The organism is Spirabiliibacterium mucosae, from assembly GCF_014884965.1.
Classification (GTDB): Bacteria; Pseudomonadota; Gammaproteobacteria; order Enterobacterales; family Pasteurellaceae; genus Spirabiliibacterium; species Spirabiliibacterium mucosae.
In genome coordinates, this window is record NZ_JABTBO010000015.1 from 1 (window position 1) to 51,656 (window position 51,656).

The following is a 51,656-nucleotide window of genomic DNA, read 5'->3' on the forward strand; positions in this document are numbered from 1 at the left end:
ACCCGATTTCTTTGCTCGCCCAAAGAAATCGGGGAAAGAAAGGGCGTTGCCATTTTTAAGGAAATCTCGCTTGTTGGGAATTTCTACGTCGCATTTGATGCAGGCGCTCAAATGCTTCCTTGAAATTCATCCAACCGCTCCATTTCCGCGCGAAAAATGGCGGGATCGAACTCCATCACTCCGTGTTTTAAACATCAAAGTGCGGTCGCTTAGATCGCAAAACCGCATTTTTAAATCATGCTTAACCGCACTTTTGGTTTTTCAAAAATAAAACTTAATGATGCGATCGCCCCCGGAATAAGATGCTGAGCGTGTGCCTAAAGTGCTAGGCGAGTGAGGGTTTGATCCCGAGCGAGCCGTAGCAATTTGGCGCTAAGCGAATATCTTATGGACAGGGGCAAAATGTCGTTTCTTTGCTTCCTTTCTTTGGACAAGCAAAGAAAGGAAGTCGCCAACGGCGAAACCGTAGCGTGATGACGGAGTCATAAAAGAGAACAAGGAAAAGAAAAACGAAATGGCGGAGTTATGACCAAGAACAAAACACCCACCGAGCGCTGGAACTCAATCAAAAGTGCGGTTTTTTGTGATCGTCCTAAAAGAAAATCACAAAATTTTGTATTAAAAATGTTAATTTCTTGCGAGAGCCATTAACAAACCCTATAATAGACCACCAAATAAGCCCACACATCATCAAATGCCGCACACGCGCAGGGCTTATTGAAAAAGACTGCACTTAACGATTTATACTCCTTATTCTTAACACTTTTTGCAGCATAACTAAAACTCACAGAGGTTGAATGTGATGAGAAAATCAAAATCCGTCGCTTGGATATTGGGTTCTTGCTTGCTGCTCTTACTCGCGGGCTGCTCGGGGGGCATCTTAGACCCCAAAGGGCAAGTGGGTGAAGCAGAGCGCAACCTAATTTTAACAGCAACAGGCTTAATGCTCATTGTTGTTATCCCCGTTATTGTGATGACCTTCTACTTCGCGTGGAAATACCGTCACAACCGCCCTGACGCTGATAAAGATTATGAACCAAACTGGGCTCACAGCAACAAAATTGAATTTGTCATGTGGGCTATCCCAATCTTTATCATCGCCATTCTTGCCACCATCACGTGGAAAACCACCCACGAGCTCGATCCATACCGCCCATTGGCGCCAGAGGAAGACACCATGACCATTGAAGTGGTCTCCATGGATTGGAAATGGCTCTTTATCTACCCTGAGCAAAATATCGCGGTGGTCAACGAAATGGCGCTGCCGGTGGGCAAAGCGGTGAAATTCAAAATCACATCCAACTCGGTGATGAATTCCTTCTTTATCCCGCAATTGGGCAGCCAAATCTACACCATGGCCGCGATGCAAACCCAATTGCACTTGATTGCCGACCACCCGGGCGTATACCAAGGCTTGTCGTCTAACTACAGCGGCTCGGGCTTCTCGGGCATGACCTTTAAAGTTCACGCCGATGACAAAGCGGCCTTTGATGCTTGGGTTGACAAAGTGCGGTCAAGCAACACCGCGCTGACCTTGGCGGAATACAAAGCGTTGTCAAAACCAAGTGAAAATAACCCTGTGACGTATTACTCAAGTGTGGAAAACGGCTTGTTTAGCTACATTCTCAACGAGTTTGGCGGGCACTTTAGCCACGGCGGCCACGCAATGGGCCACAGCGGCGGTGAGCACCAACACAGCCATGAGCATGAGCACCATGAGCATTCACACGGGGCTGAACATTCGCATTCAGCGACACAACAGTAAAGGAATTTGCGATGGAAATGTTATTAGGTAAACTTTCGTGGGATTCCCTGGCCTTTTTGCACGAGCCGATTATTTTAGGCGCTTTTATCTTTATGATTTTAGGCGGTGTTGCGGTTTTAGGCGGGATCACCTACTTCAAAGCATGGGGCCCTTTGTGGCGCAATTGGTTGACCACGGTTGACCACAAAAAAATCGGGATTATGTATATCATCGTGTCTATTGTCATGCTGGTGCGTGGCTTTGCCGATGCGATCATGATGCGTACTCACCAAATGCTGGCCAACGCGCCAGATTTGGGCTACTTGCCACCGCACCACTACGACCAAGTGTTCACCGCCCACGGCGTGATCATGATCTTCTTTGTGGCGATGCCATTGGTGGTGGGCTTGATGAACGTGGTGCTGCCGCTGCAAATCGGCGCGCGCGATGTGGCCTTCCCGTTCTTGAACTCATTGAGCTTTTGGCTTTATGTGGTCGGCGTGGTGTTGGTCAACTTGTCACTCATCATCGGGGATTTTGCTGCCACCGGGTGGTTGGCGTATCCGCCGCTCTCGGGGCTGGAGTATAGCCCGACGGTGGGGATGGATTACTACATCTGGGCACTGCAAATATCGGGCTTGGGCACCTTGCTTAGTGGTGTGAACTTTATCGTCACCATCATTAAAATGCGCGCCCCGGGCATGACTTACATGCGCATGCCCGTGTTCACTTGGACATCACTGTGCGCAAGCTTGTTGATTGTGGCCTCGTTCCCGATTTTAACCGGCACCTTGTTCATGCTCTCCCTTGACCGTTATCTTGATATGCACTTTTTCACCAACGACGCGGGTGGAAACATGATGATGTATATCAACCTCATTTGGATGTGGGGTCACCCTGAGGTGTATATTTTGGTGCTGCCGGCCTTTGGTATTTTCTCAGAGGTAATCTCTACTTTTGCGAAAAAACGCCTGTTTGGTTACACCAGTATGGTTTATGCCACCATGGTTATTGCGATTTTGAGCTTTATCGTGTGGTTGCACCACTTCTTCACCATGGGCTCAGGCGCGAACGTGAACGCCTTCTTTGGGATCACCACCATGATCATCGCCATCCCAACTGGGGTGAAAGTGTTCAACTGGTTGTTCACCATGTATAAAGGTAAAGTGCAATTCACTGTGCCTGTGCTGTGGACACTCGGCTTTTTGGTCACCTTCGCCATCGGCGGGATGACAGGGGTAATGCTCTCCGTACCAGGGGCAAACTTTGTATTGCACAACAGCTTGTTCTTGATTGCGCACTTCCACAACACCATTTTAGGTGGTGCGGTATTTGGTTACTTCGCGGGCATGAGTTTCTGGTGGCCGAAAATGTTTGGCTTCAAGCTCGATGAAAAATGGGGCAAACGCGCGTTTTGGTTCTGGATCACTGGCTTCTATGTCGCCTTTATGCCGCTGTATGTGCTCGGCTTCTTGGGCATGACGCGCCGCACCAACCACTACGATAACCCAGTGTGGCAAATGTGGCTGATTGTGGCTGCCATCGGGGCATTCTTGATTTTGCTCGGCATTGCCTGCCAATTCATTATGTTCTATGTCAGCTTCAAAAACCGTCATCAATTGCAAGATGTCACCGGCGACCCGTGGGATGGCCGCACCTTGGAATGGGCAACAGCCTCACCACCGCCAAGCTACAACTTTGCGCAAATTCCGGTTATCCGTGATGTTGATGCGCTGGCAGATTTGAAAGACAACGGCTGGACACCAAGCAGCAAGCCTGCCCATTACAGCCCAATTCACATGCCAAACAACACCTCTGTGGGTGTGTTGCTGGCGCTGCTGAGCCTCGGCTTTGGCTTTGGCTTTGTCTGGCACATTTGGTGGATGGTGATTGCCACTACCATCGCGATGTTTGCCTTAACCATTGGCTATGCCTTCTGGCGTGACAACGACCACATCATCCCAGTGGAAGAAGTTGAACGCACCGAAGAGGCGCATTATGATCGAATTGCAGGAGTGAAATAATGGCACATGTTCAATTGCCACCGTTAGAAGGTGGCTTTCACCAGCTTGGTGACAAAACCCACGCCGATCATCACGACATGAGCGAAACCAAAGTCTTTGGCTTTTGGCTCTATTTGATGACCGACTGTATTTTGTTTGCATCCCTGTTTGCCACCTACACCATTTTGCACGTGGGCGTGGCAGAGGGTCCAACACCGAAAGAGATTTTCGAGCTGCCGTTTGTGCTGGTCGAAACCTTCTTGTTGTTAATCAGCTCTATCACGTTTGGCTTTGCCATGATCAGCGCGTTTAGTAACGACTTAAAACGCGTTTATCAATGGCTGATCGTGACCGCACTTTTCGGTTTAGGCTTTTTGGCGATGGAGCTTTATGAGTTCCATCATCTGATCAGCCAAGGCATTGACCCAACCGTGAGCGCGTTTTTATCCTCCTTCTTCACCCTAGTGGGCACCCACGGCTTGCACGTGACCTTCGGTGTGATTTGGCTTGTGAGCATGCTCTTTTTGCTGCGTCGCGACGGCCTCAGCGGTGAAAACGTGATGCGCTTGAAATGCTTGAGCCTGTTCTGGCACTTCTTAGATATTATCTGGATTTGCGTGTTCTCTTTAGTTTATCTTGCGGGGGTATTGCAATGAGTCATCATGATTCTCAGCCGTTCAACGCGTGTGCTGCACGCAAGCAATACATCATCGGCTTTGTGATTTCGGTCTTTTTGACCGTGGTGCCGTTTGTCGCCGTGATGGGCGGCACATTGAGCCAGCAAAGCGCACTGTTGTTGGTGGCCGCCATGGCGGTGGTGCAAGTGATTGTGCAGGTTTATTACTTCCTGCACATCGACACCAGCCAAAAACAACGCTGGAACGCCTTTTCTCTCGGCTTTACCTTGGTGATTGTGGCGATTGTGATTGTCGGCTCATTGTGGGTGATGTATAACCTCAACGCCAACATGATGCACGGCTAACGGGAGTGGCTATGAGTGAGTTGATGAGTTTAAAATCGCGTTTAATGACAACCTCGTGGGTGCAAGTCACCAAGCCTGGGATTGTCAGCGGCAATGCCATTGCCGTGCTCGGCGGCTATTTTTTAGCTGCGCGCGATGAATTTCACCTGCTCACCTTGCTCTCGGCGCTGCTGGGCACGATGTTGGTGATTGCCTCAGGCTGTGTCGCCAATAATATCATTGACCGCGACATTGACGGCACCATGAGCCGCACGCGCAACCGTGTGCTGGTCACCGGCCACATGGCGGTTAAAACCGCACTTATCTATTCCATCGCGCTGCTTTCCGCGGGCGTGCTGGTGTTGTCGTATTGCGGAGATTTGGCGGTGAAATCGGCCTTGTTTGGCTACGGCGTGTACGTTGGCTTGTATAGCTTGTATTTCAAACGCCACTCCATTTGGGGCACGTTGATTGGCAGCTTCTCTGGCGCCATTCCGCCGGTGATTGGCTATGCCGCGGTGACCAACCAAGCCGATGCGGCCTATTGGATTTTGTTCGCGATGTTCTCGATTTGGCAGCTGCCACACGCGTATGCCATTGCGATCTTCCGCGACAAAGATTACCTCAAAGCCAACATCCCTGTGCTGCCGCTGCGGGTGAGCTTTGCCACCACGCGCGTGCACATGATTGTCACCATCGCCGCCTTTGCCGTGATTGCATCCCTTTTGACCGTGCTGGGCTATACCGGCTGGGTCTATTTGACCGCACTTTGGGTGTTAAGCGGCATGTGGCTGCAAGTGGCGTTGCAAAGGGTGAAACCCAGTGCCGCCGAGCGTGGCAAGTGGGCGCGCAAAATCTTCGGCTACTCGGTGGCGATTATCACTGTGCTGAGTTTTTGCATGGCGATTCACATCTAAAACAATTTCGCATAAAAAAGCCGCTGCTATGAGCGGCTTTTTGTTTGGGCGAGAAACTTATTTTTTCACCGCCAATAAAACGTGAGAGGCTTTCACCAACACTTGCACATTGCTGCCTTGGGCAAGGTTCATGTTTTTCGCGCTGGTTTCGGTGATGATCGCGACAATTTGTGCGCCACCTTGGGTTTTTACCAGCACTTCACAGTTCACGGCACCGTGGTTGACGCTTTCAACCACACCGCGCAGTTGGTTGCGGGCAGAGAATACAAGGCTGTCGTCTGTTGAGAGGATCACAGAAGGCGCTTTAAACACCGCCACTACATCGCGGCCTTCGCTAAGGCTTAAGTTTTGGGTGCTTTCGCTGGTGATCACCGCCACCAAAGTTTCGCTGTCGTTGAGACTCAGTTCGATTTGGTCGTTCACCGCGCCTGATTTGATGGTTTTTACTTTGGCAGAAAGTTGATTGCGTGCGCTAATGGTCATTTTAATATCCTTTAATTCAATTGAGGGTTAAATATCGTGTTATTTTTAAACAGCTAAATTCTATCAAGGCCGGCAAGCGAAACAAGAAAATCCCTCGCTTTCCCTGTGTAAAGGTTAAATTTTAGACAAAAAACGCACAAAAAAAGCCCAATAAAGGCAACGCACTTTATTGGGCTATATAGCGTGGCGCTCGTTTACGCAGTTTTATACTGCGGCTCGTCAAACACTGTCACTGGCGGCAAGGTGCCAGTGAATTTTTCCACCTGCACAATGGCTGTGTTCGGCGCAGTGGCTTGCGCAAGCTTGGATGAGCCTTTGTCGATGGTCAGCACATTCGGGTTGCCAAACTTACAAATTGGCTCGCCGTTGAGCTCGGCTGGGTCAAACCACGCGCCCTCATGCAAGCAGACAGTACCTTTAATCACGCCATCGCTGACTACAGCGCCGGCGAGCACTTGCCCGCGTTTGTTGAACACGCGCACCACATCGCCGTCATTGATGCCGCGCGCTTTGGCATCATCAGGGTGAATCACAATCGGCTCACGCCCTTGCACCGTGTAGTGCCCACGCAAATGCTCTGAAAAGCACAACTGGCTGTGCAGGCGATAATACGGGTGCGGCGTGATGAGCGCCAGTGGCGCCTCGTCGGTGACGTTGCCAGCGTATTCCTCTGGCACAAACCACATCGCGTGGCCTTTGCAATCGTCGTAGTTCATCTTCGCCACCACATCGGAGTATATCTCGATTTTGCCCGACGGCGTGCCGAGTGGGTTGAGCAGCGGGTCTTTGCGGAAATCCCCATAGCGCACCCACTGTTTGGCTTTGTCTTTGGCTTTAAAGGTCAGCGGTTTGTTCTCTTCCCAAAAATCGTCAAAACGTGGGATCACCACCCGATTTTGGCGCGCGCTGTCAAACGCGGTTTGATAAAACTCCCGCAGCCAATCCATCTCTGATTTGCCCTCGGTGAATTGCTCTTCAACGCCCGCCATTTTGGCCAGCTGGGCAAACACATCGTAGTCGTTGCGCGCCTCAAATTGCGGCTCCACCACCTTTTTCATCGGGAAGATATTCAAGTTGGAATAATCGCCACTCATGGTCAAATCATTGCGCTCATACGAGGTGGTCACCGGCAGCACAATATCCGCCATGCGCGCCGTTGGCGTCCAATAAATTTCATTCACCACAATGGTTTCAGGCCGCTGCCAAGCTTTGACAAGCTTATTGGTGTCTTGGTGATGAACAAACGGGTTGCCGCCGGTCCAGTAGATGAATTTGATATCAGGGTAGGTCACAGTTGCGCCGTTGAAATCTATTTTTTCACCTGGGTTGAGCAGCACATCGGCGATGCGCGCCAGCGGGAAGCTTAGGCCTGAAACTTTGGCCTTCCACGACATATCACTGGTGTTGCGCGCGCTGCCCGTGTTGGCAGAAATGGCGCTGATTTTACCACCCGTGGTGGTTGGCACGCCGCCGTTGGAGTAGTGATAACTCAAGCCAAAGCCGCCTCCTGGCAGGCCGATTTGCCCGAGCATGGAGGCGAGAGTGACCAGCATCCAGTGGGCTTGCTCGCCGTGTTGTTGGCGCTGCATGCCCCAGCCGGCCATCAGCATGGTGCGGTGGCTGGCAAAATCCAGCGCCAATTGGCGGATAGTCTCCGCTGGCACGCCACAAATTTGGCTGGCCCACGCCGCGTCTTTCACCACGCCATCTTCTTGGCCGAGGACATAAGGCTCAAATTTGTCATAGCCTTTGGTGTAGTGTTTCAAAAAGTCTTTATCGAGCTTGTTTTCAACAATCAACGTGTGCGCCATGCCCAGCATCAGCGGCACATCGGTTGCCGTGTGCAGCGGGATCCACTCCGCGCCCAAATATTCGCAGGTTTCACTGCGCACCGGGTCAATGCAGATCACACGCTTGCCGCTTTCTTTGAGCTTTTTATAATAGGCAATGCCTTGCTGATCGGTGGAGGTCCACGCAATGCGCAAGGTGGTCATCGGGTTGGCAGACCACAGCACCACAATTTCGCTGTCGGATAAAATCGTCTCCCAGCTGGTTTGTTGCTCATACACCTCAATGGTGCCAAGCACATGGGGCATAATGATTTGCGCCGCACCAGTGGAGTAGTCCCCTTTGTGGCCGACAAAGCCGCCGGTGACATTCATAAAGCGGTGCAACAAAGTGCGGCAGCTGTGCAAGGCGCCAGAGCTTTTCCAGCCATAGGAGCCGGCAAAAATGCCGCTGGCGCCCTCGCGTTTGCGCACATCTTGTAATTGGGTGTGAACCAGCTCAAGGGCTTTGTCCCACGACACGCGCACCCACTCATCGCGCCCGCGCAGGCTGGTGTCGCTCTTGCCTGGGTTTTCCAAATAGCTTTTGCGCACCATAGGGTATTTCACCCGCGTTTTGGTGTGAACTTGCTCTGGCACCACTTCTTGCAGCTCGTTGGTCACGGGCGCTTCAATGGCGGGGCCTGATTTGACCACCTTTTCATCTTCCACCACAATGCCCAGCGGCCCCCAGTGCGCGGCGGAGACCACCGTGCGGGTGTTGACCGCACTTTTGCCTGCCTCAGCCCACGCGCTGGCCGGCAGTGAGCCGAAGGATGCCAGCCCGACGCCGGCAATTGAGCCTTTTTTCAAAAATGTTCTGCGTGATTGATTCATCTTTTTCATACAGCCCCCTTATTTTTCGTTATCAGCGCTTTGGCTGTCTTTGGCGTGATGTTGCAGATAAATGGTCAGCGCCCGCACTTGCTCATCGTTCATCGAGGTGCGATCTTTCATCGAGTTGATCACCCCAATCCATTGGTTGGCGGTGTAGTGATCCGCGCCAATCACCGCATGGCAGGTGCCGCAATGGGTTTGGTTGAGGTTGTCACCATAGCTATTCAAGCCTTTGATATTGGCCGTGAGCATTGATTTTGGCGCTTGCATCGCCACACTCACCTCGCTCCAATCGGCGTTGGTAACGTCATCGTGCACTGTTTTCGCCACTTTGACCGCACTTTTGGCATCATCGTCTAACACGGCGACCAAAATGCGCTTGCCAAGGTCTTGATAAATCAAGTTTTCCGCGCCAGCTTGTTGCCAGCCACGCACCGCACCTTGCACGTTTTCGCCCTCGAGTTTCCAGTCGTTGACCTCGGCATACGGCATCAACCGCACTTGGCCATCGCCGACGTTGGCGCTGGCAATTTGGGTGGTGTAGAGCGTTTTATTTTGCTCGCTAAAATCGCCACCGCTGATGCCCGCTTGGCCGCTGGCGGTGCTGTCCATTTCTGGCATAAAATGAACAATGCCTTTGTGGCAGTCGATACAGGTTTGCCCGCTTTCTTGCATGCCTTTATGCATTTTTTGTGCGGTTTTGGATTGCTCATGTAATAGCCATGCCTCGGTGTTGTGGCATGAGCGGCAAGTGGCCGAGTCTTGCTCTTTCATCGTTTTCCACACCGATTGCGCCATCGCTAAGCGGTGTTTTTCGTAGGCCTCCTCATCTGGGATTTTGCCCGTCAGCTCGCCCCACACGTCTTTCACCGCCATGATTTTGGTTTTCAGGTAATCCAGCCCACTGTGCGGCACGTGGCAGTCGTGACACTCGGCGCGAATGCCGCGCTTGTTCATAAAGTGATTGCTGCCTTCCCACTCTTTTTGCGGCGTGTGCATGGAGTGACAGCTGACACAAAACTCAGTGGTGTTGGTGTAATGAAACACCTGTTGCGCGCCCCACAGCGCTAACGCACCCAGGGCAAAAACGCCAAGCCCTGCCAAGGCCCATTTTTTTCGTCCAGCCATAATTGTCTCCTTTTTAATTATGTTAATTATCACTAACATAACGCGAAGATGCCTTCACATCGTTAAAATCATCTTGCTTGAATCAACTTGCGTGAGAATTGATTAATATCAAAAGTTAATCGAGTTCGGGCGGTGTGATGTCCTTTTTCGATAAAATTTGCGGGCTTTTAGGCATTTTTGAAAGAAAATTAGCCCTTTTTTTTGTGCGTGATTTATTTTTTTATATAACGCTAAATCCACTTTTGCGAATTCGTGCAATGCGGGCCGAAAGGCTCGATTTTCAGCCCTCGATCAGGTAAAGTGCGGTTTTATTTCAAAAGAATGAGGGCTTATGCAAGCGCAATCGAGCACATCGGCACCCTTTGCCCGCGCGGTGCTGGCGTGGTATGACCGCTTTGGGCGCAAGCAATTGCCGTGGCAGCAAAATAAAACGCCGTACAAAGTGTGGCTCTCTGAGGTGATGCTGCAACAAACGCAAGTGGCGACGGTGATCCCGTATTTTGAGCGTTTTATCGCCACCTTCCCGACCATCACCGAGTTGGCTAATGCACCACTTGATGAGGTGCTGCATTTGTGGACAGGCCTTGGCTATTACGCCCGCGCGCGCAATTTGCACAAAGCGGCGCAAACGGTGCGTGATGAGCACGGCGGCGAATTTCCAACTCGCTTTGAGCAGGTGCTCGCGCTGCCCGGGGTGGGGCAGAGCACGGCGGGGGCGATTTTATCCTCATGCCACCAAGCGCCTTATGCGATTTTAGACGGCAACGTCAAGCGCGTGCTATCACGCGTTTTTGCCATCGCCGGCTGGCCGGGTGAAAAGGCAGTGAGTGATGCGCTGTGGGCGCTGAGCGCGCAGGTCACCCCCACTGAGCAGGTGGCGGAGTTTAACCAAGCGATGATGGACATCGGCGCGATGGTGTGTACTCGCAGCAAACCAAAGTGCGGTTTGTGCCCGCTGAGCACGCAATGCCTCGCCAATGCTAACGACAACTGGCAGGCTTACCCTGGCAAAAAGCCGAAAAAAGCGCTGCCTGAAAAGCAGTGTTATTTTGTGCTGTTGCTCAATGACAATGCCGTGTTGTTGCAACAGCGCCCCGCCACAGGGCTGTGGGGCGGGCTTTATGCCTTTCCGCAATGTGAGGATAAGCCGACCGCACTTTTATTGTTGCAAAAGTGCGGTGCGCGCAAGGTGCAAGCGCTGCCGATGTTTCGCCACACGTTTAGCCATTTTCATTTGGATATTCACCCACTGGTGGCGCGCGTGGGCGACAAAGTCGAAGAAATCGCCGCAGATTATGCCGCAGGCGTATCGAGCGGGGCAAATTATTGGTATAATTTACAGTCAAATGCCAAAATTGGCTTGGCAGCGCCGGTGAAAACATTGCTTGAGATGTTATCGCGCATGCAACAAAATGGCGAAATCACTGTCTGATAATAAAATAAGATGTAAAAGGATGACGACATGGCACGAACAGTTTTTTGTGAATACCTGCAAAAAGAAGCCGAAGGGCTGGATTTTCAACTCTACCCAGGCGAGCTTGGCAAACGCATTTTCGACTCCATCAGCAAGCAAGCGTGGGGCGAGTGGATGAAAAAACAGACCATGCTGGTCAATGAGAAAAAGCTCAACATGATGAACCCTGAACATCGCGCCTTGTTAGAAACCGAAATGAAAGGCTTTTTGTTTGAAGGGAAGAACGTCCACATCGAAGGCTATGTTGCGCCAGAAAAATAGGCAGGGTGCCATGAAAAAATATTTGCCGTTACTGATTATTCCTTTTCTGGTGGCCTGTGGCTCATCAACGTCCAAAAAAAACCGCCCTTTTGATTACGACGACGCCTTCGCCAAAGATATGCGGGGTTTAGATATTTTAACTGGGCAGTTTTCACACAATATCGACAGCAAATGGGGTGTCAACGAATTGCTGGTGGCCAGCCGCAAAGACTACGTGAAGTACACCGACCAATACAACACCCGTAGCCACATCAGCTTTGACGAGGGGCGAATCACCATCGAAACGCTGGGGATGGACGCCTACCGTTTGAAAAAAACCATCGTGCACACCTTGTTGATGGGATCGGATGCCAACGGCATTGACTTGTTTGCCGACGGCGACGTGCCAATCAGCTCGCGCCCGTTCCTCTCCGGCCAGGTGGTTGACCAAGCCGGCCGCAGCATCAACACCGTGGCAGGTGCCAATGAATTTGCCAATTATTTGCTCGCCAACAAGCTGCAAACACGCCGCTTGAGCAACGGCCAATTGGTGGAATTTGTCACCATCCCGATGATTGCCAACCACATCAACATCCGTGCGCAAAAATATGTGCCGTTTGTGCGCAAAGCCGCGCGCCATTACAACATCGACGAAAGCCTGATTTTGGGCATTATGCAAACCGAATCGAGCTTCAACCCGTATGCGATCAGCTACGCCAACGCCATGGGCTTGATGCAAGTGGTGCCTCACACCGCGGGTGCCGATGTGTTTAGAATGAAAGGCATGCGCGGGCAGCCGTCGCGGCAATATTTGTTTGACCCACATCGCAATATTGATGCGGGCACGTCCTATTTGTGGCTGTTGCAAAACAAATACCTTGCCGGCATCACCGACCCAACCTCACGGCGCTTTGCGGTCATCTCCGCCTACAACAGCGGCGCGGGTGCGGTGCTGCGCGTGTTCTCGCAAGACAAAGACGAAGCCGTGCGCATCATCAACTCCTTGCTGCCAGAGCAGGTTTATCGCATATTAACCACCCGCCACCCATCGGCGCAGGCACGCAACTACTTGTATAAAGTGGACAAAGCGCAAAAAAGCTACCGCGTGCGGGCAGCCAACTAGGCAACTAGGCATCAAAGTGCGGTCGCCCGACCGCACTTTTGCGTTATACTAGCGCTTTTGAAAGGAGGCTGTGGTGGCGAGTGTGCTGCTGGTGGATAACCACGATTCGTTTAGCTACAATTTGGTGGATTTGCTCAAACGCTTGCCGTTAGACGCGCTGCACGTGTGCAAAACCGAAGATTTGCCGGCGCAAGCGATGGATCAATTTAGCCATGTTTTGATTTCGCCTGGGCCTGATGTGCCGCGGGCGTACCCGCAACTGTATGACTTTTTGGCGCAATTTCACACCCAAAAGGTGATTTTAGGCGTGTGTTTGGGCCATCAGATGCTGTGTGACTTTTTCGGCGCGCGGCTTTACAACCTCAGCGCGGTGCGCCACGGGCAAGTGGGGCAATTGCGCACATTGGTGCCCTCGCCTTTGTTTAAAAATCTGCCACAATCCTTTAAAATAGGCCTTTATCATTCGTGGGCGATTGCGCGTGAGAGCCTGCCACCGGCGTTGGTGCCGATCGCCTGCGATCAGCACGATGTGTTGATGGCGGTAGCCCACCGCACTTTGCCTTTGTTCGGGGTGCAGTTTCACCCCGAATCGTTTATCAGCGAACACGGCCAGCAACTGTTACACAATTGGCTCAATGTCACAACGGAATAACACAATGACCCATTACACTTCAAATACGTTAATTTTTTTAAAACTCTTTTGGCATCGCTACAACGAAAATAAGCTCAACATGGCGGCGGGCTATTTGACCTACAGCACCATGTTGGCGCTGGTGCCGTTGGTGATGGTCAGCCTTGCGATCTTCTCCGCCTTCCCGGTGTTTAAGGAGATTAGCGGCGAGGTGCAAAATATGATCTTCAGCAACTTCGCGCCACAAACCGGCGGTGTGGTGCAAGATTACATCAACGAATTTGTCGAAAACTCGAAGAAAATGAGTGGCGTGGGGATCATCGGTTTGATTGTGGTGGCCCTAATGTTGATCTCCTCCATTGACCGCACTTTGAATGACATTTGGCCCAACACCAACTCGCGCACACTGTTTGTCTCTTTTGCGATGTATTGGATGATCCTCACCCTCGGGCCGCTCTTTTTGGGCGTGAGCGTGATTGTCAGCTCCTATATTTTTTCCAGTGATGCCTTTAGCAACGCCACCTTCAGCACCTATTTGCTCAGCATTATCCCGTTTTTGCTCACCTGGCTGGCGTTCACGCTGATTTACACCGTGGTGCCAAACACCAAGGTGAATTTGCGCTATGCCATGATCGGCGCGCTGATTGCGGCGATCTTCTTCACCCTCGGCAAGCGTGCGTTCACCTGGTATATCACCGCCTTCCCGTCGTATCAGCTGATTTATGGCGCGATGGCAACGCTGCCGATTTTGCTGCTGTGGATTCAATTGAGCTGGACATTTGTGCTGCTCGGGGCGCAATTAACGGCGGTGTTGGAGGATATGCGGCTGATTAAAAACGGCGAAATGCCGAATAATCGCGAGTACGAAGTGCGCCAAGAAAAGCTGCAACAAGCCTTAATTGAGCTGCAACACCATGACGACGAGCCGCTTGAGAGCCAAGCGCAAGCACAACAAGGAGAGGGGCATGATCGCACTGATTCAACGCGTTAAGCACGCCAGTGTTGAGGTTGACGGGCGCTGCGTGGGGCAAATTGGCCACGGCTTGCTGGTCCTTTTAGGCGTGGAAAAAACCGACGACGCTCAGCGCGGTGAGCAGCTGCTGAAAAAGGTGCTTAATTACCGCGTATTCAGCGATGAGGCGGGTAAAATGAACCTCAACGTGCAGCAAGCCGGCGGCGAGCTGCTGGTGGTTTCTCAGTTCACGCTGGTGGCGGATACACAAAAAGGCCTGCGCCCGAGCTTTTCCAACGGCGCTAGTCCTGAGTTGGCTGAAAAACTTTATGACGATTTTTGTGTCAAAGCAAAAGAGCATATCAAAACTGAGCGTGGCGTTTTTGCCGCCGATATGCAGGTGAGTTTAACCAACGACGGGCCGGTGACATTTTGGCTACACGTCTAAGGAGCAGATGATGAAAAAACACTTACCCCTGTTGACCGCACTTTGCCTAAGCCCCGTGCTTGCGCTCGCCCATGAAAGCGCAGAGCAGGCATCTCAAAACATCACCTTCACCGTGCAAGCCCAACGCCAAGTGGAGCGCGATGTGATGCAAGCAACGCTGTTTGTGGAAGAAAAGGGCACCGATCTCAAAGCGCTCAGCGCCAGCGTGAATGACAAAATGAACCAAATTGTCAGCGCGGCGAAGAAGCTCGATTTACCTAAAGGCACCGTGAGCCGCAACACCTATGTTAATTACAACAAAAAAACCGACAGCGAAAGCTGGGTTGACCGCGGGCAATACCGCATTGAAAGCCAAGATTTTGGCAAACTCGGCCAGCTCATCAGCCAGCTTGGTGGCGTGGCGGCGGTGGATAACATCAGCTTTAGTTTGTCAAAAGCCAAGCGCCAAAGCCTTGAAAAAGAGATGACCGCCGAGGCGATTGCCGCCTTCAAGCAAAAAGCGCAGTTCATCAGCGAACAACTCGGCGCGAAGGGCTACCGTATTGTGGATCTTACCATTGGCTCTAATGCTGGCAGCATGCCTCGGCCTTACATGGCCAAAGCGGCCACGGCGATGTATTCCGCTGAGGCGCAGAGCATGCCCATTGAGGCAGGCGAAGCGGATGTGAACCTTGGCATCAATGCCACCATTAATTTAACCGAATAGCGCGATTGCGTGTTATAATCGCACCACTTTACACCAACTGGCGGAGAGCCTATGAAAATTGCAAAAATACCGTGGTGGGCATTGCCTACCAAGTGCGCACTGAAGATGGCATTTTGGTCGACGAAGCACCAGCCAACCAACCGTTGGAATACATCCAAGGGCACAACAATTTGGTCATCGGGCTGGAAAACGCCCTTGAAGGCCACAGTGTTGGCGACACCTTTGAAGTGCGCGTGAAACCTGAAGAAGGCTACGGCCAATACAACGACAACCTCGTGCAACGCGTGCCACAAGACGTGTTTGTGGGTGTGGACGGCTTGGAAGTGGGCATGCGCTTTATCGCTGACACCGATGTTGGCCCACTGCCGGTTGTGATCACCGAAGTCGGTGATGACTACGTGGTGGTTGACGGCAACCATATGCTTGCCGGCCAAGAGCTGCTGTTCAACGTGGAAGTGGTCAGCGTGCGTGAGGCGACATTAGAAGAGATCGCCCACGGTCATGTTCACCAAGAAGGCAGCGGCTGCTGCGGTGGGCACGACAGCGACGAAGAAGGCCACGGCTGCGGTTGTGGGCATCATCACCACGAGCATGAGCACCACGACGGCTGTTGTGGCGGCGGACACGAGCACCATCACCACCACGGTGGCTGCTGCAGTGGCAAACACGAACATTAATTGAAAGCCAAAGTGCGGTTTAACCGCACTTTTTATTTGTTGACACTATGCAAAGTTTACAACCCTTTCACACCTTTGGCCTTGCCGTGCAGGCCAACGCGGTGGTCGACATCACCACGCCAGCGGACTTGTTTGCGCACTGGCAGGCCAACGCACACCAGCCGCGCTTACTGCTCGGCGAAGGCAGCGATGTGCTGTTTTTGCAAGATTTCCACGGCGTGGTGCTGCGCAATCAAATCAAAGGCATTGACGTCAAAGAAGACGACAGCCATTTTTACCTTCACGTCAACGCGGGCGAAAACTGGCATGAGCTGGTGCGCTTTTGTGTTGAGCGCAACATCGGCGGGCTGGAAAATCTCGCACTGATCCCAGGCTGCGCCGGCAGTGCGCCAATTCAAAATATTGGTGCCTATGGCGTGGAGTTTGCCCAAGTGTGCGATTACGTTGATTGCCTGGATTTAAACCGCGGCGAGCAACGCCGCCTTAACGCCGCGCAGTGCCAATTTGGCTACCGCGAAAGCATTTTTAAAAACCAATACCGCAGTGGCTTTGCCATTGTGGCCATTGGCTTGAAGCTGGCCAAAAACTGGCAACCGCACTTGTACTACGGCCCACTGCGCGAGCTTGATGCGCAAACGGTGACACCGCGTGAGGTGTTCGCCCAAGTGTGCGCCATTCGCGAGGCCAAATTGCCTAACCCCGCAGAGCTTGGTAACGCCGGCAGTTTTTTCAAAAACCCGATTGTCAGCCCAAGCCATTACCACGAACTGCGCGAGCGCTTTGCTGAAATGCCCGCCTACCCACAAGCCGACGGGCAAATCAAACTGGCAGCGGGCTGGTTGATTGACCAATGTGGCCTTAAGGGCAAGCAAATCGGCGGCGCGGCCGTCCACAGCCGCCAAGCGCTGGTGTTGGTGAACCAAAACAACGCCACCGGCGACGACGTGCTGTCGCTGGCACGCTTTATCTACCAGCAAGTGATGGCCAAATTTGGCGTGCCGCTGGAGCCTGAAGTGCGGTTTTATGGCGCCCAAGGCGAGCTTGATAGCGCCGAGGCTGTGCGCGCATGAGTGCGCCAATGGCTGAATTGCTCAACGCAGATTACCTGCGAGCGCAGCTTGCCGACACCACGGTGGTGACGTTTGACACCATCGATTCCACCAATGCCTATTTGCTGCGCGAGCACGCCGCACACAACACGCTGTGCACCGCCGAGGCGCAAACCGCCGGCCGCGGGCGGCGTGGGCGGGTGTGGCACTCGCCTTATGCGCAAAATCTCTATTTTTCCCTGCGCTGGGATTTCACTGATCGCGCCGAGGAGCTGCCTCAAGTGGGGCTCGTGACCGCACTTTGCATCGCACAAACCCTGCACGCACACGGCGTGGCCGATGTCGGCGTGAAGTGGCCGAATGATATTTATCTTGGCGATCGCAAGCTCGGCGGCATTTTGGTGGAGTCACAGCACTTTTCCCGCGCGCGCCAAGCGTTGGTGGTGGGCGTGGGTTTGAATGTGGCGATGGCGCACGCGCAAGAAGAGGAAATCACCCAGCCGTGGGCGAGCTTGGCGCAATGCGACATCGGCCTTTCGCGCAACGCGCTGCTCGTTGAACTGGTGCGTGCGTTAAAGTGCGGTTTTGCGCAGTTTCAACGCCACGGCGGGCAGGCGCTGTTGGCAGATTTTGCTCGCTTTGACCGCGTGTTAAACCGCAAAGTGCGGTTAAACTTTGAGCACAGCTTTATTGACGGCGTTTATCAAGGGATTGATTGCGCCACAGGCGAGGCGCTGATTGCCACCGATCACAGGGTGCAGCGCTTTCGTATTGGGGAGATTTCCCTACGATTACACGAGGAATAACATGAATTTTCAACAAACTTTAGCCACCTTGGCCAGCGTTGACCACCTCACCGGCCTCATTGTGCTTGATGAGCACGGCAACACCGTGTTGAGCATCCCCGCCGTTGAGGGCAAATTAGGTTCGCTGAAAGTCTACAACACGCTGGCCGCGCGCTTCACCGAGCTCAACACCACTGCTGCCAAAGCGGGCTTGATTTTGTTTGCCGAGCACGTGGATGACGCCAAAGCGCACCCAGGCGCGCACCCGAATATCGACTTTTTGCTGCGCGTGGTGGCCGATGATTTGTGTTTTAAAATGCAACCCCTTAGCCGACGGTAGGAGGCGCTATGTTTAGCTTTGAATACTACAACCCAACCCGCATTGTTTTTGGCGAAGGCCAAATTGCCAAACTCAACGACTTAGTGCCTGAAAAGGCGCGCGTTTTAGTGCTTTATGGCGGCGGCAGCGCCAAGCGCACAGGCACCCTTGATGAGGTGAAAACCGCACTTGGCAGCCGCTATGTGGTGGAGTTTGGCGGGATTGAGGCCAACCCCGAATTTGACACACTCGTGCGCGCCGTGGAGGTGATTAAGCAAGAAAAGCTCGATTTCCTGCTCGCGGTGGGCGGCGGCTCGGTGCTTGATGGCAGCAAATTTGTTGCCGCCGCGGCCTGCTTTGACGGCGACCCATGGGAGATTGTCACCTCACGCGGTGCGGTGGTGAAAGCGGCCTTGCCACTGGGCACCGTGCTCACCCTGCCTGCCACCGGCTCTGAGATGAATAACGTTGGCGTGGTCAGCCGCAAGGCACTGAAAATTAAGCAAGGGTTTCGCAACACCGCACTTTACCCACGCTTTTCGATTTTAGACCCAGCCAAAACGCTCACTTTGCCGATGCACCAAGTGGCCAACGGCATTGTGGATGCCTTTATCCACGTGCTGGAGCAATACCTCACCGAGCCCCACGGCGCCATGGTGCAAGACGCCTACGCCGAGGGGCTGTTGCGCACCCTGCGCGATTTGGGCCCACAAATTATGCAGCAGCCGAATAACCTCGAGCTGCGCGCTAACATGATGTGGTGCGCCACCCAAGCGCTCAACGGCTTGATTGGCGTGGGCGTGGCGCAAGATTGGGCCAGCCACCAAATTGGCCACGAGCTGACCGCACTTTATGGCCTTGATCACGCGCAAACTTTGAGCATTGTGCTGCCAGGGCTGTGGGCGGAACTTAAAGATCAAAAACGCGACAAACTGGTGCAATACGCCCTCAACGTGTGGGGTATCCGCACCGGCTCCCACGAGGAGCGCGTGAGCTCGGCGATTGCGCAAACGGAGCTATTCTTCCAACAAATGGGCATGAAAACCCGCCTGTCTTACCACGGCTTGGATAAAAGTGCGGTTGACGAGGTTGTCGCCCAGCTGGAAAAACACGGCCAAGTGGCACTGGGTGAAAAACAAAACATCACCCCAGATGTGGCGCGGCGCATCCTCGCACGGCGCGTGTAGCATAAGGGGGCAGCGTGGCAAAGCAACAGGCATTGAACAAAAAACGGCTGGCGCAATTGGGCATTATCCCGTCATTTTATGATGGGCGGGGGCTTAAGCAAAAGCCGAATCCGTTGGTGGTGAAATCGATTTTACACTGTTTGGGCGCGGCGGTGAAGAACACCTTGTTGCCCTCCACCGTGGTGTTTTATGCCGAGCAGCCTAAATATGTGCGCCTGGCCGCCCACCACGGTGCGCTGCACGGGCACTGGCAGCTCACGTTGGAAGACGGGCAAACGCTGCACGGGCGGGTGAAAAAAAGCGGCATTATGCTGCCACGCGACTTAGCGCTGGGCTATCATCAGCTGAGCATAAAGTGCGGTCGGCAAGCCGGCCTCTGCCGCGTGATTGTCGCCCCTCAGCGCTGTTATCAAGCGCCGGCGTTGTCGCGCCAAAAGCACTTGTGGGGCACCAGCTTGCAGCTTTACACCCTCAAATCCGAGCGCAACTGGGGCGTGGGGGATTTCACGGATTTACTGGCGTTTATGGCTTCATTCGCGCGCCACGGTGGCGATTTTGTTGGGCTCAACCCCACTCACGCGCTGTTCCCAGCCTTTCCTGATGCCGCCAGCCCGTACAGCCCATCGTCGCGCCAGTGGCTAAATATAATTTACATCGATGTCGCCGCCATTCCTGAATTTGCCGACAGTGCGGCGGCCATGGCGTGGCTAAACGCGCCTGACACGCAAGCCAAACTTGCCGCCGTGCGCGCAACCGATTGGGTGGATTATCCCAGCGTGATGGCGCTCAAATTGCACGGGCTGCGCTTAGCGTTTGACGCATTCAATGCCAGCGCCAGTGACGCGCGCCAAGGGCAATACCGCACTTTTGTCACTCAAGGTGGCGAGAGCTTGCGTGCGCAAGCCACGCTGGATGTCATGCTCGCCCACTTTGCGCCTGCAACCAACCACGGCTGGCAGAGCCTGCCGGCTGAATTTCAGGATTTCACCTCAAGTGCCACAGCGCAGTGGATTGCCGGGCACCAAAGTGCGGTGGATTTTTATGCCTGGGTGCAGTGGGTGGCCGCCGAGCAGCTCGCCCAATGCCAACGCCAGAGCACCATGGCGCTGGGGCTTTATCGCGATTTGGCGGTGGGTGTCAGCCCCGTGGGGGCGGAAACTTGGCACAACCCGCAGGCTTATAGCCTCAACGCCACCATTGGCGCGCCGCCTGACGCGCTGGCACCACAGGGGCAAAACTGGTGCTTGGCGCCGTTCAACCCCCATGCGCTGGCCGCCCAAGGCTTTCAGCCGTTTATTGACATGCTGCGCGCGAATATGCGTGATTGCGCCGCGCTGCGCCTTGATCATATTATGTCGCTGCTGCGGCTGTGGTGGATCAAGCAAGGTGAAGGTGCGGTCAACGGCGTGTACGTCCGTTACCCAGTCGACACCCTTTTGGCGATTCTCGCGCTGGAAAGCCAGCGCCATCAGTGCATGATTATCGGCGAAGATTTAGGCACCGTGCCCAAAGCCATCCAAAGCAAATTGCAACGCGCGGGCGTGTTTTCTTACAAAGTGCAGTATTTTGAATTTGACGTGCAAGGCCAAAGCCGCGCGCTGGGCGATTATCCGTATCAAGCCATGGCCACGCTCAGCACCCACGATTTGCCGACCATTTATGGCTACTGGACGGGCAGCGACATCACAATTGGGCAGCAGTTTGGCGTGTTTCCATCCGAGCAAGTGCTCAAGCGTGTGCAATTTGAGCGCCGTTATGCCAAAGAGAAGATCCTCGCACGCCTGCGCGAGGCGGGGGTGGCCATCCCCGAGGAGGTCAGTGCCGAGCTCAACTCACCGTGCCCGCACGCGTTTGTTTATGCCTTGCAGCGTTATATGAGCGGCGTGAACAGCGCGTTGTTGACTTTGCAGGTGGAAGATTGGCTGGTGATGGAAAAACCCGTCAACATCCCAGGTACCGATAAAGAATACCCAAACTGGCGGCGCAAACTCAGCCGCACCATAGGCGAGATCTTTGCCGATACGCAGGTGCAAACGCTGCTTGAGGCCATTAGCACCGCGCGGCGTGAAAAGTGCGGTTAGCCCTTGCTCGCTACGAACCCAGTTTATAAAATGACGTAAAAATAAAACATAACATCAAAGTAGGAACTCAATTATGAAAATCTCTGTCATCGGCGCTGGCGCAGTCGGCGTTGAAATCTGTAATTTTGTGTTAAACCTCGGTGAATGCAGCGAGCTGGTGCTGGTTGATCTCAACCGCGAGCGCTGCCAAGGTGAGCAAATTGACTTTAGCCACATGAGTGCGCTGACATTCGCCAAAAACACCCACGTGGTCAGCGGCGATTATGCCGACACCGCTGGCAGCGACATCATTGTGATCACCGCCGGTGCCCAAATCAAAGTGGGGCAAGACAGGCTCGATATTGCGCAAATCAATGCCAAAATTGGGGTTGAGATCGCCCAGGAGCTGGAGAAATATTCCCCCGAGGCGATTTTAATTGTGGTGACAAATCCGTGTGATATTGTCACCCACTTTATCACCTGCAACACCGCTTACCCGCGCGATCGCGTGATCAGCTCAGGTTGTGTGATCGACAGCGCACGATTGATGAAATTGGTGGCCGATAAAGTGCAAATTGACCCGAAAAATATTTTTGGCTTTATCATCGGCGAGCACGGTGCCAACAGCATTTTGCCGTGGAGCTTGATGAACATCGCCGGCCAAAAAGTGGAAGATTTTTGCCGCAATAACGGCTACCCACTGATTGACCCCATCGAGCAGCTCAACGAGGTGAAACAAGAGGGCCTGCGCGTGTTTGCCATGAAGCTCAACACCAACCACGGCATCGCTGCCAGCGTGTTTCGCATTATCCGCGCGATCACCATCAACGAGCACTCCATGCTGCCGGTGGGCACCACGCTCGATGGCGAATACGGCATTCACAACGTGGCGCTCAACGTGCCGATGATTGTCGCCCGCAATGGCATTGAAAAAATCCCAACCTACACCTTCACCGCACAAGAGATGCAAGAGTTGCAACATTGCGCGCAAAACCTGCGCAAAGTGGCTGAAAGCGTGGCCGAGCAAACGGGCTTGAAAGCGGATCTCTAAGCATAAAAAACCGCACTTTTCTTAAAGTGCGGTTTGATGCAACAGTGCGGTGATATTAGCCGCGCACGGCAATCACTTCAATTTCAACGCCAACATCTTTTGGCAGGCGGGCAACCTCAACGCAGGAGCGCGCAGGGTAGCTTGGGTGATGATTTTCTTGGAAGAACGCTTGATATTCCGCGTTGACGGTGGCGAAATCGTCCATGTTTTTGACAAACACGGTGGTTTTGATGATGTCTTTCACCGCAAGGCCTGCTTGCTCGATGATCGCTTTAACATTTTCAAGCGATTGGCGAGTTTGCGCTTTGATGCATTCAGGCACTTCGCCAGTTTGTGGGTTGACTGGAATTTGGCCGGATGTGATCACCAAATTGCCCAAGTCGTAGGCCTGTACATAAGGGCCGATCGCAGCCGGGGCGTTGTCGGTATGAATAACGTTGCTCATGGTTTTCTCCTTGTGAAAATAAAAGTGCGGTCACAGCTCGCCGAGGGTGGCGACCATCACCGCTTTAATGGTGTGCATGCGGTTTTCCGCTTCGTCAAACACAATTGAGGCGCTGGATTCAAACACCTCATCACTCACTTCAAGGCCGTTTAAGCCGTATTTTTCCGCCATCGCGCGGCCGATTTTGGTTTCGCTGTCGTGAAAGGCCGGCAGGCAGTGCATGAATTTCACATTCGCATTGCCGGTTAAATCCAGCAACGCCTGATTGACTTGATAAGGGCGCATCAAGGCAATGCGCTCATCCCACGCCTCCATCGGCTCGCCCATGGAAACCCACACATCGGTGTAGATAAAATCAACGTCTTTCACGCCCTCTTCAATACTTTCCGTGCAGGTGATTGTCGCCCCTGTTTGCTCGGCCATGTCAGCAACTTCCTCTAAAAGTGCGGTTTCAGGGAAAAAGCGCTTTGGCGCCACCAAGCGTAAATCGAGCCCCATCAGTGCGGCGCCTTCAACAAACGAGTTGCCCATGTTGTTGCGCGCATCGCCTAGATAAGCGAGTTTCATCTCGCTGAGCTTTTTGCCATTGCCGTGCTCGAGCATGGTGAGGAAATCGGCCAAAATTTGAGTCGGGTGAAATTCATCGGTCAAGCCGTTCCACACCGGCACGCCGGCGTGCTCGGCCAAGGTCTCCACCAGCGTTTGGCCATAGCCGCGGTATTGAATGCCGTCATACATCCGCCCGAGCACGCGCGCGGTGTCTTTCATCGACTCTTTATGCCCAATTTGTGAGCCGCTTGGGCCGATGTAACTGACTTGCGCCCCTTGGTCAAAGGCGGCCACCTCAAAGGCGCAGCGGGTGCGGGTGGAGGTTTTTTCAAAAATCAAGGCGATATTTTTGCCTTTTAGCGTTTGCTGCTCGCGTTTGGCTTTTTTGTCGGCCTTGAGTTTGGCTGAGAGATCTAAAAGTGCGGTGATTTCATCCGGCGTGAAATCCATCAAGCGTAAAAAATGACGATTTTTGAAGGCATGCAAGTCCACAGCGGTCTCCTAAAAGCGAGTAAGATTTTGAAAATTGTATCATATTCTCACCGAGAAACTACGGCAATGTAAAAAATTCACCGCACTTTTAAATTTTGTTTGAAAATGAGAGTGATTTTTATTACATTTAAGGCGCTGTATATCTTTTCATATTAACGTTCTTTTAGTCTTAGGAGACATTAATGAAGAAAACCTCTATTGCATTAGCTTTAACCGCACTTGTTGCAACCTCCGCTATGGCGGCTGAAGAAGTGAACGTCTATTCTTATCGCCAGCCATATTTGATTGAACCTATCTTGAAAAACTTTGAAAAAGACACTGGCGTGAAAGTCAACTTGATCTTTGACAACAAAGGCTTAGTTGAACGCCTTAAACGCGAAGGCGAGCTGAGCCCTGCCGATGTGGTGTTGACGGTTGACATCAGCCGTGTGATGGAAGTGGTGAACGAAGGCTTGGCACAAGCGGTGAAAAGCGATGTGCTAGAGAGCAACATCCCTGCGCAATACCGCGATTCAGGCAACCAATGGTTTGCCTTGACCACCCGCGCACGTGCGATCTACTCCTCCAAAGAGCGCGTGGGCAAATTGCCGGCGAGCTTCACCTACGAAGACTTAGCCAACCCGAAACTCAAAGGCAAAGTGTGTGTGCGCTCAGGCAAACACCCGTATAACTTGTCCTTGCTCGCCTCGATCATCGCCCACGACGGCGAAGCGAAAGCCAAAGCCTGGCTCGAAGGTTTGAAAGCGAACCTTGCGCAAAAACCACAAGGTGGTGACCGTGACCAAGTGAAAGCCATCAAAGAAGGTGTGTGTGATTACTCCTTGGGCAACAGCTACTACTTCGGCAAAATGCTTGAAGACGACAAACAACGCAGCTGGGCCGAGGCGGTTTACATCAACTTCCCGAACCAAGAAACCACCGGCACTCACGTGAACATCTCTGGTGCGGCGGTGGCCAAACACGCGCCAAACAAAGCCAACGCTGTGAAATTGTTGGAATACTTAAGCAGCGACGACGCCCAGCACCAATATGCTGAGCTCAACCATGAATACCCAGTGAAAGAAGGCATTGAGCCGTCTAAACTGGTGCAATCCTGGGGCAGCTTCAAAGCGGATAAACTGCCGCTTGAGAAAATCGCGGACAACTACAAAAAAGCCGTTAAATTGGTTGATGAAGTCAACTTTGACCTGTAATGGCCAAGCAAGAGGCTGCGCGAGTGGGCGCAGCCTTTTTAATGGGTTGAATTCATGAACGCAATCAAGCGAAGTGCGCTTTGGCTGCTGCTGGCGGCCTTTGTGCTGCCGATTTTTGCCATTGGCTATCAAGCACTCAGTGGTGATGCGCCGAGCATGAGCCACTTGTGGCAAACGGTGATGGCGGTGTATATCCAAAACTCGCTGCTGCTGGTGCTTGGCACCGTGGCGTTGAGCGTGCTTTTTGCCCTGCCGTGCAGCTACTGGCTGTCGCTTTATCACTTCCCGACCTCGCGCGTGCTGCAGTGGCTGCTTTGCCTGCCGCTGGCGTTGCCGCCGTATTTGCTCGGCTATCTTTATACCGACTTGCTCGACTACCCAGGGCCGGTGCAGCGCTTTTTGCGCGCCACCTTTGGCTGGAGCAGCTCGGCGGACTATTTTTTCCCGAATATTCGCTCCCTTGGCGGCGCCTGCGTGGTGCTGGCGTTGGTGCTTTATCCGTATCTGTTTTTGCTCACCCGCATCGCCTTTATGGATTTGTCGCAAAACCTCCACCACAGCGCCAAGCTCCTTGGCGTGCGCGGCTGGGCGCTGTTTCGCAAAGTCACCTTGCCGATGATCCGCCCGGCGATCGCAACAGGCTGCGCGCTGGTGGCGATGGAAACGTTAGGCGATTTTGGCACGGTCAGTTACTTCGCTGTGCCAACACTCACCACCGCGATTTACGACACTTGGCTGGTGCTGGGCGATTTGGCCAGTGCTAGCCGCATCTCCTTGCTGATGCTCACACTGGTGTTTGCCCTGCTGGCCTTTGAGCGTTACAGCCGGCGGCTGCAAAAGCGCTATCAGCGCGGCTTTGAGCAGCCGATAACCAAAGTGCGGTTGCGCGGCTGGCGGTTGTGGCTGGCGCTGGCGTATTGCTGGGGCTTGATTGCCTGCGCGGTGATGATCCCACTGGCGAAATTGCTCTATTGGGCTTATTTTTATTTTGAACAATCGTGGCAAGATGCTTTTTGGCGCTATGCCTTCAACAGCGTGAAAGTCTCCGCCTTTGCGGCGATATTGAGTGTGCTGACCGCACTTTTATTGCTCTTTTTTGTGCGCAAGCGCAGCCTCAACCAGCGGCCAAGTGCCAGCACCGCCGCCGTGGTGCCGCTGGCCTCAATGGGTTATGCCATCCCCGGCACCGTGCTTGGCATTGGGCTTTTGATCCCGCTTACAGGAGCTGATCACCTGCTTAACCACGGCTTAAAAAGCCTTGGGCTGCCGCTACTTGGGCTGATTTTCAGCGGCTCGATTTTTGCCTTGGTGTATGCCTACATCATCCGCTTTTCGGTGATGAGCTTGGGCAGCATCAACGCCGCGCTCGATAAAATCCCGCCGTCGCTGGATATGGCGGCCAACACCCTTGGCGTGCAGGGCGTGAAAATGCGCCTGCGGGTACACTTCCCGCTGCTGCGCAAGGGCATTTTGACCGCACTTATCTTGGTGTTTTTAGAGAGTATGAAAGAGCTCAATGCCTCGCTGTTGCTGCGGCCGTTTAATTTCGACACCCTCGCCACCCACGTGTTCACCCTCACCTCCGACGAGCAGCTTGAGCAAGCCTCGCTCTCGGCGCTGTTTTTGGTGCTGGTGGGCATGGTGCCAGTGATTTTTTTAACCCGCGCGATGTTATCCAAGCGCCATGGGAGCTGACATGACCGACTTATTAACGATAAACAGCCTAAACGTGCGCTACCAAAACACCCCCGTGCTGGAAAACCTCGATTTGCAGCTCAAGCGCGGCGAGATTTTATGCCTGCTTGGCGCCAGTGGCTGCGGCAAAACTACCTTGCTCAAAGCCATCGCCGGCCTGATTGACGCCGACGGCGCGATTGTGCTCAACGGCCAAAACGTCAGCCACAAAGCCAGCGCCGACCGCGGTGTGGGCTTGATCTTCCAAGATTACGCGCTCTTCCCGCACTTGACGGTGGCACAAAACATCGCCTTTGGCTTAAGCGCACTCAACGCCCAACAGCGAGAAGACACAGTGGCAGAAATGCTCAATTTGGTGGGGCTGGGGGCATTTCGTGACAAGTTCCCGCATCAGCTGTCTGGCGGGCAGCAGCAGCGGGTGGCGATTGCCCGCTCGCTGGCGTGCCGGCCGCAATTGCTGCTGCTCGATGAGCCGTTTTCCAACATCGACACCCAAGTGCGGTTGCAATTGATTGAAGAGATCAAAAGCATTTTGAAATCCCAATCAATGGCGGCGATTTTTGTCACCCACAGCAAGGAAGAGGCCTTTTTGTTTGCCGACACCCTCGCGCTAATGGCCCACGGGCGCATTGTGCAAACAGGCAGCCCAAGCGCGCTGTATCAACACCCCAATAGCCGCTTTGTGGCCGAGTTTTTAGGCCATGGGGATTATTTGCCCGTGCAAGTCACGAGTTCACACAGCCTTTCAAGCCCCGTCGGTGAGCTGCATTTTGACAACGCGCTACACAAAGCCGACCAAAGTGCGGTCAAGGTCGGCGAGTCGCTCGATTGCTTGGTGCGCGCGCAGCAATGGCAAGTGCGTGAGTGCCCAACGGGCGCCGGCGAGGTGGTGAAATCGCGCTTTTTAGGCCACACCTTTGCCTTGGAGATTGCCTTTGCTGGCCAAACGTGGCTGGCCTACACCAACGCGCCACAGGCCGTGGGCACACGCGTGGCACTTGAGGCGAGCTTAGCGCGCGCGATTTTATTCGACAAAAAGTGAGGGGCGCTTTACCCCTTTGTGATTAAGTGCTACTCTTAAAGCAATATCTGTAGGGCAGATAGTTTTTCAATTGTAGTGAGAGCATTATTTGAGTCGTTATCTGGAATCCGCCAAAGCCTTAGTCGCTGAGTTGGACCAGCGCCGTTTTCAGCGCGCGCTGGAGGGCAACTCGGCGGAGTTTTGCCATGTCTTTCAACTCATCACGTTGCTGCTTGACCTCAACCACCCCGCCTTGCCAGGCTTTGTTGACGGTGCACCTTCAGGCATCACAGGTTTTGAGCTTAGTGAATACCAGCGCCACTACTTGCACACCATTGTGCCCAATAGCACCTATCCTGATGATTTCCTCGCCGCCTGTGCCGATGCGCGCCAAGCGTCGCCTATTTTGGGCGTTTATGCCATGGGTTCAACCGGCTCCATTACGCAAAATAGCCAATCGGATCTCGACATCTGGGTGTGTTTGACAGCGGATTTGAGCGCGCAGGGGCGGGCGGCGCTGTCGCAAAAAACCGCACTTTTACAAAAATGGGCGCAGGCGATGAAAGTGGAGATGAATTTTTACCTGCTGGGTGAAAATCACTTTCGCAACGCGACCTATTCCACTGTGCTCAGCACCGAGCACTGCGGCAGCAGCCAATACGTGCTGTTGCTAGAAGAGTTTTACCGTTCCGTGATTCGCTTGGCGGGCAAGCCGCTGTTGTGGCTGCATATGCCGATCAACAATGAAGAATACTACGACAAAGCGGTGGAAAAATGGATTGAAGAGGGCAAAATTCAGCGCGACGAGTGGGTTGATTTCGGCGGGCTAGGGGCGCTGTCGGCAGACGAATATTTTGGCGCGACCTTGTGGCATTTGTACAAAGGGGTGGATTCGCCCTATAAATCGGTGATCAAAATCCTGCTGCTTGAGGCGCTGATGGCGGAGTACCCGTACCCAGCGCTGATTTCCAAGCAATTTAAGCAACAATTGCTCTCAGGCGAGCAGCCCGATCACTTTTTTGACCCGTATTTGGCGATGCTGCAAAAAGTCAGCGACTATTTGCGATCGATCGACGATCACTATCGACTGGATTTGGTGCGCCGCTGTTTTTACATCAAAGCCAACCGCGATTTTGCCGCCGCACCGCTGCAAAAAAGCTGGCGCTATCAACAACTCCAGCGTTTTGCCCATCAGTGGCATTGGTCGGCGCGCGATGTGCAAATGCTCAACAACCACGGGCATTGGAAGATCAAGCAAGTTAACCGCTTTTACCACGCGCTGGTGGCGGTGTTTATGCAAAGTTACCGCAATTTAATCACCTTTGCCCGCCGGCAAAAAATCTCCGCTGACCTCATGCCGGAGGATATTGGCATTTTAACCCGCAAGCTCTACACCGCCTTTGAGGTGCTGCCTGGCAAGGTGACGCTGTTTAACCGCCAAATTGTTGATAACATGACCGAAGATCACCTGATGTTTGTGCAGGTGCACAACTCAAGTGCGGTCAAAGACGGCTGGTATCTGTTCAACACCGCGCCGAATCAGATCATTGAATCGACCGATCGCTATGTCGAATACGCACCGCACTTGGGCAAACTGGTGGCGTGGGCCTATTTCAATGGGCTGTTGGGCGCAAAAACGCGGCTGCATATCCGCAGCCGTGATGTCAGCTTGGCAAAATTGCAGCAATTTGTCACCGACTTGCGCTTGTCTATCGCACAATCGGCGCCGCCGCCGAGCAATGATGATTTCAGTCACCCGTGCGAGCTGCGTAACTTGTTTGTGGCGGTCAATCTCACCCACGACCCGACCGAGCACATCATCGGCAATGAACGCCGCAGCGTGCAGGCCAATGATTTGTTCAATTTCGGGCCTGAACAAACCTGCCTGTTAGGCAGCATGACGCTGATTTATCGCAACCGTTGGAATGAAATCCGCACGCTCCACTTTGAAGGCCAGCACGCCATTTTAAACTGCCTGAAAGTGCTCGCCCACAAAGTCCACTGCAGCGCCTCGCCGCTGGAAAGCGTGCAAGTGTGCTGTTATAGCAAGCGCTACCGCGACGAAATGCTCGCCACCACTGAAAAGCTGGTCGACAAATGCATCCGCGCGCAGGTGAGCATGGTGCTAAACAAACGCTCAATTAACCGATTGCAAGTGGCTGGCAAAGTGTGGAATTTTTCTTACGAAACCCGTGGGCTGAAAATTCAAGAAGATGGCACCAACAATGGCGTGCCCAACAGCACACCGCTTAAGCACAGCACCCACAAATACCACTTCCCACGCGCGATTGGGGATTTTGCCAGCGAGGGCTTTTTGCAGTTCTTTTTTGAAGACAACAGCGACGGCAGTTTCAACGTGTATATCCTCGATGAGCGCAACAACCCTGAAATTTATTACCGCTGCAGAGATGAAAAAGAAGAAAAAATCAAAGAAATCAATCGTCTTTACACCATGGAGCGCTACAACAGCGTCTCGCAAGCCGATTGTTGCAGCTTCAATTACCCGCAATTTTATCAGCTGATTTTCGACCAAAGCGGGCAGGAGAAAATTGTGCCATTTCGCAGCCAACAACACTTGCGCTTTCAAGGCGGCGAGAAAATTACCCCGTTTAGCGCAAACGCGCTATAATGCCCCATCAACGCACAACACAGGAAGCACTATGTCACAGCAATACCGCACTTTGATCATCGACGACCACCCACTTATGCGTCGCGGTATGACGCAACTGCTGGAGCTTGAAAGCGAATTTGACGTGGTGGGGGAGGCCAGCAGCGGGCTTGAAGGCATCCGCCTGGCGCACAGCCTCAACCCTGATTTGATTATTTTAGACCTCAACATGAAAGGCCTCTCTGGCCTTGAAACCCTGCAACAGCTGCGCCAAGACGGCATTGACGCGCGGGTGGCGATTTTGACCGTATCTGACGCCAAAGCCGACATCTATGCCCTGGTGGACGCCGGTGCCGACGGCTATTTGCTCAAAGACAGCGAGCCTGAGCAACTGTTGAAACAAATTCAGCAAATCGCCCAAGGGCAGGTGACCTACAGCGACGAGGTGCAAGCACTTTTACACCAGCGCCAACACTCGCCCGAGCCACTGCTCTCGCTCACCGACCGCGAAGGCGACGTGCTCGAGCTGGTCGCCAAAGGGATGTCGAACAAACAGATCGCCGATATTTTGTTTATATCGGAAGAAACCGTCAAAGTCCACATCCGCAACCTGCTGCGCAAGCTCAACGTCAACTCCCGCGTGGCCGCCACCGTGCTGTACCTGCAATATAAAGGCGTTTAAAACACAAAGTGCGGTCAAACCGCACTTTGGCTTTCCACCGCTTGAATACTCTCTTTTAAAATCCGAATCACCGTGTCGGCGCCGCTGCGATTGGGGTTGATGCGGATTAATGTTTCCCGCGCATTTGGATTTTCGGCTAAAAAGGTGCCAGAGACGCGGTAAAACAGTGGCGGCAACTCGTATTTTGACTCCGCGCCCACAGGGTAGCCGAGTGCGCCGAGGCGCGTGGCGTGTGCAATCACCGCCGGGGCAATGGGTTTTGCCAGCTCGACAATCACCACCTTGGATTGGGCATTGACGATATAAGCGCTTTTCACCTGCGGGCATTCGCCTTGGTTAAGCCGTGCGGCAATGTGCTCGCCTTGCGCGCTGGCGATGGCGTGCATCACCGGCGCAAACACCATGCCGCGCAGCACCGCGAGTGCCTGCCAGCCTTGGATTTGGCAGCCGCCGGAATAGAGCGTTTGCTTAATCGCGTCAACCGCACTTTTCGCCCCCACTGCCACGCCCACGCCTTCAGGGCCGAAAAGTTTAAAGCTCGAAAAAGTCGACAGCGTCGCGCCGAGCTCACAGCCGATGGCGGGCACTTTGAGCGTGGCGTAATTATCATCAATCAGCGTAGCCACGCCGCGTTGTGCGCACTGGGCAATCACCTCGCCTAGGGCATAACGGTCTTGCGGTTGCTGGCGGGTGTGTTGAATCAGCACCAAATCGGGCTTGTGCGTATCAAGGGCATGCGCCAATGCGCTGGGGGTGTTGAAATCCGCCTGCACCAGTTTGCAGCCGAGTTGATCGATACTGACTTGGCTGGTGGGGTAAATCGGCGCTTGGTGGGCAAGCAACGTGCCCTTGCGCGTGAGCAATGCATTGAGCCCCGCGCGCAATGCGCCCGTGCCGGCCCCTTGCAGCAAAACCGCACTTTCTGCCTTGAAAAACGCTGCCAGCACCTGCTCAACGCGCGCGGTGGTGGCGGGCTGATGGCACTCGGGCACGAGCCCTAAATCGGCGTGCAAAAAGTCACTGTTGGGGAAAAAGCGCGTGATGCAATCAACCAGGGCGAATTGCTTGGCTTGCGCTTGTTCCAAGGTGAGGCTGGTTAACGGATAGGCGTGCATCACAGGGCTCCTAAAATACGGTTAGGGTTGTCTTGCAGCACGATGAGCACGTCGCGCTCGCTCACGCCGCGTTCATAGAGCAGCGGCACAAAGTGCGTGAAGAGATAATCATAGCCAATGCCGCCGTGGCGCTTGAGGTGCGATTTGCGCGTGATGTCCATCGAGAGCAACAATTGGCGGGCAAAACCGCACTTTATCGCCTCACTGAAGAGATCGGCGCGCAGTTCATCACTTTGATACGCCAGCTTGCCGATGGTGTCAAACTCCACCCACGCGCCGCGATCCAGCAAGCGGAAGAGGTAATCGCGATCGCCGGCCAAATCGGTGTGGCCAAGAATGACCTTTTCCGCGCTCACGCCAAAGCGAGCGAAGAGATCAAGCTGCTCAAGGCCAAAGCGGCCAAGGGAGGTGTGGGTGGTGATGAGTTTGCCGGTGGCAAGGCAGGCCAGTGCGGCGGCGTGCAGCAGCTTGTGCTCATCGTCACTGATGCCGTCAAAGCCGCTGCCGACCTCGCCGATGATTTGCGCCTTGCGGGTGTAGCGCGCGCCGGTTTCATCACACAGCCCGCGCTCAATCTCTGCAATAAAGCGCTCAGCAAGCTGCTCGGCGCTTAAGGCGTGGAACCACGGTGGCAAAAACGGCGCTTTGTAGCAGCCCGTGGCGGAGACGACTTTGACCGCACTTTGGCGTTCAACCTCCTCAACATAAGCGATATTGCGCCCCATGCCAAGGTTGGTGACATCCACAATGCGGCTCACGCCATGGCGCTTGAGCGCGTGCAGCTCCTCGACCTGCGCGTCAAGGTCGTTTAAAAAGCAATCCTCGTTTTGCTTGACCGCACTTAAGTCTATGTGCAGGTGCTCGTGCATTAGGGTGAATGTCATATCAGCCTAACCCCACCACAGCCAAAATATTGGCGACAATGCCTACCACGATAGTGGCGATCGGGCCGATGGCCATTTCAACCAATGGCCGTTTTGACGTGCGGTTGAGCAGATAAATCGCCGCCACAATCATAAAGCCCATGCCAGGCAAAATGGCATTGGAGGCAATCATACCGCCGACGAGCAATGCCACTTCGAGCATTTTGGTGATCGCGGTGCGGATGTGGTCGCCACAGGCTTTCACACCTGGGTATTTATCGAGCCAAATGGCCACGCTGGCAAGCAGTTTTACCTCCAGCAGCATAATCACACAGCCGGCGACAAACGCGATGATCGGGTTGTCGATGGCAAGGCCAGCGACAAAGATAAATTTCATCCCATCAGGGGAGTAAACGCCCGTTGCAATGGCGGTGGTGCCCACCAGCGGGATAAAGCTCACCGCGCGGGCAAGGGCGACGAGCAGCGCCGAGGTTTGTTGGTCTTGCGCCATGAGTTGCAGTGACACAGGGCCTTCAGCGAGCAAGCTGTACGGCATCGAGGCGGCAATGGCTGTCAAGCCGCCGCTGAGTGCCAACAGCCATTTGTGTTTTTGAATGCGTTGAATACGTTGTGAAAATAGCCCCACCAGCATTTCGTTGGCGCCCTTTTCACCCTCAGCTTTGGGGGCGGCGCGCTCACGCATGGCAAAATAGAACATCGCGATCATCCCAAACAGCAATGCCACGCCGTTGGGGTCAATGTTCACGGGTTTGCTGTCGACATCAAATTGCACGGCGCCGAGGGATTTGGTCAACAAATAGCCCACGAGTGTGGCAATCAGCACCCAAATGCCTTTTTTATAACCGTATTGATAGCCAATCACCACCGCAGGGAAGATGGAAAAACAGGCGATGATCGGCGCGCCGACTTTGCTCAGTTCATTCATGAAATCCACCGGCATCATGGCAAACAGCTCAACAATGCCTTTTAGGCCGGCGAGCAGCGCCACGCCATAGAGCGCGCCAATCACCCCCGAGGCGATAAAGCCCTTGCGGTTATCTGGCGTCCAGGTGCCGATCACATCGGTGCCAAGCAGCAAACTGTGGACCAAAATAATCGGCGCGGTGAGCGAAAACGGGATGCCAAAGCCAATCACCAGCCCAAAGCTCAAGGCAAAGCTGCTGGCCGCCAAGCCTTTGCGGCTCATGCGCCCTTCAAGGTACTCGGGCACCAAAGGGCGCAGCCCGTCGTGGAACACCGCGATGCCTTTGTTTGCCATCATGGCTGAAATGGCGCCAATCAACGCCATCAAAATCAGTTTGTCTGCTGGAATGGCCAGCAAATTTTGCATGAATGAACCGTCCATAACGCCCCCTGTTGCCGAAGTTATTCGTTAATGATGAGCCGCACCAGCGTTGGCACCACTTTGTCGATGTCTTGGCCGGTGAAGCCAAAGGCTTTTTTGCCTGCGCGCACTTGTGCGGCAATCTCGTCATCGCTGAGCAATTTGCCGGGCATGCCGATGGTGGCGCATTGGTCTGCACCAAGCAGGGCAATGGCCATGGCCAGCGCGCCACCGCCGCCGGTGTTGCAGGCACCAAAGTAATAATCGGCCTCGCCTGATTTCACCGCCATGGCCGCTTCAATGTCGCTTTTTTGCGAAATCTGCGCCACCACACTGTGCTGCCGAAAGGCGGCGTCCAACTGCTTGGCCAGATGATCTTTTTCAATTTGTCCGCCAACAACAATGCGCATAATTCACTCCTTTAGTCCGATTAATGATAAAAACGACGCCCCGCTTTGTGGCGCGCGGGCGTTGAAAAAGGCACACGCACTTGCGCCCACATCGGCCAGCGTGGTGCGTTGGCCAAGGGGGGTTAAAGTGCGGTTTGGGTGATAAACGAGCAGCGGCACCTGCTCGCGGGTGTGCTTGCTGTGCCCAATGGTCGGGTCGTTGCCGTGATCAGCCATCACGACCAGCACGTCGTGGGCGCCCATCGCCGCCAAAATCTGGCCTAAATAGTCGTCCACCAGTGTTAGCCGCTCGGCATAGCGCGCCACATCTTGGGCGTGGCCGGCGAGATCCGTTTCTTGAATATTGGTGCAAATAAAGGCCGATTGCGGCATCTTCACGTGTTTTAGCGTCAAATCGAGGATCGTTTGGCTGTCGACCAACTTTTGGTAATTGGTGCCGTGCGGGTTGGCGACAATGTCCGCCACCTTTCCCACCAGCACTGTTTCAATGCCGGCATCAAACAAGCACGCTGGCGCTTGGGTGTTGGCATCCACCCCATAGCCCATATGTACCACTTGAAAGCCTGCGTCATAGGCGCCCGATTTTGGCGCGTTGATGCCGACAAATTTGCCTTGCTTGACCTCAAGGGCGGCGAGGATCTTCTCGCGCGTGGTCAAGCCACCAAAGGCGATCACTCGTCCAACTTTGGCAATCTCGCGCACGATTTGCCCAACCTGGCACACGGTGTCAAAGCTGACCGCACTTAAGTTGCCGGTGATGTTGTACACCTGCCCCAAATCGGCCTCGAGGTTGTCGCCAATGGCGATGTTGTCGTTAACCCACAACCAGTGCAAACCGCACGCCGTGCTTTTGCGCTCAACGGCAAAGCCCGCTTGTAAAAGTGCGGTTTCCACCTGCGGCAAAATGGCGGAAAACGGCATCACCAGTGGCGATTTCGGGCGCGTGCCCATGATCTCTTGATGCCCCATAAAGGTGTCGCCCCCTTCGTGGGCTAAAAGTGCGGTGCCGAAAATCGCGTTGTCGGACAGCGCCATAGCGTTATAAGGCTGGCCTAGCACATTCATCAGCCCCAGCTTCGCCAAATTGGGCAGGTGCAAGTGCTGTTGCGCTTGCAAAATGTGCACGCAGGTGTTGGCGCCCACATCTTGTGGGCGCACCTCGGCGACATCGGGCATTTCGCCCACGCCAAAACTGTCTATCACAATCACGATAAACTTTTTCATGCCTTTATCCTTGGTTTCGGGTTGCCGAGGCTGTCAAAAAGCCCGACCAGCGCACGCTCAACCGACTGCGTGCTATCCACAATCGCCACATCACTGCGGGTGGTGAAAATTTGGGTGCGAAAACACATCACCACCGGCGCACCAACAGCAAAAGTGCCCTCGAGTGTGAAGGTGTAATCAATGCTGCTGTCATCAACGGGCAATACGCGCGCAGGCACTAACGCATCGCCCACCAGCGCGTTGTGCAAATGCCCACGGCGGTAATAGCCGCCGCCAAAGCAGTAACTGTGCTCGCCCACAGTGTGGGAGATTTCACTGACATACACCATCGCGATGCGCTCAGGCGTTTGCCCTGTTGTGTTGGCAGGCGTGGTGCCGGTGAGCGCATGGCCTGGCTCACCGTGAGTTGTGCCAAGTTGTGAGAGCAGCGGCAAGCTTTCACAGCAAGTGAGCGACGGCGCGTTGATATGGCGCACGTTCACGCCCAGCTCGCGCAATGTCGTAACCGTTGCCATCAACGTGTGGGCATTAGGTGTTAGCGCGATGTTGCCGTCAAACAAACAACACGGGAAGTGGGTCGCCCCCACAATCTCGACGCCGCTGAGTTGTTGCACCTCGCGCACCATCGGCTCAAGGCTGTCAAAGGCAAAGCCGCCAGCTTGGCCAGGATAGATGTGATCGCCTGGGGCGTATACTTTGAGCAAAATCGGCTGCACGATGCCCAATTGCTCGGCGCAGCGGCTGATGTGTTGAGCTTTTTCAAGGCTATAGACCGTCACCACCTCAGGGCGGGCGCGTAAAAGTGCTGTCAACGCCTGCTGCGGTGGCTGCACCAAATGGCCGATGTGCGCCACGGGTAGGTTGTGGCGCAGGTAATGCAGCGCTTCTTTGTAATCCACCGCCACAAGGCCGGCCAGACCGCACTTGAGGATTTCTGCGCATAATAGCGGGTTGCGGCCAAATTGCTTGCCCATCACATAAAGCGACAAGCCCAGCGGCGCGGCGCGGGCTTGCATTTTGCGCGCGTTGTCCAACACCGTTGGCAAATCAATCACATAGGTGTCGGGCAAAATCTCCCCGCGCTGGTGCAACTCAAGGCTGAGTGCCAGCAAGCGCGGATTTTGCGCGCGCAAGGCGTCAATGAACACGATTGACCTCGTCAATCAAGTGCGGTTGCGCGTCGCACAACGCGCCAAGGCCGGCCCACAGATAGCTGCGTTCGGCTTGGCTAAGTTGGGTTTGGCATTGGTTGAGCAGCGACTGGCTGAGCTTTTCCACCTGCATAAAGTGCGGTTCTTGCTGCAGCTCGCTGAGCAGCTCTTCGTCAAGCGGCTCGTCGAGCGCCTGGCCTTGCTGGGCGCGCTCAAGGGCCATGGCAATGTGGGTGACAAGCATCACCACTTGCTCTTGCTCGGTGTCTACGTGCCATTTTTGCAAGGTGGCGATCACATTATGGATATCATTCACCGTCACGTCACTAATGGCGCCGGATTGCGCTAATAACTCAATGCGTTGGTCTAAATTCACAACTGACTCCTAAAACTAAAACCACTTTTTATAAATGTAGCTATGAACATAGTGCAAAGTGCGGTTTGAGGCAATTTTTTCGCCCAAATTTGCAAGGCGCATCACAAAAAAGCTTTTTTGTCAGGGCGAATTTGATATCCTAAGCAGCAGGATTGATGAATTTTTGACAAACAGGACAAACAGAGGAGAGCCCATGGGCGAGTGTGAAAACTATGGTGTGACAATTTCTCGCTTTGGTGATGTGGATGTGCTGGATGTGGCACAAAGCCTGCCGACACCTGAGATTGGCGATAACGACATTTTACTGGAAGTGGCCTTTGCTGGCGTCAACCCAGTGGATTACAAAACCCGCCAAGGCCTAGGCTGGGGCGCGGAGAAGTTTAAAAGCCAATTCCCGGCCGTGCTGGGGTTTGACATGGCAGGCGTGGTGGCTAAAGCGGGCGCCAACAGCGGCTTTGCGGTCGGTGAGCGGGTGGCGGCGCTGAGCTTTGACGGCGGTGGTTACAGCCGCTATGCCAAAGTGGATGCCGCCTTGGTGGCGCGGTTGCCGGAGAATGTCAGCATGCAACAAGCCGCCGCCTTGCCAACGGTGGGCGTGACGGCGTATCAAATCATCAAGCAAGCTAAATTGCAAGCCGGCCAAAAAGTGATGCTTTCCGCACCCGCCGGCGGCGTGGGGCACATTTTGCTGCAACTGCTCAAACAGCACGATGTGGAGATTGTCGCTATTTGCTCAAGCGCGAAAAAAGCCTGGGTTGAAGCGCAAGGCGTGAGTGAGGTGGTGGATTACACCGCCATCACCACCTTCCCTGATGTGCAAGCCGATCTCTTCATTGACCTCGTCGGTGGCGACAGTGGCGTGCAGGCGCTGGCAGGCGTGAAAGCAGGTGGGCGAGTGATTTGCGTGCCGAGCATTCATGTGCCGTTGCTGCAAGAGGCAGGCGATGCGCGCGGCTTGCAGGTGGAAAAAATCCTCGCCACCCCTAATGCGGCGGATTTGACCGCACTTTTAGCGATGATCAGTAATAAAACGTTGCAAGTGGACATCGCCGCGATTTTTGCCTGGCATGATCTCGCCATTGCCCATCAGCAGCTGGAAACCGGCCGCACCCAGGGCAAACTGATTATTGCATTGTAAGGAGCATTATGAGCGTTTCACACATTGACCCGCACCAGTTTGAGGGCTTTGCGGGGTTGATTTTCGACATGGACGGCACCTTGATCGACACCCTCGCGGCGCACAAACGCGCGTGGCTTGAAATGGGGCAGGAATACGGCTACGACTTTGACCCGCAGCTGATGGTGGCACTCACCGGCTCCACCACCTACAACATCGCGCAGGCCATGATGGAAAAGGCGGGCATGCCGCTTACTTATCTCGAAGAAGTGGTGCAGCGCAAGCGCGATCTCGGCGCGCAATACATGGCCGAAAGTGCGGTGCTGCTGCCGGCCTTTGAGGTGGCGCAGTTTTATCACGGCAAAAAGCCGCTGGCCCTTGGCACCGGCGCCCATCGTCAAATTGTCGACACGCTTTTTGCCCAGTTTGACCTCGCGCACTTGTTTGATGTGGTGGTCACCAGTGATGATGTCGCCAACCACAAGCCGCACCCAGATACATTTTTGCAATGTGCCAAAGGCCTTGGGCTTGCGCCTTGTGATTGTGTGGTGTTTGAAGACGGCGATTACGGCGTGCAAGCGGCGCTGGCGGGCAATATGGCGGTGTTTGACGTGCGCACAGGTGCGCTTTCTCGCGGTGCTTTAGGTGGCTAACATTTAGTGTTATACTGCTTTTGCCTAGCAACAGGCAAAAAAATGCCCCCAAGTTGTGGGGGCGAAATAACCTAAGGAACCAACTTTATTATAGAAAAAAACTGCAAGTTGCTTGTATAGTCAGACACAGCGTTGCGAAGAAAGTTCCGAAAAAAGTAAAAAAAATTTATCAAGGAAAAACCATGCCATTATTAGACAGTTTTACCGTTGATCACACCAAGATGAATGCCCCCGCCGTGCGCGTGGCCAAAACCATGCAAACGCCCAAAGGCGACGACATCACCGTTTTTGACCTGCGCTTTTGCCGTCCGAATATTGAAATCATGCCGATGAAAGGCGTGCACACGCTCGAGCACTTGTTTGCTGGCTTCATGCGCGATCACCTCAATTCAGACGCGGTTGAAATCATTGATATTTCACCGATGGGCTGCCGCACCGGGTTTTACATGAGCGTGATTGGCCGGCCTGATGAAAGTGCGGTCGCGCAAGCGTGGCTGGCGGCAATGGAGGATGTGCTCAAGGTACAATCGCAAAATGACATCCCAGAGCTGAACAAATACCAATGCGGCACCTACACCGACCACTCGCTGGAAGAGGCGCAAGACATCGCGCGCCACATTCTTGAGCGCGGCGTGGGCGTGAACAAAAACGACGAGCTCACCCTTGACCCAAGCTTTTTAAACAACTGATTCAAACCGAGCGCGCGCTCGGTTTTTCTTTGCAAGGAGATTCTATGACCACCCTCGGCACCCCGTTAACCTTAAACGCCACCAAAGTGATGCTGCTCGGCTCAGGCGAGCTGGGCAAAGAAGTGGTGATTGAGCTCCAACGCCTCGGCGTGGAGGTGATCGCCGTTGACCGCTACGACAACGCCCCCGCGCAGCAAGTGGCGCACCGTGCTTATACGATTTCGATGCTCGACGGCGAGGCGCTCAAAGCGCTGGTGGAAGACGAGCAGCCCGATTACATCGTGCCCGAGGTGGAGGCGATTGCCACCGACACCTTGCTTGAGCTCGAGCGCGCGGGCTTTAACGTGATCCCAACGGCCAATGCCACCAAACTGACCATGAACCGCGAAGGCATCCGCCGCCTCGCCTCTGAAGAGCTGGGGCTGCCAACCTCGCCTTATCGCTTTGTTGACAACATGGATGATTTTAAAAGTGCGGTCAACGAGATTGGCCTGCCGTGTGTGGTTAAGCCGATTATGAGCTCTTCCGGCCACGGGCAAAGCGTGCTGAAAAGCGAGCAAGATTTGATGCAAGCGTGGGAATACGCCCAATCGGGCGGGCGCGCTGGCGGCGGGCGCGTGATTGTGGAGGGCTTTGTGGCGTTTGATTATGAAATCACGCTGCTGACCGTGCGCCACATTGGCGGCACCTCGTTTTTAGCACCGATCGGCCATCGCCAAGAGCAAGGCGATTATCGCGAATCATGGCAGCCGCAGGCGATGAGTGAAACCGCACTTTTACAAGCGCAAAACATCGCTGAGAAAATCACCAGCGCACTCGGTGGGCGCGGCATTTTTGGCGTTGAGCTGTTTGTGCGCGGTGATGAGGTGATCTTCAACGAAGTCTCACCACGCCCGCATGATACGGGCATGGTGACATTAATCTCACAACCGCTGTCTGAGTTTGCCCTGCACGCCCGCGCCATTCTCGGCTTGCCGATTCCCGAAATTGAGCAGCTGTCACCGGCTGCCTCACGCGCGATTGTGGTGGAGGGGCAGTCTGACAACGTGCGCTTTGGCAACCTCAATGATGTGCTCGATGAGCCCAAAGTGGACATTCGCTTGTTCGGCAAAGGCGAGGTTAACGGCCACCGCCGTTTGGGTGTGATTTTAGCCCGTGATGACAGCGTTGAGCTCGCGCGCGAGAAGGCCCAGCGTGCATTAGATAAGCTGGAAATTACGCTCTAAGTGAACACTCACTAACTGCGTAAAATTTAACCGATTGCGCGAACTTTTTATTATTTTTTGCGTCTAAATTAATACGAATTCGAGCCACCGTCACATTGAGCGGTTTTACAACCGCGCTAAGTGTGATATAAATACAGGTTCATAACTTAAGGAAGAATGCAATGAATAAAGAAATGCAAACCATGATGCTTGTCCCGCAAGGTAGCCTTGAGGGCTACATTCGCGCTGCCAACGAGTATCCGATGCTCAGCGCAGAAGAAGAAAAAGCGTTGGCAGAACGTTTGTATTACCATGAAGATTTAGACGCGGCCAAGCAATTGATTCTCTCGCACTTGCGCTTTGTGATTCACGTTGCGCGGGGCTATGCCGGCTACGGCTTGCCACAGGCGGATTTGATTCAAGAGGGCAACATCGGCTTGATGAAAGCCGTGCGTCGCTTCAACCCAGAAGTGGGCGTGCGCTTGGTGTCATTCGCCGTGCATTGGGTGAAAGCGGAAATTCACGAATACGTGCTGCGCAACTGGCGCATCGTGAAGGTCGCCACCACCAAAGCTCAACGCAAATTGTTCTTCAACTTGCGCAAAACCAAACAACGCTTTGGCTGGTTCAACGAAAGCGAAGTGGCCATGGTGGCCGACGAGCTGGGCGTGTCAGTTGATGACGTCAAAGAGATGGAATCCCGCATGAGCGGGCAAGACATGGCCTTTGATTTGCCAGTGGATGACGCTGAAGAAAGCTACAGCCCAGCGCTCTATTTAGAAGACAAATCGTCTGACTTTGCCGCCGAGCTGGAAAGCGAAAACTACGAAGAGCAAGCCTCCGAGCAGCTAAGCATCGCCTTGGAAGGCTTGGATGAGCGCAGTTTAGACATCATCCGCTCACGCTGGCTAGATGAAAACAAAGCCACCTTGCAAGACTTGGCGGCCAAATACAACATCTCCGCCGAACGCGTGCGCCAGTTGGAAACCAACGCTTTGAAAAAACTCAAAGGCGCCGTGAGTTTCTAACAATTCCAACATCCCAAAAAAGCTGAGCACCCGCTCAGCTTTTTTATCCAATAAAAACCCCCGCGCAAATGGCGAGAAAGAAGGTGAGGCCGACGTAGTTGTTGTTTAAAAAGGCGTTAAAGCAGGCCATGCGTTCGCGGTTGTGGGTGAGGCGCGCTTGGTAGATGAAAAGTGCGGTTGGCAGGATTAATAATACATAAAACAGCCAGTGCAGCTCGGTCAGTGCGCCGATGGCGATAAAAAGCGCGACGGTGCCGGCTTGCAGGGCGGCAATGATTTTGTTGTCGTATTGCGCGAATAAAATGGCGGTGGATTTCACGCCGATGCGCAAATCATCGTCGCGATCAACCATTGCGTATTGGGTGTCGTAGGCCACTGTCCACAAAATATTGGCGATAAACAGCAGCCAGCAGGCCAGCGGCAGGGCGTTGCTCACCGCGGCGTAAGCCATCGGGATAGACCAGCCGAAAGCGGCGCCGAGGACAAACTGCGGCAGGTGAGTGTAGCGCTTCATAAACGGGTAGATAAACGCCAGCGCAATGGCGATAAACGACAGCCCAATGGCGTAGCGGTTGAGGGTGAGCACCAGCAAAAAAGCCAGCAGCGAGAGCGCAACAAAGAGCCATTTGGCCTCGCGCGCGGTCACTTCCCCCGTGGCCAGTGGGCGAAGTGCGGTGCGCTTGACGCTGCCGTCAAAGTTCCGATCGGCGTAGTCGTTAATCACGCATCCCGCCGCGCGCATCAAAAACACGCCGAGGGTGAACACCACCAACAGTTTGCCTTCAGGCAGGCCGCGGCTGGCGAGCACCAGCGCCCACAGCGTTGGCCACAGCAACAGCAGCGTGCCAATCGGGCGGTCAATGCGCATTAAGCGTGCGTAGGCAGAGAGTTTTTGCGTGTTTAAGGCCATGGGTTTCATTCGTGGTGACAGATAGCACTATTTTACACAAAAGTGCGGTTAAAAGCAGTGCTCATGAGGCAATTTCTGCACGTTTACAATCGATTATACCTGAGAGCACACCCACCACGAGGCCGGCAATGTGCGCAGCGTTGCCCACCTGCGCGCCATACAAGGGGCCGGCAAAGCCCAGCACAATGCCAACCACAATCATGTAGACAAAGCCGCTTGGGAGATTAAACCGCTTGAGCGGGTCAAGGCGGTGGCAGGTGTAAATATACCCCAGCACGCCATACACCACGCCCGAAAGCCCAAAAAACGCCGCGCCCGAGAAGGCATTTTGCACAATGCCAGAGATCAACGCGCAGCTTAAAAACAGCTGGATAATCTTGCCGCCACCGCACTTTTGCTCAATCCGGCTGGCAAAAATCAGCCACCAGGTGAGGTTGAAGGCAATGTGGCTAAACGATAAATGCACCAGCGCGTGGCTGACAAACCGCCACACCTCGCCGTATTGCCCTGCTTCAGGGAAGTGCAGCGCCAAAAATAACTCACGCTCGCCGATGAAAAACGACAGCGCATAGATAATAATACAAAGTGCGGTGACAAGTGCGGTCATCGGCGCGCTTTTCAGCCACGCGATGGCACCTTGGGGTGAAACGGCCGGCAACTGCTCGGCGGCTTCCATCTTGCCTTGTGCCCAGCTGGCTTGCACAAATTGTGCGTCGTCTGGGTTTTGTACAAAGGCTTGCACGGCGGCGTCAAGCTGCGCGCGCAATGCGTCGTTGAGTAGCGCGGGGCAGCGCACCTCAAAGTGCGGTTCAACGGCCACCACCTCTAAGGTCAGGCCAAATTGTGCTTTGGCGTAATCCCGAAAGCGTAGCGCCAAGGCGTGGCTGGCGGTGGTCAGCAAGGTTTGCATAATCTCTCCTCAAATGCGATCATGGCGTTATACTACAATGTCTAACCGTGAATCAAAAGCAAAAGGAGTGCCTGTGGCGTTTAAAACCGCACTTTGGGTCTTGGCAGCCCCGATTATTTTATGGCCGTTTGCGCTGTTACTCTCACCTTATGTGGGCGACTCGCCTGCGCTCACCGCCACCCAAGCCAATGGCGTAGCCACTTTGATGTGGGCTTATCCGCTCGCCATTGCGTTGATGATCGCGCTGCTGCGCTGGGTCTACCCTCGTGCGGCACGCGTGGCGTGGGGGCTGGCTGCGCTGGCGATAGCAGTGGTTTATTGGCAAGTTATCGCGATTGCGTATCTGTTTTAACGGGCAGGCCCGCCGCCTGCCAGCCTTCAAAGCCGCCCTCAACGCTGAACACCTGCTCAAAGCCCAGGTTGGCAAGATAATGCCCCGCGCTGATGCTGGAAATGCCGTGGTAACACATCACCAAAACGGGCTGATCAAAATCCAGCGCATTGAGCAATTCGTGCAAGTTGGCGTTGCTCAAATGTTGCGCGCCCGTGGCGTGGCTGGCAGCGAAATGCGCGCCATCGCGAATGTCGAATAACACGGCGTCATCATGCGCTTGCAGCATGGCATAGGCATCGCGTGCCGAAATCGGGGTGATGGTGTCGCTCATGCAGCCTCCTTACGCGCGGCGTGGCGGTTGAGTAAAAACATGCCGTAGCCGGAGATAAAAATCAAAATATACCCCAGCCAGCTGGCCCAGTCGGGCATTTCGTTGAATAAAAAGACACTAAATAGCGCGGCGAAAATCACCGAGGTGTAGGAATAAATCGACACCTCTTTGGCGCTGGCAAAGCGGTATGCCAGCGTGATGCCAAATTGCCCAAAGGTGGCCGCCACGCCGGAGCCGATTAAAAACAGCAATTGCGCGCCACTCATCGGCTCGTAGACAAACAACAGTGGCGGCAGCAGCGCCACGGTGGAAAAAAACGAGAAGAAAAACACAATGGTGTAAGACGACTCAGCCACCTTACTTAGCGCCAGCACGCGCAGCATCAAATAGGCGCCGGCGGCGGTAATTGCGCCCCCGAGGGCGACTAAATACGGGAAAAGTGCGGTTTCAAAACTCGGCTTGATGATGAGCATCAGCCCCACAAACGCCAAGGTGCAAAAGGCGATTTGCTTGGGCGTGACGCGCTCTTGCAAAAAAATCGCGGAGAGCACAATCAAAATAAACGGCGAGAGTTTCATGATCATATCCGCGTCGCTGAGCACGAGGTGATCGATCGAATAAAAGCTCATCAAAATGCCACTGAGGCCGAAAATGGAGCGCCAAATCAGCGTTTTGCGGTTAGCGCGCGCGGCGAAAAACCGCACTTGATGGCGCCACACCAAAAAGCCACTGAGCGCGGCGGCAATGGCGTTGCGGAAGATCGATTTTTGCACCACAGGCAGCTCGCCTGAGAGTTTCAAGCACACCCCCATCACGGTGAACGCCAGCGCCGAGATGAGCATGGCCAAAATGCCTTTGCTTAAGTTGGACATAGTCTTGTGAAAAATAAAACTACGTTACCCACTTTTGGGCAAAATAGCAAGCCACTTGAGTTGCGCCAAGCCTGTGGTATAGTGAACGAAACATCAAAGGAGAAACGTATGATGAAACACAAACTTGTCGCACTGAGTGCAGTGCTGACGTTAAGCGGCTGTAGCCTGTTTACAAACGATGCGGTGATTGACCTGCCCGCCGGCGAGCGCGACACGCCGTCGTATATGATTGGCTATCAAACCGCGACCCAAACCTACCACGGCACCATCGACCGACAATACGACGTGGATGAGTTCACCCGCGGCGTGCAGGCGTGGTATCGCGGTGACGTTAAAGAGCCGCTGGAGAGCCTGCGCCAAAAACTCTACAACAAATTGCAAGACAGCAACGTCTATGAATTCCGCAAAGGTGCGGTGTTTGCCGGCGACGTGCAAAACAACTTAAGCCAATTCAGCCCAGGCTGCTGGGCCAAGCTCAACAAACCGAGCATCACCCAAGGCATCTATGACGCGATGCGCGACTTGCAAAAACAGCGCGTAACCTACAGCGAAGCGCAACTCAACCAAGGCTATGAAGCCTTCCTGCGCCTATGCCCACCAAAAACACAAAGTGCGGTCAAAACCAAAGCCAAACACAAAGGCAAAAAATAAAGTGTGATCAAGCTCAAGCTTTGGGTATTTTCTCACGGGGTTCGCTTGAACCCCGTTTTGTTTTGATAAACAATCCAGTAGGTTTTATTTCCTGATGTATTAACTGCTTTATTAAGCTATGGAGGATTTATGAAAAAAAGTTTACTCTTTGCCGCATTATTTGCTGGTTTTACCTCATACGCAATGGCGGGTGAACTTGTTTTGGCAAGCTATAACACTCATCACAGTGAAGGTGAGGATCAAGTGATTAATCCACAACGCATTGCCGAGGTTTTAGATAGTCTTGATGCGGATGTTATCGCCTTGCAAGAAATTGATATGGAAAATGGCAGAACGCATTTTTCTGATCAAGCCCGCTCTATTGCTTATTGGTTAAGTAAAGCTGAAAACGTGCCATGGAAATATGAAAATGCACCTGCGATTGATTTTGAAGAAGGAAAATACGGTAACGCGCTTTTGTATCGTTCCGACAAAGTGGATTTGAAAAATTTCAAAGCCATTGAATTGCCTGGCGCAAAAGACGGTGATGGCAAGCGTTCAGCGGGCATTGCGGAGTTTGTTGTTGATGGCAACAAAATTCAATTTGTAACCACCCACTTCACGCATAAAAATATTGATGTTGATGGCAAAACGTTGCAAATCAAAACATTCGAAGAATTGAATAAAAATCTTGCCTCTGGTTTGCCAACATTCATTGCTGCAGACTTTAATGCGACTGTTGATCCAGCCGCAGAACACAACGCCAGCACATTTGAAGCTATCAAAAAAGACGGCTGGCGAATTGACAGTGCGGTTGAAGGGCAATCAGTGCCAGAAGCCCCGCGCGTTATTGACTACATCATTAGTAAAAATGCCGACAAGTTTGTGGTTAAAGATAAAACCATTATCCACAACAAGTTAACCGATGTTGCATCTGACCATTATCCAATTAAAGTGGTCTATGATGTTAAATAAAGTGTGATCAAGCTCAAGCTTTGGGCATTTTCTCACGGGGTTCGCTTGAACCCCGTTTTGTTTTGGCGAATAATAAATCATCAACTTGCTTTTGGGGGACTGAAAGCAAAATTTTTACGTCAAAGGCTGAAACGTTTCAACATCTCAGCCGTCGGCAACAACAAAGGAGCAGACGATGTTTGAATTGCCAAAAGAGAATATCCACCTCAATGCCGCGGTGGAAACCAAAGCGCAAGCCATCGCCCGCGTGGCGCAGGCCCTCGAGGCAGGCGGCTATGTGAAGGCGGGCTACGAGCAGGGCATGCTCGCGCGCGAAGAGCAAACCTCCACTTTTTTGGGCAATGGCATTGCCATCCCGCACGGCACGCTTGACACCCGCGCGCTGGTGCAAAACACCGGCGTGCAGATCTTGCAAATCCCGCAGGGCGTGGATTGGGGCGAGGGCAATGTGGCGCACGTGGTGATTGGCATTGCTGCGCGCAGCGACGAACATTTGGCGCTGCTGCGCCAGCTCACTCATGTACTCAGCGATGAGGCCACCGCGGAAAAACTCGCCACGGTGGACGATGTTGATACCTTCCGCGCGCTGCTGATGGGTGAAAGCCAAAGTGCGGTTGACGCTGAGAGTTTGATCACCCTCGACGTGGACAGCGCTAGCTTACTGGCACTGGGCGCGCTCAATGCGGGCAATTTGCTGCAAAGTGGCGCGGTGGAAAATGCGTTTGTCACCCACAGTTTGAACCAACCCCCGCTGCCACTCGGTGACGGCGTGTGGCTGACCGACAGCGCGCAAGGCAACCGCGCCAATGCGATTGCGCTCGCGCGCGCCAAAACCGCCTTTGAGTACCACGGCCTGCGCGCGCAACTGCTGCTGAGCGTGGCCTGTGTGGATGACGCGTTAAACAGCGTGCTGGCGCGCTTGTTGCAAGCCGAGGTGCGCACGCAATTGCTGCAAGCGCAAAGTAAACGTGCGGTGCTGGCGATTTTGCACGGCCAAGCACAAGACAGCGCCACAAATGAAACCGAAAGCGCGGTATCCACCTTGCCGGCTGGCGCGGTGGAAGGCACCTTTGTGGTGAAAAACGAAAACGGCCTGCACGCTCGCCCAAGTGCGCTGTTGGTGCAGGTGGCGAAAAAATTTGCCAGCCAAATTCAAGTCGACAACCTCAGCCGCCAAACGCCAGCCGTGAGTGCGAAAAGCATGATGAAAGTGGTCTCCTTAGGTGCGACCAAAGGCCATCAACTGCACTTTGTGGCGCAAGGTGACGACGCCCAAGAGGCGATTGACGCCATTGGCCAGGCGATCGCCGACGGGCTGGGAGAGTGACATGAGCATTGCAACCATCACCCTCAACCCCGCCTTTGACTTGGTCGGCCGCGCGGGTGAAATCACCCTTGGGCGCGTCAACGAGGTGCAAACCCTCGGCGTTTACCCCGCTGGCAAAGGCATCAACGTGGCGAAAGTGCTCAGCGATTTAGGCGTGGAAAGTATTATCCTTGGCGGCTTTTTAGGCGAGGGTAATGCGGGCGCGTTTGAGCAGCACTTTGCCAAACTCAACGTGCTTGACCGTATGCAGCGCGTGGCGGGCAACACCCGCACCAACGTGAAACTCACCGCAGACCACGGCGAGGTGACCGACCTCAACTTTTCCGGCTTTGCGATAAGCCAAGCGCAATGGCAGCAATTTTGTGACGACAGTTTGAACTATCTGCGCGATGTGCAGCTCGTCGCCGTGTGTGGCAGCCTGCCGCGCGGTGTCAGCCCACAGATGTTTGCCCAGTGGCTTGACGCCGTTCGCACAACAGGTGCCAAAGTGGTGCTAGACACTAGCAAAGCGGCATTGCACGCCGGCCTTGGCGCCACGCCGTGGTTGGTGAAACCGAACGAACACGAACTTGCTGATTACCTTGGCAAGCCACTCAATAGCCAAGACGACATCATTGCCGCGGCGCAACAGCTGCGCGCGCAAGGGGTGGAAAACGTGGTGGTCTCCATGGGCGAGCACGGTGCGCTGTGGGTCAGCCAACACGGCGTGCTGCACGCCAAGCCCGTGGCGGGCATTGAGGTGGTCAGCACCGTCGGCGCGGGGGATTCGATGGTGGCGGGCTTTATTTATGGCTTAAGTCGCAACCTCGCGCCAGAGCAGGTGCTCGCCACCGCCAGTGCGCTGGGCACGCTCGCCGTGATGCAAGAAAACGTCGGTGTGGCTGAGCGCCACGCACTTGAGGCTATGATTGACAGAATAACGATTGAACAGGGGCAATAATATGCAAATTCAACTCATCGACAGCAGTGACTTTGGCGCTGCACGACAATTTTTATTACGCGAAGTGTTCACCGCCGCCGCCAAACACGCCGGCCACAGTGTGGTGACAGATAACGCTGATGTCTGCCTCGTGCTCGGCCAGCACGCGCTCAACCCAGCCGCCTTGGCAGGCCAAAACGTGGCGTTTTTAACACCAGACGACCTCAACGCGCCCGAGCAGCAACTGCAAAGCGCACTTGAGCGCGCCCGCACCTTTGAGGCACCGCGTGAAAACACAAGTGCGGTCAAAAAAATTGTGGCCGTGACCGCCTGCCCAACGGGTGTGGCGCACACGTTTATGTCAGCCGAGGCGATTGAAACCTACGCCAAAGCCCAAGGCTGGCAAGTAAAGGTGGAAACCCGCGGGCAAGTGGGCGCGGGCAACCAGATTAGCGAAGAGGAAGTGCGCGAAGCCGATTTGGTGTTTGTGGCTGCCGACATTGAAGTGGATTTAAGCAAATTCGACGGCAAATTGATGTATCGCACCTCAACGGGGCTGGCGCTGAAAAAAACGGCCGCCGAGTTTGACAAAGCCTGGCAAGAGGCGAGCATTTATCACGCCGAAGGGCAAAGTGCGGTCGCCAAAACCGAAAAAAGCGAGAAAAAGGGCATCTACAGCCACTTGATGACGGGCGTGTCGCATATGTTGCCGATGGTGGTGGCAGGTGGGTTAATCATCGCGCTGTCGTTCGTGTTCGGGATTGAGGCCTTCAAGCAAGAGGGCACACTGGCCGCGGCCTTGATGCAAATCGGTGGCGGCAGCGCCTTTGGCTTGATGATCCCCGTGCTTTCAGGCTACATCGCCTATTCTATCGCCGACCGCCCAGGGCTCACACCAGGCTTGGTGGGCGGCATGCTGGCCAGCTCACTTGGCGGAGGCTTTTTAGGCGGGATTATTTCAGGCTTTTTAGCCGGTTACATCGCCAAACTGATTGCTGATCACCTCAAATTGCCAGCCACCATGAGCGCGCTGAAACCGATTTTGATTATCCCGTTTCTCTCCACTTTGTTGGTGGGTTTGATTATGATTTACGTGGTTGGCAACCCCGTTGCGTGGATCATGAAAACCATGACCGACTTTTTAAGCGGCATGCAATCAGGCAGCGCGGTTGTGCTGGGCATTATCTTAGGCGCGATGATGTGCTTTGACATGGGCGGGCCGGTAAACAAAGCGGCCTACGCCTTTGGTGTCGGCCTGCTGGCGTCGTCATCCTACCTGCCAATGGCGGCGGTGATGGCCTCAGGCATGGTGCCAGCACTGGGCATGGGGATCGCGACTTTCTTGGCGCGCAAAAAATTCGCCGCCAACGAGCGCGAGGGTGGCAAGGCCTCGTTTGTGCTCGGATTGTGCTTTATCTCTGAAGGTGCGATTCCGTTCGCCGCGCGCGATCCAATGCGGGTGATCCCAAGCTGTATGGCCGGTGGTGCGTTAACTGGGGCGCTTTCAATGCTCTTTGGCGCGAAACTGATGGCTCCACACGGCGGTATTTTTGTGCTCGCGATTCCAGGGGCGATCCAGCCTGTGCTGTTGTATTTGGTTGCCATCGCAGCTGGCAGCATTTTAACCGGTGTGCTCTATGCGTTTATCAAACCAACAGAGCAGCAACTGGCGAATGCGTAAATAAGATAACCTTAAAACCGCACTTTAACGTGCGGTTTTTTTATGACGCACTTTTCACTTTCATGACTCCGTCATTTCATTTTTCTTTTTTTGTTCTCTTTCATGACTCCTTCATCACACTACGGTTTCGCCGTTTGAGCTGGCGCTCGGCGCGCGCTCTCATAACTCCGTTATCTCTATCGCAGTTCCGCCTGCGGCGGCTTAGGGGCTTGTTTGCGCAAGCCCCTAAGAACCCAACGCACCCCAGGTTCGCCGCTGGTCGTGCTGCGCTCCGTGGTTATTTAACCGTTCGAATTTTTAACTTG

52 protein-coding genes are annotated in these 51,656 nt (G+C 54.0%); 36 read left to right on the top strand and 16 right to left on the bottom strand.

The window, feature by feature from the left end:
• The 6 genes from HPC37_RS06800 to cyoE all read left to right on the top strand — a co-directional run.
• Positions 1-271, top strand: a 271-nt coding sequence (locus tag HPC37_RS06800) for a hypothetical protein (protein WP_208122415.1), incomplete at its 5' end; no start/stop codon positions are given.
• Positions 272-844: 573 nt separating this feature from the next.
• Positions 845-1,765: a ubiquinol oxidase subunit II gene (gene cyoA, locus HPC37_RS06805; protein WP_345790016.1), complete on the top strand. Its 921-nt coding sequence runs from the start codon at positions 845-847 to the stop codon at positions 1,763-1,765.
• 11 nt (positions 1,766-1,776) lie between these two features.
• Positions 1,777-3,768 carry a cytochrome o ubiquinol oxidase subunit I gene (cyoB, locus tag HPC37_RS06810; RefSeq protein WP_208122417.1) on the top strand — a complete coding sequence of 664 codons (1,992 nt, stop codon included), beginning with the start codon at positions 1,777-1,779 and terminating at the stop codon, positions 3,766-3,768.
• Entirely contained in the window at positions 3,768-4,403 is a 636-nt protein-coding gene (gene cyoC / locus HPC37_RS06815; RefSeq protein WP_208122418.1) for a cytochrome o ubiquinol oxidase subunit III, read from the top strand. Before cyoB ends, cyoC begins: the two co-directional genes overlap by 1 nt.
• On the top strand, positions 4,400-4,729 hold the full coding sequence (gene cyoD, locus HPC37_RS06820; protein ID WP_208122419.1) for a cytochrome o ubiquinol oxidase subunit IV: 330 nt from the start codon (positions 4,400-4,402) through the stop codon (positions 4,727-4,729). The genes cyoC and cyoD overlap by 4 nt, the downstream gene beginning before the upstream one ends.
• An 11-nt stretch (positions 4,730-4,740) precedes the next feature.
• The gene (gene cyoE, locus HPC37_RS06825; protein ID WP_208122420.1) at positions 4,741-5,625 is read left to right on the top strand and encodes a heme o synthase; all 885 of its coding nucleotides are present in this window, start codon (positions 4,741-4,743) and stop codon (positions 5,623-5,625) included.
• 57 nt (positions 5,626-5,682) lie between these two features.
• Here cyoE and HPC37_RS06830 read toward each other — a convergent pair whose 3' ends face one another.
• The 3 genes from HPC37_RS06830 to HPC37_RS06840 form a co-directional block, all read right to left on the bottom strand.
• Complete coding sequence (locus HPC37_RS06830) at positions 5,683-6,108, bottom strand: TOBE domain-containing protein (protein ID WP_208122421.1); 426 nt, start codon at positions 6,106-6,108, stop codon at positions 5,683-5,685.
• A 194-nt stretch (positions 6,109-6,302) separates the two neighbouring features.
• Positions 6,303-8,780 carry a trimethylamine-N-oxide reductase TorA gene (torA, locus tag HPC37_RS06835; RefSeq protein WP_208122422.1) on the bottom strand — a complete coding sequence of 826 codons (2,478 nt, stop codon included), beginning with the start codon at positions 8,778-8,780 and terminating at the stop codon, positions 6,303-6,305.
• 9 nt (positions 8,781-8,789) lie between these two features.
• Entirely contained in the window at positions 8,790-9,899 is a 1,110-nt protein-coding gene (locus HPC37_RS06840; protein ID WP_208122423.1) for a NapC/NirT family cytochrome c, read from the bottom strand.
• Positions 9,900-10,230: 331 nt separating this feature from the next.
• On the opposite strand from HPC37_RS06840, the gene mutY reads away from it, so the two are divergent.
• From mutY to HPC37_RS06910, 14 genes are all read left to right on the top strand, one after another.
• On the top strand, positions 10,231-11,331 hold the full coding sequence (mutY, locus tag HPC37_RS06845; protein WP_208122424.1) for an A/G-specific adenine glycosylase: 1,101 nt from the start codon (positions 10,231-10,233) through the stop codon (positions 11,329-11,331).
• A 30-nt stretch (positions 11,332-11,361) separates the two neighbouring features.
• Positions 11,362-11,634, top strand: coding sequence for an oxidative damage protection protein (locus tag HPC37_RS06850; protein ID WP_208122425.1), 273 nt, complete (start codon positions 11,362-11,364; stop codon positions 11,632-11,634).
• A 10-nt stretch (positions 11,635-11,644) separates the two neighbouring features.
• The gene (mltC, locus tag HPC37_RS06855; RefSeq protein ID WP_208122426.1) at positions 11,645-12,736 is read left to right on the top strand and encodes a membrane-bound lytic murein transglycosylase MltC; all 1,092 of its coding nucleotides are present in this window, start codon (positions 11,645-11,647) and stop codon (positions 12,734-12,736) included.
• A gap of 70 nt (positions 12,737-12,806) precedes the next feature.
• Positions 12,807-13,388, top strand: coding sequence for an anthranilate synthase component II (locus tag HPC37_RS06860; RefSeq protein WP_208122427.1), 582 nt, complete (start codon positions 12,807-12,809; stop codon positions 13,386-13,388).
• A gap of 4 nt (positions 13,389-13,392) precedes the next feature.
• Positions 13,393-14,358, top strand: coding sequence for a virulence factor BrkB family protein (locus HPC37_RS06865; RefSeq protein ID WP_208122428.1), 966 nt, complete (start codon positions 13,393-13,395; stop codon positions 14,356-14,358).
• Positions 14,333-14,767, top strand: a complete 435-nt coding sequence (dtd, locus tag HPC37_RS06870) for a D-aminoacyl-tRNA deacylase (protein ID WP_208122429.1) — start codon at positions 14,333-14,335, stop codon at positions 14,765-14,767. The genes HPC37_RS06865 and dtd overlap by 26 nt, the downstream gene beginning before the upstream one ends.
• A 10-nt stretch (positions 14,768-14,777) precedes the next feature.
• Complete coding sequence (locus tag HPC37_RS06875; RefSeq protein ID WP_208122430.1) at positions 14,778-15,473, top strand: SIMPL domain-containing protein; 696 nt, start codon at positions 14,778-14,780, stop codon at positions 15,471-15,473.
• Between the two features lie 14 nt (positions 15,474-15,487).
• Positions 15,488-16,150 (top strand): peptidylprolyl isomerase, encoded by a 663-nt coding sequence (slyD, locus tag HPC37_RS06880; protein WP_345790019.1) that lies wholly within the window; start codon positions 15,488-15,490, stop codon positions 16,148-16,150.
• A 47-nt stretch (positions 16,151-16,197) separates the two neighbouring features.
• Positions 16,198-17,220, top strand: a complete 1,023-nt coding sequence (murB, locus tag HPC37_RS06885; RefSeq protein WP_208122431.1) for a UDP-N-acetylmuramate dehydrogenase — start codon at positions 16,198-16,200, stop codon at positions 17,218-17,220.
• Positions 17,217-18,005, top strand: a complete 789-nt coding sequence (locus tag HPC37_RS06890) for a biotin--[acetyl-CoA-carboxylase] ligase (RefSeq protein ID WP_208122432.1) — start codon at positions 17,217-17,219, stop codon at positions 18,003-18,005. Before murB ends, HPC37_RS06890 begins: the two co-directional genes overlap by 4 nt.
• Position 18,006: 1 nt before the next feature.
• A complete protein-coding gene (locus HPC37_RS06895) occupies positions 18,007-18,324 on the top strand; it encodes a DUF2322 family protein (protein WP_208122433.1) in 318 nt (105 codons plus the stop codon).
• Between the two features lie 8 nt (positions 18,325-18,332).
• On the top strand, positions 18,333-19,490 hold the full coding sequence (locus HPC37_RS06900; protein WP_208122434.1) for an iron-containing alcohol dehydrogenase: 1,158 nt from the start codon (positions 18,333-18,335) through the stop codon (positions 19,488-19,490).
• A 14-nt stretch (positions 19,491-19,504) separates the two neighbouring features.
• Complete coding sequence (gene malQ, locus HPC37_RS06905; protein ID WP_345790017.1) at positions 19,505-21,571, top strand: 4-alpha-glucanotransferase; 2,067 nt, start codon at positions 19,505-19,507, stop codon at positions 21,569-21,571.
• Between the two features lie 73 nt (positions 21,572-21,644).
• Positions 21,645-22,601, top strand: a complete 957-nt coding sequence (locus HPC37_RS06910; protein ID WP_208122435.1) for a lactate/malate family dehydrogenase — start codon at positions 21,645-21,647, stop codon at positions 22,599-22,601.
• A 55-nt stretch (positions 22,602-22,656) separates the two neighbouring features.
• Here the strand turns inward: HPC37_RS06910 and HPC37_RS06915 are convergent, their stop codons facing one another.
• Entirely contained in the window at positions 22,657-23,046 is a 390-nt protein-coding gene (locus HPC37_RS06915) for a RidA family protein (protein ID WP_208122436.1), read from the bottom strand.
• Positions 23,047-23,076: 30 nt separating this feature from the next.
• Complete coding sequence (gene argF, locus HPC37_RS06920) at positions 23,077-24,081, bottom strand: ornithine carbamoyltransferase (protein WP_282435397.1); 1,005 nt, start codon at positions 24,079-24,081, stop codon at positions 23,077-23,079.
• A 188-nt stretch (positions 24,082-24,269) separates the two neighbouring features.
• Between argF and HPC37_RS06925 the strand changes: the two genes are divergently transcribed.
• The 5 genes from HPC37_RS06925 to HPC37_RS06945 all read left to right on the top strand — a co-directional run bounded on the left by HPC37_RS06925 (position 24,270) and on the right by HPC37_RS06945 (position 31,286).
• The gene (locus HPC37_RS06925; protein WP_208122438.1) at positions 24,270-25,280 is read left to right on the top strand and encodes a Fe(3+) ABC transporter substrate-binding protein; all 1,011 of its coding nucleotides are present in this window, start codon (positions 24,270-24,272) and stop codon (positions 25,278-25,280) included.
• Positions 25,281-25,334: 54 nt separating this feature from the next.
• Complete coding sequence (locus tag HPC37_RS06930) at positions 25,335-26,975, top strand: ABC transporter permease (RefSeq protein ID WP_208122439.1); 1,641 nt, start codon at positions 25,335-25,337, stop codon at positions 26,973-26,975.
• 1 nt (position 26,976) lies between these two features.
• Entirely contained in the window at positions 26,977-28,017 is a 1,041-nt protein-coding gene (locus tag HPC37_RS06935; RefSeq protein WP_208122440.1) for an ABC transporter ATP-binding protein, read from the top strand.
• An 88-nt stretch (positions 28,018-28,105) separates the two neighbouring features.
• On the top strand, positions 28,106-30,625 hold the full coding sequence (locus HPC37_RS06940) for a class I adenylate cyclase (RefSeq protein WP_208122441.1): 2,520 nt from the start codon (positions 28,106-28,108) through the stop codon (positions 30,623-30,625).
• Between the two features lie 31 nt (positions 30,626-30,656).
• A complete protein-coding gene (locus HPC37_RS06945; RefSeq protein WP_208122442.1) occupies positions 30,657-31,286 on the top strand; it encodes a response regulator in 630 nt (209 codons plus the stop codon).
• A gap of 14 nt (positions 31,287-31,300) precedes the next feature.
• Here HPC37_RS06945 and HPC37_RS06950 read toward each other — a convergent pair whose 3' ends face one another.
• From HPC37_RS06950 to HPC37_RS06980, 7 genes are read right to left on the bottom strand one after another with little or no spacing between them, the layout of a single operon-like run.
• The gene (locus HPC37_RS06950) at positions 31,301-32,401 is read right to left on the bottom strand and encodes an aminotransferase class V-fold PLP-dependent enzyme (RefSeq protein WP_208122443.1); all 1,101 of its coding nucleotides are present in this window, start codon (positions 32,399-32,401) and stop codon (positions 31,301-31,303) included.
• A complete protein-coding gene (locus HPC37_RS06955; RefSeq protein WP_208122444.1) occupies positions 32,401-33,285 on the bottom strand; it encodes a phosphotriesterase family protein in 885 nt (294 codons plus the stop codon). The genes HPC37_RS06950 and HPC37_RS06955 overlap by 1 nt, the downstream gene beginning before the upstream one ends.
• A 1-nt stretch (position 33,286) precedes the next feature.
• Positions 33,287-34,630: a YhfT family protein gene (locus HPC37_RS06960; protein WP_208122445.1), complete on the bottom strand. Its 1,344-nt coding sequence runs from the start codon at positions 34,628-34,630 to the stop codon at positions 33,287-33,289.
• Positions 34,631-34,650: 20 nt separating this feature from the next.
• Positions 34,651-35,019, bottom strand: a complete 369-nt coding sequence (locus tag HPC37_RS06965; protein ID WP_235961528.1) for a DUF2620 domain-containing protein — start codon at positions 35,017-35,019, stop codon at positions 34,651-34,653.
• Positions 35,020-35,022: 3 nt separating this feature from the next.
• Positions 35,023-36,243, bottom strand: coding sequence for a phosphopentomutase (locus HPC37_RS06970; RefSeq protein ID WP_208122446.1), 1,221 nt, complete (start codon positions 36,241-36,243; stop codon positions 35,023-35,025).
• Positions 36,240-37,391, bottom strand: coding sequence for an alanine racemase (locus HPC37_RS06975; RefSeq protein ID WP_208122447.1), 1,152 nt, complete (start codon positions 37,389-37,391; stop codon positions 36,240-36,242). The genes HPC37_RS06970 and HPC37_RS06975 overlap by 4 nt, the downstream gene beginning before the upstream one ends.
• Positions 37,381-37,770: a PRD domain-containing protein gene (locus HPC37_RS06980; protein WP_208122448.1), complete on the bottom strand. Its 390-nt coding sequence runs from the start codon at positions 37,768-37,770 to the stop codon at positions 37,381-37,383. The genes HPC37_RS06975 and HPC37_RS06980 overlap by 11 nt, the downstream gene beginning before the upstream one ends.
• Before the next feature lie 193 nt (positions 37,771-37,963).
• Between HPC37_RS06980 and HPC37_RS06985 the strand changes: the two genes are divergently transcribed.
• The 5 genes from HPC37_RS06985 (at position 37,964) to rpoH (ending at position 42,462) form a co-directional block, all read left to right on the top strand.
• A complete protein-coding gene (locus HPC37_RS06985; RefSeq protein WP_208122449.1) occupies positions 37,964-38,908 on the top strand; it encodes an NADP-dependent oxidoreductase in 945 nt (314 codons plus the stop codon).
• A gap of 8 nt (positions 38,909-38,916) precedes the next feature.
• Entirely contained in the window at positions 38,917-39,540 is a 624-nt protein-coding gene (locus tag HPC37_RS06990; protein WP_208122450.1) for a beta-phosphoglucomutase family hydrolase, read from the top strand.
• Between the two features lie 182 nt (positions 39,541-39,722).
• Complete coding sequence (luxS, locus tag HPC37_RS06995) at positions 39,723-40,229, top strand: S-ribosylhomocysteine lyase (RefSeq protein ID WP_208122451.1); 507 nt, start codon at positions 39,723-39,725, stop codon at positions 40,227-40,229.
• 44 nt (positions 40,230-40,273) lie between these two features.
• Positions 40,274-41,455: a formate-dependent phosphoribosylglycinamide formyltransferase gene (gene purT, locus HPC37_RS07000; protein WP_208122452.1), complete on the top strand. Its 1,182-nt coding sequence runs from the start codon at positions 40,274-40,276 to the stop codon at positions 41,453-41,455.
• 161 nt (positions 41,456-41,616) lie between these two features.
• Positions 41,617-42,462, top strand: coding sequence for an RNA polymerase sigma factor RpoH (gene rpoH, locus HPC37_RS07005; RefSeq protein ID WP_208122453.1), 846 nt, complete (start codon positions 41,617-41,619; stop codon positions 42,460-42,462).
• A 43-nt stretch (positions 42,463-42,505) separates the two neighbouring features.
• On the opposite strand, the gene ubiA is transcribed toward rpoH, so the two are convergent.
• Positions 42,506-43,372 carry a 4-hydroxybenzoate octaprenyltransferase gene (gene ubiA / locus HPC37_RS07010; RefSeq protein WP_208122454.1) on the bottom strand — a complete coding sequence of 289 codons (867 nt, stop codon included), beginning with the start codon at positions 43,370-43,372 and terminating at the stop codon, positions 42,506-42,508.
• 61 nt (positions 43,373-43,433) lie between these two features.
• Positions 43,434-44,282 (bottom strand): rhomboid family intramembrane serine protease, encoded by an 849-nt coding sequence (locus tag HPC37_RS07015; protein WP_208122455.1) that lies wholly within the window; start codon positions 44,280-44,282, stop codon positions 43,434-43,436.
• A 73-nt stretch (positions 44,283-44,355) separates the two neighbouring features.
• On the opposite strand from HPC37_RS07015, the gene HPC37_RS07020 reads away from it, so the two are divergent.
• Entirely contained in the window at positions 44,356-44,634 is a 279-nt protein-coding gene (locus HPC37_RS07020; protein ID WP_208122456.1) for a DUF5389 family protein, read from the top strand.
• On the opposite strand, the gene glpE is transcribed toward HPC37_RS07020, so the two are convergent.
• Both glpE and HPC37_RS07030 read right to left on the bottom strand, forming a co-directional pair.
• A complete protein-coding gene (gene glpE, locus HPC37_RS07025) occupies positions 44,609-44,947 on the bottom strand; it encodes a thiosulfate sulfurtransferase GlpE (RefSeq protein WP_208122457.1) in 339 nt (112 codons plus the stop codon). The two genes, HPC37_RS07020 and glpE, sit on opposite strands and share 26 nt — an antisense overlap.
• Positions 44,944-45,819, bottom strand: coding sequence for a DMT family transporter (locus HPC37_RS07030; protein WP_208122458.1), 876 nt, complete (start codon positions 45,817-45,819; stop codon positions 44,944-44,946). The genes glpE and HPC37_RS07030 overlap by 4 nt, the downstream gene beginning before the upstream one ends.
• A gap of 108 nt (positions 45,820-45,927) precedes the next feature.
• On the opposite strand from HPC37_RS07030, the gene HPC37_RS07035 reads away from it, so the two are divergent.
• The 5 genes from HPC37_RS07035 to fruA all read left to right on the top strand — a co-directional run bounded on the left by HPC37_RS07035 (position 45,928) and on the right by fruA (position 51,351).
• Positions 45,928-46,470, top strand: a complete 543-nt coding sequence (locus HPC37_RS07035; protein WP_208122459.1) for a hypothetical protein — start codon at positions 45,928-45,930, stop codon at positions 46,468-46,470.
• 129 nt (positions 46,471-46,599) lie between these two features.
• A complete protein-coding gene (locus tag HPC37_RS07040) occupies positions 46,600-47,424 on the top strand; it encodes an endonuclease/exonuclease/phosphatase family protein (protein WP_208122460.1) in 825 nt (274 codons plus the stop codon).
• Between the two features lie 175 nt (positions 47,425-47,599).
• A complete protein-coding gene (gene fruB, locus HPC37_RS07045; RefSeq protein ID WP_208122461.1) occupies positions 47,600-48,751 on the top strand; it encodes a fused PTS fructose transporter subunit IIA/HPr protein in 1,152 nt (383 codons plus the stop codon).
• A gap of 1 nt (position 48,752) precedes the next feature.
• Positions 48,753-49,691, top strand: coding sequence for a 1-phosphofructokinase (pfkB, locus tag HPC37_RS07050; RefSeq protein WP_208122462.1), 939 nt, complete (start codon positions 48,753-48,755; stop codon positions 49,689-49,691).
• 1 nt (position 49,692) lies between these two features.
• Positions 49,693-51,351 carry a PTS fructose transporter subunit IIBC gene (gene fruA / locus HPC37_RS07055; protein ID WP_208122463.1) on the top strand — a complete coding sequence of 553 codons (1,659 nt, stop codon included), beginning with the start codon at positions 49,693-49,695 and terminating at the stop codon, positions 51,349-51,351.
• The last annotated feature ends 305 nt before the right edge of the window (positions 51,352-51,656 follow it).

Coding starts and splice junctions, on each gene's coding strand:
- HPC37_RS06850 (WP_208122425.1), top strand. CDS start 11,362: ATGGCACGAACAGTTTTTTGTGAATACCTGCAAAAAGAAGCCGAAGGG.
- HPC37_RS06865 (WP_208122428.1), top strand. CDS start 13,393: ATGACCCATTACACTTCAAATACGTTAATTTTTTTAAAACTCTTTTGG.
- dtd (WP_208122429.1), top strand. CDS start 14,333: ATGATCGCACTGATTCAACGCGTTAAGCACGCCAGTGTTGAGGTTGAC.
- mutY (WP_208122424.1), top strand. CDS start 10,231: ATGCAAGCGCAATCGAGCACATCGGCACCCTTTGCCCGCGCGGTGCTG.
- fruB (WP_208122461.1), top strand. CDS start 47,600: ATGTTTGAATTGCCAAAAGAGAATATCCACCTCAATGCCGCGGTGGAA.
- HPC37_RS06915 (WP_208122436.1), bottom strand. CDS start 23,046: ATGAGCAACGTTATTCATACCGACAACGCCCCGGCTGCGATCGGCCCT.
- HPC37_RS06925 (WP_208122438.1), top strand. CDS start 24,270: ATGAAGAAAACCTCTATTGCATTAGCTTTAACCGCACTTGTTGCAACC.
- HPC37_RS07040 (WP_208122460.1), top strand. CDS start 46,600: ATGAAAAAAAGTTTACTCTTTGCCGCATTATTTGCTGGTTTTACCTCA.
- HPC37_RS06930 (WP_208122439.1), top strand. CDS start 25,335: ATGAACGCAATCAAGCGAAGTGCGCTTTGGCTGCTGCTGGCGGCCTTT.
- pfkB (WP_208122462.1), top strand. CDS start 48,753: ATGAGCATTGCAACCATCACCCTCAACCCCGCCTTTGACTTGGTCGGC.
- purT (WP_208122452.1), top strand. CDS start 40,274: ATGACCACCCTCGGCACCCCGTTAACCTTAAACGCCACCAAAGTGATG.
- glpE (WP_208122457.1), bottom strand. CDS start 44,947: ATGAGCGACACCATCACCCCGATTTCGGCACGCGATGCCTATGCCATG.
- HPC37_RS06935 (WP_208122440.1), top strand. CDS start 26,977: ATGACCGACTTATTAACGATAAACAGCCTAAACGTGCGCTACCAAAAC.
- HPC37_RS07030 (WP_208122458.1), bottom strand. CDS start 45,819: ATGTCCAACTTAAGCAAAGGCATTTTGGCCATGCTCATCTCGGCGCTG.
- HPC37_RS06985 (WP_208122449.1), top strand. CDS start 37,964: ATGGGCGAGTGTGAAAACTATGGTGTGACAATTTCTCGCTTTGGTGAT.
- HPC37_RS06965 (WP_235961528.1), bottom strand. CDS start 35,019: ATGCGCATTGTTGTTGGCGGACAAATTGAAAAAGATCATCTGGCCAAG.
- HPC37_RS06875 (WP_208122430.1), top strand. CDS start 14,778: ATGAAAAAACACTTACCCCTGTTGACCGCACTTTGCCTAAGCCCCGTG.
- HPC37_RS06960 (WP_208122445.1), bottom strand. CDS start 34,630: ATGGACGGTTCATTCATGCAAAATTTGCTGGCCATTCCAGCAGACAAA.
- luxS (WP_208122451.1), top strand. CDS start 39,723: ATGCCATTATTAGACAGTTTTACCGTTGATCACACCAAGATGAATGCC.
- HPC37_RS06955 (WP_208122444.1), bottom strand. CDS start 33,285: ATGACATTCACCCTAATGCACGAGCACCTGCACATAGACTTAAGTGCG.
- cyoD (WP_208122419.1), top strand. CDS start 4,400: ATGAGTCATCATGATTCTCAGCCGTTCAACGCGTGTGCTGCACGCAAG.
- cyoC (WP_208122418.1), top strand. CDS start 3,768: ATGGCACATGTTCAATTGCCACCGTTAGAAGGTGGCTTTCACCAGCTT.
- HPC37_RS06895 (WP_208122433.1), top strand. CDS start 18,007: ATGAATTTTCAACAAACTTTAGCCACCTTGGCCAGCGTTGACCACCTC.
- cyoE (WP_208122420.1), top strand. CDS start 4,741: ATGAGTGAGTTGATGAGTTTAAAATCGCGTTTAATGACAACCTCGTGG.
- HPC37_RS07015 (WP_208122455.1), bottom strand. CDS start 44,282: ATGCAAACCTTGCTGACCACCGCCAGCCACGCCTTGGCGCTACGCTTT.
- ubiA (WP_208122454.1), bottom strand. CDS start 43,372: ATGGCCTTAAACACGCAAAAACTCTCTGCCTACGCACGCTTAATGCGC.
- rpoH (WP_208122453.1), top strand. CDS start 41,617: ATGAATAAAGAAATGCAAACCATGATGCTTGTCCCGCAAGGTAGCCTT.
- HPC37_RS06890 (WP_208122432.1), top strand. CDS start 17,217: ATGAGTGCGCCAATGGCTGAATTGCTCAACGCAGATTACCTGCGAGCG.
- HPC37_RS06910 (WP_208122435.1), top strand. CDS start 21,645: ATGAAAATCTCTGTCATCGGCGCTGGCGCAGTCGGCGTTGAAATCTGT.
- HPC37_RS06840 (WP_208122423.1), bottom strand. CDS start 9,899: ATGGCTGGACGAAAAAAATGGGCCTTGGCAGGGCTTGGCGTTTTTGCC.
- fruA (WP_208122463.1), top strand. CDS start 49,693: ATGCAAATTCAACTCATCGACAGCAGTGACTTTGGCGCTGCACGACAA.
- murB (WP_208122431.1), top strand. CDS start 16,198: ATGCAAAGTTTACAACCCTTTCACACCTTTGGCCTTGCCGTGCAGGCC.
- torA (WP_208122422.1), bottom strand. CDS start 8,780: ATGAAAAAGATGAATCAATCACGCAGAACATTTTTGAAAAAAGGCTCA.
- cyoB (WP_208122417.1), top strand. CDS start 1,777: ATGGAAATGTTATTAGGTAAACTTTCGTGGGATTCCCTGGCCTTTTTG.
- HPC37_RS06900 (WP_208122434.1), top strand. CDS start 18,333: ATGTTTAGCTTTGAATACTACAACCCAACCCGCATTGTTTTTGGCGAA.
- HPC37_RS06990 (WP_208122450.1), top strand. CDS start 38,917: ATGAGCGTTTCACACATTGACCCGCACCAGTTTGAGGGCTTTGCGGGG.
- HPC37_RS06945 (WP_208122442.1), top strand. CDS start 30,657: ATGTCACAGCAATACCGCACTTTGATCATCGACGACCACCCACTTATG.
- HPC37_RS06970 (WP_208122446.1), bottom strand. CDS start 36,243: ATGAAAAAGTTTATCGTGATTGTGATAGACAGTTTTGGCGTGGGCGAA.
- mltC (WP_208122426.1), top strand. CDS start 11,645: ATGAAAAAATATTTGCCGTTACTGATTATTCCTTTTCTGGTGGCCTGT.
- HPC37_RS06950 (WP_208122443.1), bottom strand. CDS start 32,401: ATGCACGCCTATCCGTTAACCAGCCTCACCTTGGAACAAGCGCAAGCC.
- HPC37_RS07035 (WP_208122459.1), top strand. CDS start 45,928: ATGATGAAACACAAACTTGTCGCACTGAGTGCAGTGCTGACGTTAAGC.
- HPC37_RS06830 (WP_208122421.1), bottom strand. CDS start 6,108: ATGACCATTAGCGCACGCAATCAACTTTCTGCCAAAGTAAAAACCATC.